The organism is Flagellimonas lutimaris (genome assembly GCF_051494225.1).
GTDB lineage: Bacteria > Bacteroidota > Bacteroidia > Flavobacteriales > Flavobacteriaceae > Flagellimonas > Flagellimonas lutimaris_A.
Genome location: NZ_JBNPYE010000001.1, coordinates 865070 through 922740, shown reverse-complemented (window position 1 = coordinate 922740; position 57671 = coordinate 865070). Strand labels below are relative to the sequence as shown.

General features: G+C 39.7%; 48 protein-coding genes and 2 tRNA genes. 22 read left to right on the top strand and 28 right to left on the bottom strand.

Going from position 1 to position 57671, the window contains the following annotated elements:
* Nucleotides 1-63: 63 nt before the first annotated feature.
* The 6 genes from ACQQ5U_RS04115 to ACQQ5U_RS04090 all read right to left on the bottom strand — a co-directional run bounded on the left by ACQQ5U_RS04115 (nt 64) and on the right by ACQQ5U_RS04090 (nt 6053).
* Entirely contained in the window at nt 64-1131 is a 1068-nt protein-coding gene (locus ACQQ5U_RS04115) for a hypothetical protein (RefSeq protein WP_437395668.1), read from the bottom strand.
* 154 nt (nt 1132-1285) lie between these two features.
* Nucleotides 1286-2404: a DNA polymerase III subunit beta gene (dnaN, locus tag ACQQ5U_RS04110; protein WP_437395667.1), complete on the bottom strand. Its 1119-nt coding sequence runs from the start codon at nt 2402-2404 to the stop codon at nt 1286-1288.
* Between the two features lie 120 nt (nt 2405-2524).
* A complete protein-coding gene (gene gldG, locus ACQQ5U_RS04105) occupies nt 2525-4189 on the bottom strand; it encodes a gliding motility-associated ABC transporter substrate-binding protein GldG (protein WP_437395666.1) in 1665 nt (554 codons plus the stop codon).
* Nucleotides 4189-4920: a gliding motility-associated ABC transporter permease subunit GldF gene (gldF, locus tag ACQQ5U_RS04100; RefSeq protein ID WP_437395665.1), complete on the bottom strand. Its 732-nt coding sequence runs from the start codon at nt 4918-4920 to the stop codon at nt 4189-4191. Before gldF ends, gldG begins: the two co-directional genes overlap by 1 nt.
* Nucleotides 4920-5222 carry a putative quinol monooxygenase gene (locus tag ACQQ5U_RS04095; RefSeq protein WP_437395664.1) on the bottom strand — a complete coding sequence of 101 codons (303 nt, stop codon included), beginning with the start codon at nt 5220-5222 and terminating at the stop codon, nt 4920-4922. The genes gldF and ACQQ5U_RS04095 overlap by 1 nt, the downstream gene beginning before the upstream one ends.
* The gene (locus tag ACQQ5U_RS04090) at nt 5223-6053 is read right to left on the bottom strand and encodes an SAM hydrolase/SAM-dependent halogenase family protein (protein ID WP_437395663.1); all 831 of its coding nucleotides are present in this window, start codon (nt 6051-6053) and stop codon (nt 5223-5225) included.
* Between the two features lie 119 nt (nt 6054-6172).
* On the opposite strand from ACQQ5U_RS04090, the gene ACQQ5U_RS04085 reads away from it, so the two are divergent.
* The 9 genes from ACQQ5U_RS04085 to acs all read left to right on the top strand — a co-directional run bounded on the left by ACQQ5U_RS04085 (nt 6173) and on the right by acs (nt 17263).
* A complete protein-coding gene (locus ACQQ5U_RS04085; RefSeq protein ID WP_119609684.1) occupies nt 6173-7132 on the top strand; it encodes a PhoH family protein in 960 nt (319 codons plus the stop codon).
* A gap of 14 nt (nt 7133-7146) precedes the next feature.
* Entirely contained in the window at nt 7147-8094 is a 948-nt protein-coding gene (locus tag ACQQ5U_RS04080) for a phosphoribosylaminoimidazolesuccinocarboxamide synthase (RefSeq protein WP_437395662.1), read from the top strand.
* A gap of 127 nt (nt 8095-8221) precedes the next feature.
* Nucleotides 8222-8635: a transposase gene (locus ACQQ5U_RS04075; RefSeq protein WP_437395661.1), complete on the top strand. Its 414-nt coding sequence runs from the start codon at nt 8222-8224 to the stop codon at nt 8633-8635.
* Nucleotides 8636-8732: 97 nt separating this feature from the next.
* Entirely contained in the window at nt 8733-9959 is a 1227-nt protein-coding gene (locus ACQQ5U_RS04070) for a hypothetical protein (RefSeq protein WP_437395660.1), read from the top strand.
* A 19-nt stretch (nt 9960-9978) separates the two neighbouring features.
* Entirely contained in the window at nt 9979-10242 is a 264-nt protein-coding gene (locus ACQQ5U_RS04065; protein WP_437395659.1) for a DUF4212 domain-containing protein, read from the top strand.
* Nucleotides 10243-10265: 23 nt separating this feature from the next.
* Nucleotides 10266-11981 carry a sodium:solute symporter family protein gene (locus ACQQ5U_RS04060; protein ID WP_437395658.1) on the top strand — a complete coding sequence of 572 codons (1716 nt, stop codon included), beginning with the start codon at nt 10266-10268 and terminating at the stop codon, nt 11979-11981.
* Nucleotides 11982-12251: 270 nt separating this feature from the next.
* The gene (locus tag ACQQ5U_RS04055) at nt 12252-14939 is read left to right on the top strand and encodes an ATP-binding protein (RefSeq protein WP_437395657.1); all 2688 of its coding nucleotides are present in this window, start codon (nt 12252-12254) and stop codon (nt 14937-14939) included.
* Nucleotides 14936-15319, top strand: a complete 384-nt coding sequence (locus tag ACQQ5U_RS04050) for a response regulator transcription factor (RefSeq protein ID WP_437395656.1) — start codon at nt 14936-14938, stop codon at nt 15317-15319. Before ACQQ5U_RS04055 ends, ACQQ5U_RS04050 begins: the two co-directional genes overlap by 4 nt.
* A gap of 36 nt (nt 15320-15355) precedes the next feature.
* Nucleotides 15356-17263, top strand: a complete 1908-nt coding sequence (gene acs / locus ACQQ5U_RS04045) for an acetate--CoA ligase (protein WP_437395655.1) — start codon at nt 15356-15358, stop codon at nt 17261-17263.
* A 37-nt stretch (nt 17264-17300) separates the two neighbouring features.
* On the opposite strand, the gene ACQQ5U_RS04040 is transcribed toward acs, so the two are convergent.
* The 3 genes from ACQQ5U_RS04040 to ACQQ5U_RS04030 form a co-directional block, all read right to left on the bottom strand.
* Nucleotides 17301-17951: a 3'-5' exonuclease gene (locus ACQQ5U_RS04040; RefSeq protein WP_437395654.1), complete on the bottom strand. Its 651-nt coding sequence runs from the start codon at nt 17949-17951 to the stop codon at nt 17301-17303.
* A complete protein-coding gene (locus tag ACQQ5U_RS04035; RefSeq protein WP_437395653.1) occupies nt 17951-19870 on the bottom strand; it encodes a DUF294 nucleotidyltransferase-like domain-containing protein in 1920 nt (639 codons plus the stop codon). The genes ACQQ5U_RS04040 and ACQQ5U_RS04035 overlap by 1 nt, the downstream gene beginning before the upstream one ends.
* Nucleotides 19871-20372: 502 nt before the next feature.
* Nucleotides 20373-20446, bottom strand: a tRNA-Met gene (locus ACQQ5U_RS04030).
* A 138-nt stretch (nt 20447-20584) separates the two neighbouring features.
* On the opposite strand from ACQQ5U_RS04030, the gene ACQQ5U_RS04025 reads away from it, so the two are divergent.
* Nucleotides 20585-20968, top strand: coding sequence for an START-like domain-containing protein (locus ACQQ5U_RS04025; protein ID WP_437395894.1), 384 nt, complete (start codon nt 20585-20587; stop codon nt 20966-20968).
* A 54-nt stretch (nt 20969-21022) separates the two neighbouring features.
* Nucleotides 21023-21868 (top strand): aminotransferase class IV, encoded by an 846-nt coding sequence (locus ACQQ5U_RS04020; RefSeq protein WP_437395652.1) that lies wholly within the window; start codon nt 21023-21025, stop codon nt 21866-21868.
* Here the strand turns inward: ACQQ5U_RS04020 and ACQQ5U_RS04015 are convergent.
* The 5 genes from ACQQ5U_RS04015 to ACQQ5U_RS03995 form a co-directional block, all read right to left on the bottom strand.
* Nucleotides 21865-22425 carry a YqgE/AlgH family protein gene (locus ACQQ5U_RS04015; protein WP_437395651.1) on the bottom strand — a complete coding sequence of 187 codons (561 nt, stop codon included), beginning with the start codon at nt 22423-22425 and terminating at the stop codon, nt 21865-21867. The genes ACQQ5U_RS04020 and ACQQ5U_RS04015 overlap by 4 nt on opposite strands.
* A 122-nt stretch (nt 22426-22547) precedes the next feature.
* Nucleotides 22548-22820 carry an HU family DNA-binding protein gene (locus ACQQ5U_RS04010; protein ID WP_014034238.1) on the bottom strand — a complete coding sequence of 91 codons (273 nt, stop codon included), beginning with the start codon at nt 22818-22820 and terminating at the stop codon, nt 22548-22550.
* Between the two features lie 176 nt (nt 22821-22996).
* The gene (gene fmt, locus ACQQ5U_RS04005; RefSeq protein ID WP_437395650.1) at nt 22997-23959 is read right to left on the bottom strand and encodes a methionyl-tRNA formyltransferase; all 963 of its coding nucleotides are present in this window, start codon (nt 23957-23959) and stop codon (nt 22997-22999) included.
* Nucleotides 23940-25832: a RecQ family ATP-dependent DNA helicase gene (locus ACQQ5U_RS04000; protein ID WP_437395649.1), complete on the bottom strand. Its 1893-nt coding sequence runs from the start codon at nt 25830-25832 to the stop codon at nt 23940-23942. The genes fmt and ACQQ5U_RS04000 overlap by 20 nt, the downstream gene beginning before the upstream one ends.
* On the bottom strand, nt 25832-26395 hold the full coding sequence (locus ACQQ5U_RS03995) for an AAA family ATPase (protein ID WP_437395648.1): 564 nt from the start codon (nt 26393-26395) through the stop codon (nt 25832-25834). The genes ACQQ5U_RS04000 and ACQQ5U_RS03995 overlap by 1 nt, the downstream gene beginning before the upstream one ends.
* An 89-nt stretch (nt 26396-26484) precedes the next feature.
* Here ACQQ5U_RS03995 and ACQQ5U_RS03990 point away from each other — a divergent pair, with 89 nt between their 5' ends.
* The 3 genes from ACQQ5U_RS03990 to murA all read left to right on the top strand — a co-directional run bounded on the left by ACQQ5U_RS03990 (nt 26485) and on the right by murA (nt 28819).
* The gene (locus ACQQ5U_RS03990) at nt 26485-26772 is read left to right on the top strand and encodes a DUF493 family protein (protein ID WP_437395647.1); all 288 of its coding nucleotides are present in this window, start codon (nt 26485-26487) and stop codon (nt 26770-26772) included.
* Nucleotides 26773-26854: 82 nt separating this feature from the next.
* The gene (locus tag ACQQ5U_RS03985; RefSeq protein ID WP_288931350.1) at nt 26855-27496 is read left to right on the top strand and encodes a DUF4290 domain-containing protein; all 642 of its coding nucleotides are present in this window, start codon (nt 26855-26857) and stop codon (nt 27494-27496) included.
* A 15-nt stretch (nt 27497-27511) separates the two neighbouring features.
* Nucleotides 27512-28819, top strand: a complete 1308-nt coding sequence (gene murA, locus ACQQ5U_RS03980; protein WP_437395646.1) for a UDP-N-acetylglucosamine 1-carboxyvinyltransferase — start codon at nt 27512-27514, stop codon at nt 28817-28819.
* Between the two features lie 9 nt (nt 28820-28828).
* On the opposite strand, the gene ACQQ5U_RS03975 is transcribed toward murA, so the two are convergent.
* The 5 genes from ACQQ5U_RS03975 to ACQQ5U_RS03955 all read right to left on the bottom strand — a co-directional run bounded on the left by ACQQ5U_RS03975 (nt 28829) and on the right by ACQQ5U_RS03955 (nt 35453).
* Complete coding sequence (locus ACQQ5U_RS03975; RefSeq protein WP_437395645.1) at nt 28829-30793, bottom strand: tetratricopeptide repeat protein; 1965 nt, start codon at nt 30791-30793, stop codon at nt 28829-28831.
* A 241-nt stretch (nt 30794-31034) separates the two neighbouring features.
* Entirely contained in the window at nt 31035-32045 is a 1011-nt protein-coding gene (locus tag ACQQ5U_RS03970) for a pirin family protein (RefSeq protein WP_437395644.1), read from the bottom strand.
* Nucleotides 32046-32114: 69 nt separating this feature from the next.
* Entirely contained in the window at nt 32115-33542 is a 1428-nt protein-coding gene (locus ACQQ5U_RS03965) for an amidohydrolase (protein ID WP_437395643.1), read from the bottom strand.
* Between the two features lie 99 nt (nt 33543-33641).
* The gene (locus ACQQ5U_RS03960) at nt 33642-34955 is read right to left on the bottom strand and encodes a cryptochrome/photolyase family protein (RefSeq protein ID WP_437395642.1); all 1314 of its coding nucleotides are present in this window, start codon (nt 34953-34955) and stop codon (nt 33642-33644) included.
* On the bottom strand, nt 34956-35453 hold the full coding sequence (locus ACQQ5U_RS03955; RefSeq protein ID WP_437395641.1) for an SRPBCC family protein: 498 nt from the start codon (nt 35451-35453) through the stop codon (nt 34956-34958). It lies immediately after the preceding gene.
* Nucleotides 35454-35627: 174 nt separating this feature from the next.
* Between ACQQ5U_RS03955 and ACQQ5U_RS03950 the strand changes: the two genes are divergently transcribed.
* The gene (locus ACQQ5U_RS03950; protein ID WP_437395640.1) at nt 35628-36482 is read left to right on the top strand and encodes a DUF2911 domain-containing protein; all 855 of its coding nucleotides are present in this window, start codon (nt 35628-35630) and stop codon (nt 36480-36482) included.
* Between the two features lie 51 nt (nt 36483-36533).
* Here the strand turns inward: ACQQ5U_RS03950 and ACQQ5U_RS03945 are convergent, their stop codons facing one another.
* The 3 genes from ACQQ5U_RS03945 to ACQQ5U_RS03935 form a co-directional block, all read right to left on the bottom strand.
* Nucleotides 36534-38246 carry a sodium:solute symporter gene (locus ACQQ5U_RS03945; protein WP_437395639.1) on the bottom strand — a complete coding sequence of 571 codons (1713 nt, stop codon included), beginning with the start codon at nt 38244-38246 and terminating at the stop codon, nt 36534-36536.
* Between the two features lie 111 nt (nt 38247-38357).
* A complete protein-coding gene (locus tag ACQQ5U_RS03940) occupies nt 38358-40889 on the bottom strand; it encodes a PIG-L family deacetylase (protein ID WP_437395638.1) in 2532 nt (843 codons plus the stop codon).
* Between the two features lie 92 nt (nt 40890-40981).
* A complete protein-coding gene (locus ACQQ5U_RS03935; protein WP_437395637.1) occupies nt 40982-41929 on the bottom strand; it encodes a septum formation inhibitor Maf in 948 nt (315 codons plus the stop codon).
* Between the two features lie 115 nt (nt 41930-42044).
* Between ACQQ5U_RS03935 and ACQQ5U_RS03930 the strand changes: the two genes are divergently transcribed.
* Nucleotides 42045-43289 carry a peptidase U32 family protein gene (locus ACQQ5U_RS03930; RefSeq protein ID WP_437395636.1) on the top strand — a complete coding sequence of 415 codons (1245 nt, stop codon included), beginning with the start codon at nt 42045-42047 and terminating at the stop codon, nt 43287-43289.
* Nucleotides 43289-43519 carry a ferredoxin gene (locus ACQQ5U_RS03925; protein ID WP_288931371.1) on the top strand — a complete coding sequence of 77 codons (231 nt, stop codon included), beginning with the start codon at nt 43289-43291 and terminating at the stop codon, nt 43517-43519. Before ACQQ5U_RS03930 ends, ACQQ5U_RS03925 begins: the two co-directional genes overlap by 1 nt.
* Here the strand turns inward: ACQQ5U_RS03925 and ACQQ5U_RS03920 are convergent, their stop codons facing one another.
* The 3 genes from ACQQ5U_RS03920 to ACQQ5U_RS03910 are packed head-to-tail and all read right to left on the bottom strand — an operon-like array spanning nt 43520 to nt 45378.
* Complete coding sequence (locus ACQQ5U_RS03920; protein ID WP_437395635.1) at nt 43520-44113, bottom strand: Maf family nucleotide pyrophosphatase; 594 nt, start codon at nt 44111-44113, stop codon at nt 43520-43522. It lies immediately after the preceding gene.
* Complete coding sequence (locus tag ACQQ5U_RS03915; protein ID WP_437395634.1) at nt 44106-44633, bottom strand: KdsC family phosphatase; 528 nt, start codon at nt 44631-44633, stop codon at nt 44106-44108. Before ACQQ5U_RS03915 ends, ACQQ5U_RS03920 begins: the two co-directional genes overlap by 8 nt.
* The gene (locus ACQQ5U_RS03910) at nt 44617-45378 is read right to left on the bottom strand and encodes a Rossmann-like and DUF2520 domain-containing protein (RefSeq protein WP_437395633.1); all 762 of its coding nucleotides are present in this window, start codon (nt 45376-45378) and stop codon (nt 44617-44619) included. The genes ACQQ5U_RS03915 and ACQQ5U_RS03910 overlap by 17 nt, the downstream gene beginning before the upstream one ends.
* Nucleotides 45379-45511: 133 nt before the next feature.
* On the opposite strand from ACQQ5U_RS03910, the gene ccsA reads away from it, so the two are divergent.
* The gene (ccsA, locus tag ACQQ5U_RS03905; protein WP_437395632.1) at nt 45512-48685 is read left to right on the top strand and encodes a cytochrome c biogenesis protein CcsA; all 3174 of its coding nucleotides are present in this window, start codon (nt 45512-45514) and stop codon (nt 48683-48685) included.
* A 1-nt stretch (nt 48686) separates the two neighbouring features.
* On the opposite strand, the gene ACQQ5U_RS03900 is transcribed toward ccsA, so the two are convergent.
* Nucleotides 48687-49982 (bottom strand): M14 family metallopeptidase, encoded by a 1296-nt coding sequence (locus ACQQ5U_RS03900; RefSeq protein WP_437395631.1) that lies wholly within the window; start codon nt 49980-49982, stop codon nt 48687-48689.
* Nucleotides 49983-50217: 235 nt separating this feature from the next.
* Here ACQQ5U_RS03900 and ACQQ5U_RS03895 point away from each other — a divergent pair, with 235 nt between their 5' ends.
* The 3 genes from ACQQ5U_RS03895 to bshB1 are packed head-to-tail and all read left to right on the top strand — an operon-like array spanning nt 50218 to nt 53562.
* Nucleotides 50218-51627, top strand: coding sequence for an MATE family efflux transporter (locus tag ACQQ5U_RS03895; protein ID WP_437395630.1), 1410 nt, complete (start codon nt 50218-50220; stop codon nt 51625-51627).
* A gap of 36 nt (nt 51628-51663) precedes the next feature.
* A complete protein-coding gene (locus ACQQ5U_RS03890) occupies nt 51664-52833 on the top strand; it encodes a trans-sulfuration enzyme family protein (RefSeq protein WP_437395629.1) in 1170 nt (389 codons plus the stop codon).
* A gap of 6 nt (nt 52834-52839) precedes the next feature.
* Entirely contained in the window at nt 52840-53562 is a 723-nt protein-coding gene (gene bshB1, locus ACQQ5U_RS03885) for a bacillithiol biosynthesis deacetylase BshB1 (protein ID WP_437395628.1), read from the top strand.
* Here bshB1 and ACQQ5U_RS03880 read toward each other — a convergent pair whose 3' ends face one another.
* Nucleotides 53563-55533, bottom strand: a complete 1971-nt coding sequence (locus ACQQ5U_RS03880) for a tetratricopeptide repeat-containing sensor histidine kinase (RefSeq protein WP_437395627.1) — start codon at nt 55531-55533, stop codon at nt 53563-53565.
* Nucleotides 55534-55905: 372 nt separating this feature from the next.
* Here ACQQ5U_RS03880 and ACQQ5U_RS03875 point away from each other — a divergent pair.
* Nucleotides 55906-55981 (top strand) — tRNA-His (locus ACQQ5U_RS03875).
* A gap of 121 nt (nt 55982-56102) precedes the next feature.
* Here ACQQ5U_RS03875 and ACQQ5U_RS03870 read toward each other — a convergent pair.
* Complete coding sequence (locus tag ACQQ5U_RS03870) at nt 56103-57659, bottom strand: M28 family peptidase (protein WP_437395626.1); 1557 nt, start codon at nt 57657-57659, stop codon at nt 56103-56105.
* Nucleotides 57660-57671 lie beyond the last annotated feature (12 nt).

The following is a 57671-nucleotide window of genomic DNA, read 5'->3' as shown; positions in this document are numbered from 1 at the left end:
GGGCAAAATTTTATCATTTTTGCCCCTTTTATTAATAATATAAATCTAAGGTATTTTTAGATATTAATTATACTGAAAGTATGTAGCCCAATTGTTTCCTGGGAAATCACATCCATCGGCCCAAGCTGTTTCTTCACATGGACTGCACTCCAAAGGTATCTGGATAATTAATGGTTGAACTGCTTCAGGGAATAAAATAACACCTGTTACATCACCACATTCGGGAGTAAATCCTTCTCCGTTCTCTTGGGCTAGTACTGCCAATTCATCTACGTGGTCGGCGTTGAACCCATGAAGACTACATTCTTCACAATCTTCATCTTCAATGTCGTCCAATAGCTTCCAAATTGCAAATTGTAGGTCTCCGTAAGTATACGCTTCGCCACTGGACGGGCTCAGTTCACCAACTATATTTTGGTTCAATAACCAATTGACCAAATCAAAATTTTCTGGATATTCAAAAGCACCATCAGGAAGTTCTTCATTTAAAGAATAAACATCTGCAGTATAACAATTGTTTAGTTGTATAGGAGAATCGTTATCAATACACCAAGCCCCGTACGATCCAGAGAGTAGACCATCACCTATTGTAATATTAAGATAGGCGTCTGGTCCTTGGTCAACAGTACAAAATTCTATAGTTCCAGGTAGATTGGCTACTATAGTTTCAGGTGAGCTTGACACACATTCCACAACTGCATGGGCCGCTATATATGGCCCCTTCTCCACAGGAACCTCGTAAGTAACCGTTTTTTCACACTCGAATTCATCTGAGTATTCGAAATTACCATTTTTAGGATTTCCTGAATTTGTCATGGGGAAATCCTCCGGGGCATTTACAACAGATAGGTGAGTCTCGGTAATGCACCATTGATTATTGGTTATTTCGTAAGTAATTACATAATTTCCATTCGATTCTGAAACGGTTACTTTACCTACTTCAATGTTTTGTCCTGCATAAAGAATGGCTTCTGACGTAAGACATTCTTCAGAAAAATCAAACTCAATAGAGTTATTTTTAATTTTGCCTTTTCCTGCAACGGCCTCCAAGTTTTCACCTGCAGGTTCGACTTCACAGGCGAAAAAAGTGAATGCGAATAGGGCAAGAAGGGCTAGTGTTAATTTTTTCATGTTCAATAGTTTAAGGTTTAAATCTAATTCTGTTAAAATTATACAAAATTGAAATCCCTAAACGATTTCTGCGATGAACGAATTGATTAGTCGATTAATTGCAGGATTGCATGTTAACACTTTGATTTTAAGTATTGTATTCGTGAGAATTATCCTAACTATTCAGCATAACAGGCATCACCAACATAGTTATATGCTCGCCTTCATCCAGTCCATCGATAGGGGTGAGGATTCCCGCCCTGTTTGGTAGGCTCATCTCTAATGAAACTTCATCAGATGATAGATTGTTCAACATTTCCAACAAAAATCTGGAGTTGAAACCAATTTGCATATCATCACCTTGGTAAGAACATGATAGTCTTTCTTCAGCTTTGTTACTATAATCCACATCTTCAGCAGAAATATTCAGTTCTGCTCCAGCAATCTTCAAACGGATTTGGTGAGTGGTCTTATTGGAGAAAATAGAAACCCTGCGCACAGAACTCTGGAACTGGTTTCTAGCAATCGTTAATTTGTTCGGGTTTTCTTTTGGAATCACGGCTTCGTAGTTCGGGTATTTTCCGTCAATCAAACGACAAACCAATTCAGTATTGTCAAAATAAAACTTGGCATTACTGTCATTGTATTCGATGGTCACTTCGGATTCTGAACCTGCCAAAATACCTTTTAAAAGAGTTAATGGTTTTTTGGGCATAATGAATTCTGCCACTTCGGAAGCTGAAACATCCTGACGTTGATATTTTACCAGTTTATGGGCATCTGTGGCCACAAAAGTTAGATTCTCTGGGGAGAACTGGAAAAACACTCCGCTCATTACCGGGCGAAGGTCATCATTACCTGCGGCGAATATGGTTTTGTTGATGGCGGTTGCCAAAATATCACCTAACAGAGTAGTGGAACTAGGATTGGAGACTTCTACCGCTTTTGGGAATTCAGCACCATCAGCATATGCCAAGGCATATTTACCGTGGTTGGAGCTAATTTCTACCGTATTGTTGTCCTCAACAACAAAAGTCAAAGGTTGTTCGGGAAATGTTTTTAGGGTATCCAACAACAAACGAGCAGGAACTGCAATAGTACCTTCGGAATCGGAATCTACTTCCAAAACCGTGCTCATGGTAGTTTCCAAGTCCGATGCGGAAACCGTTAGTTTACTTTCTTTAAGGTCGAACAAAAAATTGTCCAGGATGGGTAAGGTGTTGCTATTGTTGATAACTCCTCCCAAAACCTGAAGCTGTTTCAATAAATATGTGCTGGATACAATAAATTTCATCAACGAAATACTTTAGTATAGTTGCTTTTTTAGAAGTTTTCCCTTCAAAAAGGGTATTTAAAATCAATAAAAACAAATATATCCCAAATGGATTTAGCAGAGAAACAAATTTATCAACAGTTAGGCGGTAAACTTCCGCTTTCTATAGTAGCTGAAAAACAAGCCGAACAACAGGGTTAAAACTACTGGCAATCCAATGTTTACGAGCTGCCACTTGGTTTTTTGTTCTGCTATTTTTTTGACATCCAAGAGCGGGATGGATACTTTCTTGTTCCGAATGTTAATAAGCCCAGTGTTATCAAGAAGGTAATTTGTGCTATTTACCAAGAATTCCTTGTTGCCATAGAAGCTATTGGTCCACTTGTCGTAGCCCAATTCCAAAGGTCGGCCGTTACGTAATTGGTTCTTGATGACATCACCATCTGAGATTACGATCATTTTGTTTTCAGGACCTTCTTCCAAAGTATTTTGGAGTTTGAGCGGCTTTACTCTGTTTTTGTACATGGAGGTAAAACTCCCTTCAATCAAAACAGCCAAGGGCAAGTTTCCATTAGTATAAGTTTCCCGGTCGGGTTGTTGATTGATCATATCCAAACTCACTACTCTTGGGATTCCATCAGTCTTGGAAAGCGGAGAACTCTGCAACAAAATTGTTTTCTGATAATCGTTTTCCAATACATCCATTGGACTGGTGAATTGAAAACGAACCGCCTCAATATTAGTGTTAATAGGATGATTGTTTTGTGAAAACACCATCGGGTAATACAACCACGGAAGCGGATTGTACTGGGAATCGTTTCCTTCGCCCGACGCCAAAACAATTTGGGTAAAATAAAGATCATTGACCAAAACGGGGTTGATTCTAACCCCATATCTAAAAAACAAATCCTTCAAATTAAGGTCTCTGGGAATGGCAATGGCCTCGCCGCCACCTGCATAAATACTATCCATTTCCATATTCACTTGGTCCACCATCCAAATGGATTTACCCCCTTGAACCATATATTGGTCCATTACATATTTTTCTTGGTCGGTAAACGCCTCTGTTGGCTTTGCAATGATAGCCAAATCAAAACTTTTGAGTTGCTCCAAAACGTTTTGCGGATTAGTAGCTACTGAGTCCAACGTAATGGCACCTATGTTGTAATAATCACGAATAGTGGTGAGATAATCGGCGATAAAAATATCATCCAACTCGCCATTTCCTTTAATGACGGCAATGTTCTTTTTTTCTTCAATACTCAGTTTGGTAAAAGCGTCGGCAAAGGCGTATTCCAATAGCTGCACCGAATTGTTGATACGATCCTCAGCTGTGGAGCCCAATTTGTTTTTGAGTAATGGCACTTTCACGGTCTGGTCGTTGTAATTGACCATGGCCCAAGGGAAAACCAACTCGTTGGATACTTTTCCGTTTTCCTCAACGGTAACATTGGCAGGCTGTAATCCCAAGCTTTGTAATTGGGCGACCGTTTCTTGTGGATTCTCGGTGCCTTCTAAAGGGTCTACCAAACTATACTTGATGTTGCTGTTTTTTGACCCGAAGGATTCCAATAACTGAATGGTTTCCGCTTTCAATTTGGAGAACTCTGCAGGAATGTTACCATCCAACAACACATCTACAATAACGGGCGTTTCAAATTTTTGAGCCACTTCCACGGCAGGTCCAGAAAGGGTATAACGTTTATCTTCCGTAAGATCAAAACGGGTGTAGACAAAATTGGCCAATAGGTTGATCACCACCACGGCCACAATTACTTTTAATATGGATATAAAAAACTTCCCCATTACCTTGGCAGTTGTTTTAAACGTTGAAAAGTGAGATACAAAAACAATAGGGTCAAGGAGATGAAATAGATTAAGTCGCGGGTATCTATAACACCTCTTGCAATGCTGTCAAAATGTGATTGTGCCCCCAATGTTTGAATCGTTTGTTGCGTTTCCCCGTTCGAAAACAATGAAGAAAGGGCATCAAATCCATTAAAAATCAAGAAACAAACCAAAATCCCCACCAAAAAGGCTATAATTTGATTATCCGATAGGGTGGAAGCAAATATCCCGATGGAGGTATAGCACGCCATCAAAAATAATAATCCAAAATATGAGCCCAATACCACCCCAAGGTCAAAATTGCCTTCGACCATTCCCAATCCTGATATAGCGAAGACATATATTATGGTCGGGATTACTGCGATAACGCACAAAAGAAAGGCGCCCCAGAATTTCCCGAGAACCAATTTCCAGATGGAGATTGGTTTAATCAACAAAAGTTCAAGCGTTCCCATTTTGCGTTCTTCCGAAAAACTCTTCATGGTGATGGCTGGCACCAGAAAGATGAAAATCCACGGGGCCAACAAAAAGAAGTTGCTCAAATCGGCAAAGCCATAATCAAAAATGTTGTATTCGCCCTTGAACACCCACAGAAAAAGTCCGTTGAGCAGTAAAAAAGACCCCACGATCAAATAACCGATGGGCGATGTAAAAAAGGACCGTACCTCTCTCTTAAAAATTGCGAACATTAAGATGGGTTTGTTGATTGAATTTTATGAACACTCCAAGCTTCGGGTCTATCGGCGAACAATTTTTTGGTATTGCCCCACACCCCTTTAAAGAAATCCGATTTTCTATAGTTATCCAGATGCGCTTCCGTATCCCAAAAACTATAGGTGAAAAATATGTTGGAATTATTGATGTCCTGATACAGCTCTACCATATTACATCCTTCAAAAGCCAAGATGCCATTTTTAGATTCTTCAAAGATTCGCTCAAAACTAGCAATATTTTCGGGTTTAAAAGTCAGTTTTACAATGCGTATCAACATTTAGAGGAAATTTATGGTTACGGTATCCCTGTAATTCAGTCCAAGTAGGGAGGAAGCCCCTCCAACGGAATTCAGGTCACTTTTATAAATCGCAAGCTCGATATAGCCCGCAGAATTGAAAAGGGCCAAGGCATCACCTGGACCTTTGCGCTGGTTTCGCTCCAAATTGTAATTGATGATACCATTATAGCTTTGCTGTACTTGTCTTATTTTGGTGGTTCTCGCAATGATTTCAAAATCCCGTCCGCTTCGGTAAGCTTCAAAAAGACCTTTCTGGATGTTGGTGACCACGTTTCCGTAGTTATCTATATAAATTACATTGCCAGAAATAGTCTTGCCCTGATTTGTAATTCTTGGCTCAAAATCGCGTAGCTCTTTCAAGCTTTCCAAAGGTCTGCCAATAACTTCCAATTTACCTCCGCGCGCAATATGGCAGGCTACCTGAACAAATATGTTAAGAACGGGAAAGGCACTGGGTTCTGCATTGGGCAGATTGATTTCCACTACTTTTTCGGGTTGCACCTCAGAAGTTATCAAGGAAATAACGCCACTATTGGCACTCACAAAATAATGTCCATCCACTTGAACGACGATATGCTCATTTTCAGGGGAAATTTCTGAATCGACCCCAACAATATGCACCGAACCTTTTGGAAACGATTGGTATGCATTTTTGAGGATATATGCGCATTCCTGTATGTTGAATGGACTAATGGCGTGTGAAATATCAACAATGGAAATATCGGGAAGATTGCTCAGTATTGCCCCTTTTACAGCACCCACAAAGTGATCCTTATATCCAAAATCTGTTGTTAAGGTTATAATTGCCATGCAATACTGTTGATATGTTTTTCCGCGTTCAAATTGATTTTTAGTTAAGTTTGTTTGTAAAATTAGTTAAAAAAGAAAGAATAGAATTCTTCAAAAACAACTGTAACACCTCACTATTTTTGAACGAACTTGTAATAGAACTTACGGAGATTAGCCCCCAGGAATTTTTTGGGCAGCAAAATGCCAACATTGAGCTACTGAAAAAATACTTTCCAAAGCTTAAGATTGTAGCTAGGGGCAACAAGATAAAGGTATTTGGAGACGAAGAACTTTTGGAAGAGTTCGATAAGCGCTTTGATGAGCTTACAGGACAGTTTGCCAAGTACAATAAGCTCGATGAAAATATGATCGAGCGGATACTCACCAGCACAAGCAAAGCGGATTATACTTCTTCCTCTAGTAGCGGAGACGTTTTGGTGCATGGTGTAAGCGGTAGATTGATCAAGGCCCAGACTGCCAATCAAAGACGTATGGTGGATGCTACCAAAGTGGACGATATGGTCTTTGCCATTGGTCCAGCAGGAACAGGAAAAACCTATACGGGAGTTGCTTTGGCCGTAAAAGCTTTAAAAGAAAAACAAGTAAGGCGGATTATCTTGACCCGTCCCGCAGTAGAAGCAGGGGAGAACCTAGGTTTTCTTCCAGGTGACCTTAAGGAAAAGCTAGATCCATACATGCAGCCGTTGTACGATGCCCTTCGGGATATGATTCCTTCGGAAAAGTTGGAAAAGTATATTGAGGATGGCACCATTCAGATTGCTCCGATGGCCTTTATGCGCGGTCGTACCTTGGACAATGCCTTTGTGATTTTGGACGAGGCGCAGAATACCACCCATGCCCAAATGAAGATGTTCCTGACCCGTATGGGCAAAAATGCCAAGTTTTTGTTGACGGGAGACCCAGGGCAGATTGATTTGCCGCGAAGGGTGATATCAGGTCTAAAGGAAGCTTTGCTTATTTTGAAGAATGTGGATGGCATCAGCATCATTTATTTGGATGATAAAGACGTAATCCGGCACAAATTGGTGAAAAAGGTGATTGATGCCTATCAGAACATAGAGCACCAGAATCAATTCTAGAAACAATTATGGGAATGAATACGCTAATGTCCACGGATTTTGACTTTCCTGGGCAAAAATCTGTTTATAAAGGAAAAGTAAGAGAGGTTTATACCTTAGAGAATGATGTTTTGGTGATGGTTGCCACGGACCGTTTATCTGCTTTTGATGTGGTAATGCCCAAAGGAATCCCCTACAAGGGTCAAATATTAAATCAGATTGCCACCAAAATGATGGAGGCAACCGAAGACATCGTTCCCAATTGGTTGATGGCCACTCCAGACCCCAACGTAGCAGTGGGCAAAGCCTGCGAACCTTTTAAAGTGGAAATGGTGATTCGAGGATTTATGTCTGGCCATGCTGCGAGAGAATATAAAGCAGGTAAAAGGTTGCTTTGTGGCGTTCCCATGCCCGATGGAATGAAGGAGAATGATAAATTTCCGGAACCTATAATCACGCCGGCTACCAAAGCGGAAAAAGGCGACCACGACGAGGATATTTCCAAAGAAGATATTTTAAAGCGTGGTATTGTTTCCAAAGAAGACTACGAAGTATTGGAACAATATACCCGCGCCCTTTTCCAAAGAGGTACAGAAATATCCGCAGAGCGAGGACTTATTTTGGTGGATACCAAATACGAATTCGGTAAAACCAAAGAGGGAGAAATCGTATTGATCGACGAGATTCATACACCCGATTCTTCCAGGTATTTTTATGCTGATGGTTACCAAGAGCGCCAAGAAAAGGGCGAACCTCAAAAGCAACTCTCCAAGGAGTTTGTGAGACAATGGCTCATTTCTAATGGATTTCAAGGTTTGGAAGGACAGTCCGTTCCCGAAATGTCAGATGAGTACATTGAATCCGTTTCTAACCGTTACATTGAACTTTATGAGAACATTACAGGAGAGAAATTTGTGAAAAGTGATATCTCGAACCTTCGGAATCGTATTTTTACAAATGTAAAGGCATATTTGGCAAAATAATCAACCAATATTGTGATTTGACCAATAAACTAAAGGGAATTTTATCGATTCCCTTTTTTTATTGTTGTCATATCAATAAATTTTTAAAGCTAATTTGGTATATTTATGCTAATTAAGTATACCAACTATGGAAAGTTGTCCGAATTGTTCATCCACAGAGTTTACCAAGGCTGGAATCATTAAAGATAGACAACGCTACAAATGCAAGTCTTGCGGATATTATTTTACCGTTCCCAAATTAGGAAAACAGATTGATGATTATTTTGTGAACAAGGCTTTACAGCTGTATTTAGAGGGATTAACGTATCGAGAAATTGAACGTATCCTAGGGGTTTCCCATGTATCCGTTATGAATTGGGTCAGGAAATATAATATTAAACGGCCATATAACTCCAAATATCATCCCACCTACAAAATACTGAACCATACCGAACTTCAAAAGTACTTTCAAAATCCAGAAAATCTTAAGGGGGCAGGTCAATTGGTCACGGAATTGGGAGATAAGTTTATGCTTATAAAATGGGACCGATTTAAAGATTAAAATATACTTAATTAGCAAAAATATATACTGTTTTTTATTTCAGTTCTTTTTTTTAGGATGTTCGTAGAGCACATAACTATCTAACATCCAAACTGAAATGAAAAAATTACTTATTGGAATGGCGTTCTCTCTCTTGTTCGTTCCTAAATCCTTTTCACAAGGAAACACCGAGTATACCGGGGGTTTTAAAATTAATTTTAACCAAGATGGATCTAAATATCTTCGAATGATCGCATGGGGTCAGTTTTGGGCCCAATACAACGAAAACACTTCGGACGACCAAAGTGATATTAATCTCAGTGTACGCCGTGCCAGGTTATTGACCTTTACCCAATTGAACAAAAAGTTTTTAATTCTTTCTCACTTTGGTTTAAACAGTTTAAATGGTAACAACCTTAGTGCTACGGGCAAAGGGGATTCTTCCCAACTTTTTTATCATGCTTTTTGGGGAGAATGGCAAGTGGCAAAGAATTTTTATGCAGGAACTGGACTTCATTACTGGAACGGAATATCACGTTTGAACAATAGTAGTACCCTAAATTTCATGACCTTGGACAACAATCGTCAATCTTGGGCCGTCCTAGGTCTTAGTGATCAATTTGCCCGTCATTTAGGGGTTTATGTAAAAGGTAGGGTAGGACGTTTGCAGTATCGCGTTTCTTACAACGAAGCCATTGCCAATACTTTGGATTCAGCAAACGACCCAACACCAAATGGTAGAGCAGTGTATCGTGGTCGAGAGCTGTTAGGTTCTGCCGATGCAGGAAAAGTTTTTCAAGGATATTTCGATTATCAATTCTTGGATGAGGAATCCAACTTTCTTCCCTATAAGGTCGGAACCTATTTGGGGAGTAAGAAGGTTTTCAATGTGGGGGCAGGCTTTTTTACCCATAAAAATGGAGTTGTGGTCATGGATGGTACGGGCAATTTAGAAGGAGAAAATGTAAACATTTTTGCAGTGGATGCTTTCTATGATGCTCCTCTAGGAGAAGATGGTTCAGCAATTACTGCCTATGCGGTATTCCAAAATAACGATTATGGTCGTAACTTCAACCTTGGACCATATGGTACCGGAAACATGGTATATGGACATGTAGGCTATTTAATTCCTAGTGCTCCAAACAAATCAAGGGTGCAACCCTATTTGTCTTACCAAACACGAACTATAGATGCAATTGATGACAACACCACAAGACTGGGACTGGGAATCAACCTCTTCACGACGGGGCATCATTCCAAATTGACCTTGGAGTATGCAAATGCTAAAGTGGGTTCTGGAAACGGTAATGGCGTGGTTACATTGCAAGCACAGATTTATTTATAACTAAACAAACCAACAAATTATGTCAGAAAAACAAAAAAAGGCTACGGCCTACTGGAAAGAAAACCTAAGATACCTTGTCATATTATTGGCTATCTGGTTCTTGGTTTCCTACGGAGCGGGCATCATCTTCAAGGATGCTTTGAACAATATTAGATTGGGTGGATTTAAACTTGGGTTTTGGTTCGCGCAACAAGGATCTATCTATGTATTTGTCATTCTCATTTTTGTATACGTACGCCTGATGAACAAATTGGACAAAAAATACGGATACAACGAAGATTAACTAACCAACAAAAAAATTAAATTATGAGTGATGAACAAATTTGGACCTATGTTTTGGTTGCATTATCATTTGGTCTGTATATAGGAATTGCAATCTGGTCACGGGCCGGTTCTACCAAAGAATTTTATGTAGCAGGAGGAGGAGTTTCACCGCTGGCCAATGGTATGGCAACAGCAGCAGATTGGATGTCGGCAGCATCTTTTATCTCTATGGCGGGGATTATTTCCTTTGCCGGCTATGATGGAGCTGTATATTTAATGGGGTGGACCGGAGGCTATGTACTTTTAGCTTTGCTATTGGCTCCATATCTCAGAAAGTTTGGAAAATTTACCGTTCCTGATTTTATCGGAGAACGTTACTACTCCAAAACAGCTCGTGTTGTAGCCGTAATCTGTGCTCTAATCGTTTCCTTTACCTATGTAGCAGGACAAATGCGAGGAGTAGGTATTGTATTCTCAAGATACTTGGAAGTTGATATCAACACAGGGGTTGTTATTGGAATGGTGATTGTACTGTTCTATGCCGTACTCGGTGGAATGAAAGGAATCACCTATACCCAGGTAGCACAATATTGTGTTTTGATATTTGCCTTTATGGTGCCTGCAATTTTTATTTCCATTCAGATGACAGGTAATCCCGTTCCACAACTTGGTTTTGGCGGTACGTTGTCTGACGGTTCAGGTACTTATCTTTTGGATAAGCTGGACGGTCTTTCCACCGAACTTGGTTTTGCCGAATATACTGATGGCTCAAAAAGCTTGGTTGATGTATTCGCCATTACACTTGCCTTAATGGTAGGTACGGCAGGACTTCCGCATGTAATTGTACGCTTCTTTACGGTAAAACGAGTACGTGATGCGAGAAAATCGGCAGGTTTAGCCTTGTTGTTTATCGCCATTTTGTATACCACCGCACCCGCCGTGGCTGTATTTGCAAGAACAAACCTTATTGAAACTGTTAGCGGAAAAGAATACGACAACATGCCGGAATGGTTTAGCCGTTGGGAAAAGACAGGATTGATTGGCCACGAGGATAAAAATGGAGATGGTATAATTCAATATGTGGCATCACCTGAAGTAAACGAATTATCCGTTGACCGTGATATTATGGTACTGGCCAACCCCGAGATAGCAGATTTACCTGCTTGGGTAATTGGACTGATAGCGGCTGGTGGTTTGGCCGCTGCTTTATCTACTGCTGCCGGATTGTTATTGGTGATTTCTTCTTCAGTTTCTCATGATTTGATTAAAAATGTACTTAAACCAGACCTTTCGGAAAAAGGAGAGCTTTGGGCTGCAAGACTTTCAGCTGCAGTTGCCGTTGTTATTGCTGGATACTTCGGAATTAATCCGCCTGGCTTTGTGGCCGCGGTAGTTGCCTTGGCCTTTGGTCTTGCCGCAGCATCGTTCTTTCCTGCCATTATCTTGGGAATCTTTTATAAAAAGATGAATAGCAAAGGAGCCATATCTGGAATGATTGTAGGTCTTTGTTTGATGCTTTTCTATATGTTGAAATTCAAATTTGGAATTTTCGATGGAGGAAAAGAAGCCGTATCTGGACTACAGGAAAGTTGGTGGTTTGGTGTTTCGCCCGAGGGGTTTGGAACCATAGCTATGATTGTCAACTTTATAGTGGCCATTGTGGTGAACAAGTTCACACCGGAACCACCTGAAGAAGTACAGGAAATCGTAGAGCATATAAGAATACCTAGCGGTGCGGGTGAAGCATCGTCGCATTAATTAGTTGGTTGTGAAAAAACGGTGTGGAATAGTTTTGCCGCACCGTTTTTTGTAATTTTAAGACGGTTACCATGCGGATAAAAATGAAGAAACGACATCAGCAAAAATTGATACTTATATCCATAGTTCTTTTCTTTTTATGGAATGTACCATTTGTCACCATTTTTGATGGTAATACTGAGGTTTTGGGGTTCCCTATATTTTATGTTTTTATTTTTTCGAGCTGGTTGTTCTCCATTATTTTGGCCTACATTATTTTAAAAAGGTTCTATGAGTAATTCTATTGTAGGACTTGTAATTGTCCTGTATTTGGCCATACTTTTCATATTGGCCTATTTTGCTGAAAAAAATCCAAGGGGCAAATGGATAAGTAATCCGTACGTGTATACCCTCTCTTTAGCGGTTTATTGTACAGCTTGGACCTATTACGGTAGTGTTGGAATTGCCTCCAGTTCAGGTATTAGTTTTTTGGCTATTTACTTGGGTCCTGTAATTGCTTTGCCACTTTGGATTGTTGTGATGCGCAAAGTGATACGGATTTCAAAACAGCATAAGATATCCAGTATCGCTGATTTTATCTCCATGCGCTATGGGAACAATAGGTTGTTGGGAGCATTGGTTACATTTACTTGTTTGTTCGCTATTATTCCATACATCTCTTTGCAGTTAAAAGCAGTTTCAGAGACATTTTCCCTGATATCAACTAAGGGAAGCTATGTTTCTACTGATTTTTTTGATGATTCCACTTTTTATATAGCATTGCTCATTGCCGTCTTTGTTGCATTTTATGGAACATTGTCCACAGATACCTCACAACATAAAAAGGGGATTATTGCCACAGTTGCCATTGAGTCCATTTTAAAACTTTCGTTTTTCTTGGCCATTGGTATTTACGTAACATTCTATCTTTTTGACGGTACATCCGACATTTATAATCAAGCAAGTCTCCAAGAAAATTTTAAACAGTTAACTACATTCGGCGGATTGGAAAATGGTTTCAATTGGCTTTTTACTATTTGCCTGTCATTTTTTGCTATTTTCTTGTTACCACGACAATTTCATGTTGCGGTAGTAGAGAATGATAACGAAAGTTATTTGAGGAAAGCCATTTGGTTGTTTCCCTTATACCTACTGCTGTTCAATGTCTTTGTGATATTTATTGCCTGGGCAGGAAATATTAGTCTGCCTGCAACCGTTAACCACGATTATTATAGCCTTCTATTGCCTTTGCACCAGGATAATTATGGATTGGCCCTCCTTGTTTTTATTGGAGGATTTACCACCGTTATTTCTATGATTGTTGTGTCCACCTTGGCACTTTCCACCATGGTGAGCAATAATATCGTAATCCCGTATGGCTTTATAAAAACATTGGTAGAGGGCAACCCTGAGGAGAACACTAAGCGAATTAAGAATATTAGGAGGGTAGCCATTTTTCTTTTGATTATCATTGCTTACTTCTTTTATGTAAAGTTTTCTGTTCAATTTTCACTGTATTCCATTGGGTTGATATCATTTGTGATTATTGCGCAACTAGCCCCATCGTTCTTTTTGGGACTTACTTGGCGTAGGGGTACGGCCAGAGGGGCGGAAATTGGAATTTTTGTTGGTTTGGCAATCGTTTTTTACACCTTGTTTTTACCTATTTTAAGTCAAGTAGCGATGCCCAATATCAAATTGATGGAAGAAGGCTTGTTCGGCTATGCATGGTTGCAACCTGCACACTTGTTTGGCTTGGATTATCTAACGCCGGAGAGTAATGCCTTTTTATGGAGCATGTCACTAAATACGCTGACATTTGTTGGGTTTTCGTTGCGCACCAAGGGCAATTACAGGGAAAGAAATTATGCAGAAATGTTTGTTAATCACGAAAACTATGGTAATCTACAAGAGGGAGGGTTCATTTGGAAAGGGGAAGCCTATGTGGCCGATATTAAACGATTGTTGAACAGGTTTTTAGGGGAGCACCGTACCAATAGAGCGCTTCAAATTTTCAACAAAAAGTACAATATATCAGAAACGGAGGAAAGAGCGGATGCAAGATTGATCAATTTCTCCGAAAAATTGTTGACAGGAAGCATAGGTGCAGCCTCCGCTAAGATATTACTGTCATCGGTATCCAAAGAAACACCTATCAGTTTGGTAGAAGTACTGAATATTTTGGAAGAAAGTAAAGAGACTAAGGCCAACAACAAATTACTTACTGAAAAATCGGAAGAACTTTCCACTATGGCTCATCAGTTAAAAAAGGCCAATGAAGAATTGCGTGTTCAGGACAAGCTCAAGGATGAGTTTTTGGATACGGTGGCCCATGAGCTTAAAACACCAATAACTTCTATAAAAGCAGCATCAGAAGTATTGGAAGACGAAGGTATGCCACCAGAATTGAGAAATCGATTTTTAGAGAACATAAGTCGCGATACGGATAGACTGGATACTCTTATCCATAACATTTTGGACCTTGAAAAATTATCCAGCAATAGAACGGATTTGGAAATTGGTGAACACGATATGTCCAAGACCATTGGAAAAGCAATCAAGGGAGTAGAACAGATTGCGACCAAAAAAGGAGTTAAAATTAAGTTCTCCGAAAAAAAACAGGTGTTAGCAGCCTATGATGAGGATCGAATTTTGCAAGTATTGACAAATTTACTCTCCAATTCTCTTAAATTTACAGAACCTCATAAAGGAAAGATAAAAATTCTTTTAAAAGACCTCGATAGTGAGGTTTTTGTGGCTATTACAGATAATGGCAGGGGGATACCCGATGAGGACAAGGATTACATCTTTGAAAAATTCTATCAATCAAAAAATCAAAATATTAAGAAACCACAGGGTAGTGGCCTGGGTCTGGCAATTTGTAAAAAAATTGTCGAAAGCCATAAGGGTTCCATTGCTGTGGACAAGGAGTTTATTAAAGGAACTCGAATGATATTTACATTACCGAAAGGATTATGAGAAAGAAAATACTGATAGTGGATGACGAGCCCAACATTGTGATGTCTTTGGAATATGCCTTTAAAAAGAAGGATTTTGAAGTCTTTATAGCTAGGGATGGGACTGAGGCACTTGAGATTGCTGAAAAGGAAACACCCGATCTTATTCTTTTGGATATTATGATGCCGGAAATGGATGGATATGAAACCTTGAAAAGAGTTAGGGGCAATAAAAAACTTCAACATACCAAGGTGGTTTTTCTATCAGCAAAAAGCAAGGAAAAGGATATTGAAAAGGGATTGAAAATGGGGGCGGACAGTTATATGACCAAGCCTTTTTCCATAAAAAAAATCATATCCGATATTGAAGGATTAATAGACAAAAAAATAAAACGAAACTAAACAAATAATTTACGTATTAACTAAACTTAACGTTACATGAGTAATTATCATATCAAACATTTGGAAGAGTATTTTCAGGTGTACCGAAAATCTGTGAGAAACCCAGAAGGATTTTGGGAAGAAGTCGCAGAAGAGCATTTCCACTGGCGTAAAAAATGGGATTCCGTTTTGGATTGGGATTTTACCAAACCAGAAATCAGCTGGTTCAAAGGCGCTAAGTTGAACATAACTGAAAACTGTATTGACCGTCACCTTGGCATTCGAGGGGATAAAACCGCAATTCTTTTTGAACCCAACGACCCTAATGAGGAAGCAGAGCATATAACGTACAATCAATTGCATGAGCGTGTTTGTAAATATGCCAATGTACTCAAGGATAAAGGAGTTAAAAAAGGTGATAGGGTAGTTATTTATTTACCGATGATTCCGGATTTGGCCATTGCATTGTTGGCCTGTGCACGCATAGGAGCGATTCACTCTGTTGTTTTTGCAGGATTTTCATCAACTGCATTGTCAACTAGAATAAACGATTGTGGCGCCAAAATGGTACTTACTTCTGATGGTTCTTTTAGGGGAACCAAGGTTATTGACCTAAAAGGGATTGTGGATGAGGCTTTGGAAAGTTGCCCTGAAGTGGAAACAGTTTTGGTTACAAAACGCACGGGTGGTGAGGTAACTATGAAGGACGGGCGCGATGTATGGATTCAGCCTCTTTTAGATAATGCATATTCGGATTGTATGCCCGAAATAATGGATGCTGAAGACCCTTTGTTTATCCTATACACCTCTGGTTCTACGGGCCGGCCAAAAGGAATGGTACATACTACCGGTGGATACATGGTATATACGGCATATACATTTAAAAATGTATTCCAGTACCGCGAAGAAGATGTGTATTGGTGTACTGCGGATATTGGTTGGATTACCGGACATTCCTATATTGTATACGGACCATTGGCCAATGGTGCCACCACCGTAATGTTTGAAGGTATTCCATCGTATCCTGACTTTGGAAGGTTCTGGGAGGTAGTGCAAAAACACAAAGTAAACCAATTTTATACCGCTCCAACGGCAATCAGGGCCTTGGCCAAAGAAAATTTGGATTTTGTTACTGAATATGATCTTTCCAGTTTAAAAGTTTTAGGAACTGTGGGAGAACCTATCAATGAGGAAGCATGGCACTGGTACAATGATCACGTAGGAGAGAAGAAATGTCCTATTGTAGATACGTGGTGGCAAACGGAAACTGGAGGAATTCTTATTTCACCAATTCCATTTTCCACACCAACAAAACCAACTTATGCAACTTTGCCGATGCCTGGTATTCAACCTGCGTTGATGGATGAAAACGGTAAGGAAATCAAAGGAAATCAAGTGGATGGAAGATTATGTATAAAATACCCATGGCCATCCATTGCCAGAACTATTTGGGGTAATCATCAACGATATAAGGACACTTATTTTTCCGCTTTCGAAGGAAAATACTTTACAGGGGATGGAGCCCTTAGGGATGAGGTTGGATACTATCGAATTACAGGTAGGGTAGATGATGTCATTATAGTTTCTGGCCACAATTTAGGTACGGCACCTATCGAGGATGCCATCAACGAACACCCAGCAGTAGCAGAATCCGCCATTGTTGGTTTCCCACACGACATCAAAGGAAATGCATTGTACGGGTACATTATTTTGAAAGAAACCGGTGAAGACCGTAACCGTGATAACCTGAAAAAGGAAATCAATCAATTGATTACCGAACACATTGGTCCAATCGCAAAGTTGGATAAGATTCAGTTTACGGAAGGATTGCCCAAAACAAGAAGTGGTAAGATCATGAGGAGGATTCTTAGAAAAATTGCCTCCAAAGACACTAGTAATTTAGGAGATACTTCAACTTTGTTGAATCCAGAAGTGGTAGAGAATATTATAAAGGAAAGCTTGTAAAAAAAGCTTTACGTCAGTTAATGTGAAAAGGGCCTCTTTATCTAAGGAGGTCCTTTATTTTTTGTGATTTCAGCTTTTCAATGGTCCGTAAAAATGCGATAGCGGTAATATATGCATCACCAAGCGCTGTATGCCTATCCTTTCGGGAAATACTGAATTTTTTGGCCAAATCGTCCAAAGAGTATCTTTCCTTTTGTTGGACCACGGTGGATATCAACAAGGTTCTGATGTAAAGGGATTCGGTATCCAAAGTTTTATTTTTTAATTTGGGGAGCCCATTCCTTTTTAAAGCGGCGTTGATCATGTTGATATCAAACATGACATGGTGCCCAACCAAAATATGGTTTTTGGCGTAAACCAAAAATTGTTTCAAGGCGTCAAGTTCGGAGATGCTGTTTCTTTTAGTTTTTTTCAAAATACCATGGATTTCAGCACTTTCTGTATTATAGTGTTCCTGCTGAATGTATACTTCAAAACTTTCTTTCACCACAATATTGTTGTCCAATAGTTTAAGTGCACCAATACACAACATCCGATCCTTGGTCATACTAAACCCGGTGGTTTCTGTATCCAATACAACAAAGGTATTCTCATGGATATCCTCAGGAAGCTTTTCCTTGAAATGGGCCTCATACTCCCACCAAAAATTGGGAAGTTCCAGTTGTTTTTTCTTAGAGAACGGCCACATTAACGCAATAGGTTTTTTACTTGGAACCTCACCTCAATCAAAGATTGTATATCCTTCACTGTCTTAAAGGTTCGTTTAAGTTTAATTTTCTCCTCCTTGTTCAATTGATCCAAGGCGATATACCTGCCCGAATCGTTATGCAGCAAACCTTGTCTTGTCCTAAATTTGAGCAATGCTTTGCTAGCGTAAGAACACGCAAGATAAAGTTCTTTGTTATTGGGTTCCAGCTCCGCCAGTTTTTCGTAGCGCTCCGCAGTGTTGTTTATGGATTTGATGGAGTGGGAGAGTATAAGTACCCGAGCAGCATCGATAATGGGCATAAGGGCACGAAGTTTTAAATCGAAGAAGTCTTTATGTTCACCATCTTGCTCCACCAAAAAATCCCTAAAGAAGCCAGAAGGCGAAGGATTCTGTAATGCACCACTTGCCAAATGGGTAAAAAATTGTGGATATTGATGGGCGTGGTCAAAAATACTTTGGGAAAGTTCATCGGCGAGCCCTTTGTCCCCAAAGACCACATTATAATCAAAGAAGATGGATGAAAGGAGTATTTCTTCAGGTCCAGGATTGTGAATCCAATGGGCTGTAACGTTTTTCCATTCGCTTAAGCTATGGCACCAGGAGCGATTGGAAGCCATCATTTCAGCAGGACAATACTCAAACCCAATAGTATTCAACCCTTGTGAAATCCGTTCCCCAAGCTTTAAAAAATACTGCCGCGTTGTTTCCAGTTTTTGCTCGGGAACATCTTTAAAAATAATGGCATTGTCTTGGTCCGTGTTCAAAAGCTGCTCACCACGCCCTTGACTTCCCATGCTTAGCCAAGTAAATTGTACAGGTGGTTCTTTCTCCATCTTTGATAAAGCAATTTGAATCATCTGTTTGGTAGAAGCATCATTGAGTTCCGAAATAATTTTGGAGACCAGTCCTAGTGGAATGTTTTGGTCCAAATAACCGCGTAAGAGATTCATAATGCCATGTCGAATCCCTCGTAACCGCTTTGCATCCGCAGCTCTTTTAATGGCCCTGATAAGCACCGCAGGGTTATTTCCTACAGCGACCATGATATCATGCTTGGAAAGGATACCAACGGCCGGTGTATCTATAGTACCATCTTCTGTAAGAACCAAGTGACTGATATTACTTTTCATCATGGCCATTTGGGACTGTGCCAGGGTTAGTTCTTTGGGGTAAGTGATAATAGGGGAAGACATTATTGTTTTAGCTGACCCCGTTATTGGGAATAATCCTGTAGCTACTTTTTTTCTGAGATCCTTATCGGTAATTATACCTACAGGTAAATCATCCTTTTCCACCAAAATAGAACTTACATTATATTCGGTCATTTTATCGGCAATAGTTTTAATTTTAGTGCCTTCTTTACACGTGATAAGGTCTGTGGAATATTTGATAGGCTGAAGATCTAATATTTTGTTGGTGGAATATTGATCTGATTCATTGTTGATTCCATATAACTTTCCCCGGTGTTTAATGGAGTAGGGGTTCCCCGTGTTGGAGGCAAAGCTTTCTATTAAAAAATTCCCGATACGTTTGTTCTCCAAAGCCAAAGGCTTAAAATCTTTAATGGGAATGGCGTAAAGAATCGTCTCCTCGTAAGCTTTGGCTTCTAATCTATAGTTTTCGTGGGCCAATAAAGGCCTCAGGCCAAATACATCGCCTTCATCACAGATATCCAATATTTGACTGGAACCTTCTTTTGATAATGCTATCGCACCTTTGTTGACCACATAGAAATGCTTATGTGGGTTTTCGTTTTCGGAAAAAACAATGGTATTGGTCTCCTTATGGATAATCACCACTTCAAGGGATAATATTTCCAATTGTGGACTTTCCAGAGCACTAAAAGGTGGATAATTTTTTAGAAAGTCGGCAATTCGTTCGGATATGGTGTTTTTCATGGTGTTCTAAATGTAAGTGATAATTCCAAAATTTCAGCTTCCTGAATAAAAAAAGACCACTTGAAAAGTGGCCTTATATTTAAACACAGTACCCCTTAGATTTACTTACTTCCCATTACTTACTTCCCATTACTTGCTTTATTATATGCACGTATCATGAGTATCGCCCAAATAGCAACCAGTACAATAACAACTACCGAAAACCATAAAACAATATCATTTGCTATCATTGTCCACAAGCTTTAAGTAAATCATTACACCTAAAAGGGTCGGGGCCCAAAGACCTACAAAAAGGCCGTGCTCGGTGTCACCATTAAGAAATAAATATTCTGCAACAAGAATAATCAGGACACAAAGAATCCAATGAATAAGTTGGCAGTTCCTAGTTTTTTGACGTGATTCATTCGAAGGTTGGTTTAAAACCTTGAAGTTAGGAAAAAAGAATACGGAGAAAAAAAGAAAGCCATCCAACTGAATTTCAGTTAAATGACTTTGAATTTAGTAGCGAGAGGGGGACTTGAACCCCCGGCCTCCGGGTTATGAATCCGACGCTCTAACCAGCTGAGCTACCTCGCCGTGATTTTGCTAAGCGGGTGCAAATATATGTTTAAATTTTCGCTGAATCAAAATTCAGGATTAATTTATTATTTGACATTTATTTTTATATCTTCCCAAACTATACTAAAGTTGAAAAACGATTTAAAGAACACGACAATGAGTGATAAGGTTAAATTTGAACTGGAGTTTGTGATTCAGGCTTCACCTCAGTTGCTTTACCAATATATTTCCACGCCCTCGGGACTATCTGAATGGTATGCCGACAACGTAAATTCCCGTGGGGAAGTATTCACATTTATATGGGACGGTGCAGAAGAGAGAGCAAAACTGCTCAAGCGAAAAAGCGAGGAATTTGTAAAGTTGGCATGGGAAGAAAACGAGGATGACTCGTTTTTTGAAATGCGCATTATAGTTGACGAAATAACAAAGGACGTTTCTCTATTTATAACAGATTTTGCAGAGGATGACGAGGTGGACGAAGCTAAAATGCTTTGGGAAAACCAAGTTTCCGACCTTAAACAGGTTCTTGGATCTACCTAGTCCGATTCTCAAGTAAACCGTATCTTTGGTCCCGAAAAAAATCGGGACTTTTTTATGGTCAATTGTAACGGAGAACTTTTAGCGGAAGACAAGGCAATTTTCACCCACAATAACAGGGCACTCAAATATGGCGATGCCCTTTTTGAAACTGTACGCTATGTGAATGGCACCCTCTTTTTTTGGGAAGACCATTACTTTAGGCTTATGGCTTCCATGCGAATTCTACGAATGGAAATTCCTATGGAATTTACCCTTGAATTTTTGGAGGAGGAAATCAAAAGCACCATCAAATCCAATGGGCTTGAAAATGGTACTGTACGTGTTCGCCTAACGGTTTTTAGAAACGAGGGTGGACGCTACACCCCAACGAATAACAATATTTCCTATGTTATTGAAACAAGCTCCATGGAGTCTCCCTTTTTCATTATTGAAAAGGGTACTTATGAGGTAGAATTGTTCAAGGATTTTTATGTGAACAAGGATATGTTATCCAATCTAAAATCTACCAACAAGATTTTGAATGTGGTAGCCGGGGTTTACGCACAAGAGAATGGCTATGCCAATTGTTTATTGGTTAATACGGATAAAAAAGTGGTCGAAGCTATAAACGGAAACTTGTTTTTGGTGAAAGGGAATGAGGTAAAAACACCTCCATTGAGCGATGGCTGTTTGGACGGCATCATCCGAAAAAACCTCATGAAAATTATTGCAGGGTCCGAAGAGCTTGATTTGGTAGAAGAATCCATATCGCCTTTTGAGCTTCAAAAAGTTGACGAATTGTTCATTACCAATTCTATAGTGGGCATACAACCCATCAGTAAATACAGGAAAAAAGAATTCGATTCCAAAGTGGCCAAGAGTTTGGTAGGCAAGTTAAATGCTAGGGCTAGAATCGGTTAATTGAGCGAAGGATTTTCAGGAGCGTTGGACCATAGTAGATAATCACCTCCCAATTCCACCATTTTTTCTTTCCAGAATGCATTGGCGGCTTTTTCCAGAATATCACTTTCGTACTCGTTGGGCAAAACCACCCAAGACTTGGAAGAAAGTTCTTGGTCTAACTGGCTTGTGCCCCATCCAGAATAGCCTAAAAAGAAACGGATGTCCTGTTCGGTAATGGTACCACTGTTAATGAGTTCAATGGTTTTATCAAAATTTCCTCCCCAAAAAATACCATCAGAAATTTCGACGCTATTTTCAATAAGGTCGGGTACTTTATGGATAAAGTAAAGATTATCTTGTTCCACGGGACCACCATTAAATACCTGAAAGGGGATGGTGATGTCGGCAACAAGGTCGCAAATGGTATAGTCCAATGGTTTATTTAAAATAAAACCTACTGAACCTTCATCATTATGTTCAGCAATAAGCACCACCGACCTATTGAAAGAAACGTCACCGGTCAGTGAAGGTTCTGCAACGAGCAAATTTCCTTTTTTTGGCTTTTGGGTTACCATTTACATGAGTTTCTTATATTTAAATTTAACATATTATTTAACATATACAAAAAAACAGAAACGATATAAACTAAAAAAGCACTCCTAAAAGGAGTGCTTTCATATATTAAATAAATAATTGATTAGTTTACTGCACCGCTCAATTCAGCGCCTGCTTTGAACTTTACAACGTTCTTAGCGGCAATCTTAATAGTAGCTCCAGTTTGTGGATTTCTACCTTCTCTAGCGCTTCTTTTAGAAACTGACCAAGAACCAAAACCTACCAAGGAAACTCTGTCTCCTTTTTTAAGCGTTCCTTCTACATTTCCCAAGAAAGATTCCAATGCTTTTTTTGCTGCTGCTTTCGTGATGCCAGCATCAGCTGCCATAGCATCGATTAATTCTGTTTTGTTCATAATGGAATTAAATTAATTGTTGTTAATATAATTTTAATGCTGAACAAATTTATATGGATTTGCCACTCACGCAAGTAAAACCAAGGGAAATACGGGTTTTTGTTGATAACTTGAAACGTTTGTTGATAAAGTCGGAAAAAAATGACAAATTTTCCCAGCCCAATCATAGCAAGGCTTTAGCGGAGATGAGCTTCTTTGTCTAGATTTAGCCCGTTTAAAACCTCGTTGACCCGCATTTTCCTTTTCCCCGGTAGTTGCAATTCCAATAGCTTAACGAAGCCATCTTTTACCGCAACTTTAAGTGATTTTTTCTCCACCACCAGTCTTCCAACGTTGTAGTGATGTTCGACATTTTCCGTTTCAGTTTTAAAAATCTTCATTTGGTCTGCCTTTCCATCATTCATCAATTGGGTCCAAGCACCAGGATAAGGACTAAGTCCGCGAATATGATTATGAATGTCTTCCATGGAAGCTTTCCAATCGATTCGACAAGTATCCTTGTGGATTTTTGGAGCGGGCTTAAGTTCCGAACTTTCATCCTGAGGTAATCGCGTAACGGTTCCAGCTTCAATCTGTTTGCAGGTTTCCACCACTAAATTCGCACCTAGCTCCATCAATCTATCGTGCAAAGTACCTGCACTGTCATCAGGCAGTATTTTTTCTGTTTTTTGGAGCACAATACTTCCCGTGTCAATTTTTTCATCAATAAAAAAGGTAGTAACACCCGTTTTTGTTTCCCCATTGATGATAGCCCAATTGATAGGAGCCGCTCCACGATATTGTGGTAGGAGGGAAGCGTGAAGATTAAAAGTACCATACTTTGGCATTTGCCAAACCACTTTGGGCAACATTCTAAATGCTACAACTACTTGCAAGTTAGCATCAAGGCTTTTCAATTCTTCCAGAAAAGCTTCATCCTTTAAATTGGTAGGTTGTAATACTTTTAGGCCATGTTGCACCGCAAACTGTTTTACGGCCGATTCCTGAACCTTACGCCCACGACCAGCAGGTCTATCGGGTGCAGTGATGACGCCGACCACTTCGAAACCGGCTTCCAAAATATTTTTTAGGGTTCCTACGGCAAAATCGGGGGTTCCCATAAATACTATACGAAGGGAATTATTTTTTGATGTACTCATTTTTAAAGTTTAGGGAGACCAACTCATCTTCCAGCAGTCTTTCCAGTGTTTTTAAAAGCTCCTTTTCATTGATCCCCATTTCTTTTTCCAACTGTCGGGACGTATGGGGGCGGATTTCCAAGAGTTCCATGATTCTTTTCTCCAAATCATATGGGGATGCCACTTTCTCTTTCTTGGTGCAAATATCGCATGTACCGCACTTTTTTGCGGTCTTTTCACCAAAATAATTGAGTAGGTAAATGCTGCGACATACCTTTTTATTGGAAATATAGCCCAACATAGAGGTCATATTGTTCTGCTTTATCTGGTTGAAATCCTTGATTTTTTTGGCAAACAAGTTAATGGTATGATCATCTTCACGGGGAACCAAAAAAGTAATTTCCAGGTCACTTGTGTTGTTTTGGTACTCCGCAATATTATCGTCCGTGAGTTGCTGAAGTATTTGTTTTAAGTGCTCTTCACTTGTCCCTGTTTTCTTGGATAGCATATACAGGTTGATTTTGGTCTCATACTCGGTAATGCCTCCGTAAGTGCGTAAAATGGTTTGGATTATCGGTGCCGTTTTCCTGTTTTTGTCCAGATAGTTAAATATTTCTGATTTAGAGGCCACAAATTGAAGTGTGGTTTTTTCCTTAAAGTTCTCGGAAAGTGATAAAACAGAATTTTGATCCAGAATACGGATGGCATTAAAGGTCATGTTCGGATTAAACACATAGCGTCTACAAAATTCATTGAATTTAAATGCTAACGGTTCCGAAATTAACTCCCCATACGATATTTGGAAATAATTATTGAGTTTGGAATATACATTTTTGACGAAACCTACATCTGGTAGGCTGGACAAGAATTGCTGTTTGGCCTTATCCTCATCTTCTTTTGAGGTTATTATAATTGCCGTAGAAGGTTTTCCATCCCGTCCTGCTCTTCCCGCTTCTTGAAAGTAGCTTTCCAAACTATCTGGTATTTGATAATGGACGACCAAACGAACATCGGGTTTGTCCACGCCCATACCAAAAGCGTTGGTGGCTACCATAACCCTTACTTTACTACTTAACCAAAGGTTAAGTTTATCTTCCTTATCGGATTTAGAAATGCCTCCATGAAAAAATGAAGCAGAAATACCATTCTTGATTAAGAAGTTGGCCAACGATATGGACATTTTTCTGGAACGAACGTACACAATAGCACTTCCGGGAACCTTGTCCATATATTTTTTGAGTTGATATAATTTGTCCTCGGAATGTTTTACCCTAAAATTAATGTTGAAGCGAGAGAACGAGTCCTTGAAAATATTTACTGGGTCCAATTCCAAATTTTCTACAATATCATCTATCACACGAGGGGTTGCCGTCGCCGTCAAAGCAATCATAGGTGTGTCTGGAATCAACTCTTTTAAGATGGAACATTCAAGGTATGCGGGTCTAAAATCGTTTCCCCATTGCGAAATACAATGTGCCTCATCTATGGCAATAAGGTTGACATTCATTTGCTGGATGCGCTCCTTTACAATGGTTTGTTGCAAACGTTCAGGAGATAGATATAAAAACTTGTAGTTACCATAAAGGCAATTGTCCAAAAGATTGTTTAATTCGTCTGGGGGAATGCCGCCCGTCAATGCAATAGCTTTTATATTTCTCTTTCTGAGTTGTGCTACTTGGTCCTGAATGAGAGCCACCAAGGGCGATACCACAATGCAAATGCCCTCCATGGCCAAAGAAGGTACTTGGTAGCAGATGGATTTACCACCACCTGTTGGCATCAATGCCAAAACGTCCTTGCCGGATAGTACGTTATCAATAATTTCCTTTTGGGATCCCCTGAAATTATCATAGCCCCAAAATTGTTTTAAAATGCTTATGGTGTCTTTATGCACTATAATTTATTAAGTGTTTCCAAAATAAAATCAATCCGATTTAGGACTGCATCTTTTGGCACTTCGATGGGGTTATAGCCAAATTGAGTGTATGTTTTCATTAAGGAATGATGGATGCTTTCCGCTTCCTCAAAGGTTTCCATTCTTTCATTATCGGAAACATAGATTTCTTTCCAAGGAGGAACAATAAAAACGGAATCGTATCTATGGTTCTCACAATGAGAAATAAAGTATTCATCGTAGGTCTGACCAAAAAAATCCATATAAGCAAGAACATCAGGGATACCTCGGTCAAAAAAACTTATAGGTACCTTTGTTTTTAGAGACTTTTTATAATGTGCTGTCCTCCCTTGAAGCAAATCTTTGTTGAATTTCATGGCATCATCAACAAAAACCAAAGGATTGGAAATGTATTCTTCGGACTGTCCCTCCTGTTTTGCCTTGGAGGTCATATCCCGAATAATTTCATGAAAGCAATGGAAGCCTTTGCTTTCCAATCCATTTACAATGGATGTTTTCCCCGTTCCGGGTGCTCCTGTTATAACTACTTTGCTCTTGCCCAAAAAACCTTGAATTAATAATGCAAATTAATGAAATAGCCCCAAGGAAAAAAAATTGGTAGGTAAGCCATATATTTGTAAAAAAATGCGGCATGGATAAAAAGGATACGGAGGAGTTCTATTCAAAGCTTAGGGAAAAATTATTGGAGACCACAAATTGGCCCTCCAACTATCTCTATAAGTTCATTGTACCTACAGACGAAGAGCGCATTGCACAGATTCATGAAATTTTTGACAACACAGGTGCTGTTATCGAATCTAAAAAATCCAAAAAGGGAACCTATACCAGCCTTTCGATCATGGTTCACTTAAAAGACCCTGATGAAGTTATCCTTAAATACAAGGAAGTTTCCGTTGTAGAAGGGGTAATTTCCCTGTAAGCCCATTGTTTGCGATAATTTTCTTAATTTGCAAGCATTATCAGATTGACTTTCCAATAATCAAGTTTCTAAATACATTAATTTGAACGAAGTATACAACTTAGAATACAATACAGAGCGTCCAAAACTTTTTATACCAGAGTACGGCCGTCATTTTCAGAAAATGGTAGACCATGCTGTTGCCATTGAGGATCGGGATGAGCGCAATAAAGTGGCGAAATCCATTATTAGCGTTATGGGTAACCTTCAGCCCCATTTAAGGGATGTTCCGGATTTTCAGCATAAATTATGGGACCAATTGTTTATTATGGCCGATTTTAAATTGGACGTAGATTCACCGTTTCCCATTACATCCAAAGAAATTTTGCAACAACGCCCAGAACCTTTGGATTATCCACAGAACCATCCGAAGTATCGTTTTTATGGTAACAATATCAAACGAATGATAGATGTTGCTGTGAAGTGGGAAGAAGGGGATATGAGGTCTGGTTTGGAATATGCCATCGCCAACCACATGAAAAAGTGTTACTTGGTATGGAACAAAGATACCGTTGAGGACTCTGTGATATTCAATCACTTGAAAGAACTTAGCGATGGACAAATAGATTTGGCCCAGAGTGATGAGAGTTTAACGGATAGTGGACAGTTTCTGAAAAACAAACCAAGCAGGTCCAATACCAACCGAGGTAAAAAAGGACAAAGAAGTCGCAAGAAAAGATATTAAATTCCAAAGGAATAAATGGGTACATTTCGAATAGAGGGTGGACACCAATTACATGGAGAGATCACCCCCCAAGGAGCAAAGAATGAAGCACTACAAATTCTTTGCGCCGTATTGCTTTCTGAAGAAAAAATTACCATAAACAACATACCCGACATTGTCGATGTCAATAAATTGATTGCCCTCCTTGAGGATTTGGGGGTAAAAATCCAAAAAAAAGGCAAGGGTTCCTATACTTTTAAGGCAGACGATGTTAACCTGGATTATCTTCAATCTGCCAAGTTTAAAGAAGATGGTAGGGGACTTAGAGGTTCCATTATGTTGGTAGGCCCTTTGTTGGCTAGATTTGGCAAAGGATACATTCCAAAACCAGGAGGTGATAAAATTGGTAGAAGAAGGTTGGATACTCATTTCGAAGGATTTATTAAACTTGGTGCGCAGTTCCGTTATAACAAAGAAGAATATTTCTACGGTGTAGAAGCCGATAAACTTACCGGAACTTATATGCTTTTGGATGAGGCATCGGTTACCGGTACAGCAAATATTGTAATGGCTGCGGTTTTGGCCGAAGGAACCACAACGATTTACAATGCTGCCTGTGAGCCCTATTTACAACAATTATGCAAAATGTTGAACAGAATGGGAGCGAAAATCTCAGGAATCGGCTCAAATCTATTGAAGATTGAAGGTGTGGATTCTTTAGGAGGTACCGAGCATACTATGTTACCCGATATGATCGAGATAGGTAGCTGGATTGGATTGGCTGCCATGACCCAAAGCGAGCTTACCATTAAAAATGTAAGTTGGGATGATTTAGGTCAGATTCCGACCGTGTTTAGAAAGTTAGGAATTACCTTGGAAAGGAAGGGTGATGACATCTTTATTCCAAAACACGAAGAGGGATACGAAATCCAAAATTTTATTGACGGCTCTATATTGACCATAGCTGATGCACCATGGCCGGGACTTACCCCGGATTTGTTGAGCATTATATTGGTGATGGCAACCCAAGCTAGGGGCGAAGTGCTGATTCATCAAAAAATGTTTGAAAGCCGTTTGTTCTTTGTGGATAAACTTATCGATATGGGAGCTAAAATTATCCTTTGCGACCCCCATCGCGCCACGGTTATTGGTCACGATTTTAAATCGACCTTAAAGGCTACGACCATGGTATCCCCAGATATTAGGGCAGGAGTCTCCCTTTTGATTGCGGCACTTTCCGCAAAAGGGACTTCCACCATTCATAATATTGAGCAGATTGATCGTGGTTATGAAAATATCGATGAGCGATTGCGCGCCATTGGGGCCAATATTGTTAGGGTATAATAAATCAATTTAATGATTTTTTGGTACTAGAATAGTGACCCGGGTTCCTTCTTTGAGATTTTCCAACTTAACCAATTCCTGATCGGAAAATTGTTTGAGTGCATCTATCCGTTTGGCTGTTATGGACATGCCTCTCGATTGCTTTGGCAAAGAAGTATTTTTTGATTTCCTGGAAAATCCAACACCGTTGTCCTCAATGATACATTCTATGTAATCAACTTTGTCATTAAATGAAATTCGAAGATGCTTTTCACCTTTCTTGGGCATCAGGCCATGGATAATGGCGTTTTCAATATAGGGCTGTACCAATAGCATAGGAACTTCATGGAAGTCTATATCCAAATTTTTATCTACATCAAATGTGTAATGAAAGGAATTGTCAAATCGTAGGCCTTCCAGTTCCACATAAATTTTTAAGAGTTCAATTTCATCTTTTAGTACCAAACTGACATTGATGGAGCTTTCCAAAACCTGTCGCAACAATTTTGAAAATTTGGACAGATATTTTAGTGCGTTCGCCTTATCGTCCGTGTTGATAAGGTATTGGATGGAGTTAAGGGAATTGAAAATGAAATGAGGGTTCATTTGGGCCCGTAGCATACGCTTTTCCAATATAACATTCATGTCCTCGATTACCTCTTTTTGTCGGGAAATCAATTTATTTTTTTTATGCAGGATCGTATTGGATTTCATTTTGTTGCGATAACCTAGGAAAAGCAAGCCGGCAGAGAAAAGTAAAAGTATGGTTATAATGGTTAAATAGATACTTCTTCTTTTGCTGGATGAGATTTGGGTATTGAGAAGGGTCAACTGTAATTCGTTTTCCTTTAGTTCTTTATCCTTTATGTACACATTGTGCCTAACCTCCAAGTTCTGTATTTCCTTGATCTTGGTTTCATTCAGGAGACTGTCTCTATAGGCCATGGATAGTTTAAGGTGGTCAATTGCTTTGGGGTATTCGTGTGTGGCTTCGTAGATTTGAAATACTTTTTCATGGGTGCGTCGTTTTTGTTCATATGCTCCCATTATATTTAAATTTTCAAGACTTTTCATAGCATATTCCAATGCTTCGCTAAATTGACCTTGACGGAGCATCAAATCTGAAAGACCATAATAGGTTGCAGCAATTTGTTCCTGTGCGGAGAGCTGTTTGGCCAAATCCAGAGATTTTTTGTAAAAGTCATTGGCCATGAACCATTGTTCGAGTTCCACATAACAACTGCCCATATGGAAATACACAAGGCTTAATTCAATGAAATTTCGATTCTCTTCATCATAGGCACTTACTTTTTGCCATTTTTCCAAAGCGGATCTATATCTTCCGTTTTCAAAATCGATGTTTGCTAAATTGGACAATACGGCTATTTCCAATAATTTGCGATCATCATTGTTTCCTTTGTATTCCATCAATGCTTTGTTATAGCTTTCAATGGCTTTATCCTGATCACCCATTATATTGTACAAAACACCCATGTTTATATATGGAGCGGATGTATCCATGTCCAAATTCATAGAATCTATCAATCTTATGGATTTTTGATAATAGGACTGTCCCATCGGGTAATCTCCAATACTTGAGTAAACATTGCCCATAACGTTGTAGATTTTGTTTATTCTTCTAAAATCTCTTTGTTTTTGGGCCAAGGAGAGGCATTGGTGGAGGTAATCTAAAGACTCTGAAAAATCACTCGTCATCTCATAGGTAATACCAAGGGAGTAGAGGGCATTGATTTCTCCTTGGATAAAATCTATTTCTCGGGCTTTTTTCAAGCTTTCGACACCAAACTCGACGGATTTGGTTTTGTCGATGTCCCTGAACGTTTCACCTAACTGCCTTAGTAAGGACACTTTTGAAGTATCCTCCGCGACTTTGAGTAAATATTTTAGACTGTCGATTTCCTGGGTCTGCCCAGTACAAAAATGAATAGCATTTAGGAAGATTGTCAAATAAAGAACATACTTGGCAGGATTCATCAAACTAGGATTATTTGATTAAGATATTCCTTTTTTTTGAACCAAAAGACTAAATATTGGGGCATTTACTCTGTTAAAAAGTAAAATATTTGAAAAATCAACAATTCAACAGGAGCTATAAAACCGACTCTACATTAGCGTTCTTCATCTCCATTCAAAATGGAAACATGGAAGTGAATATGTTAGAATATTATTTATACGTTGATGAATATTAGTGTTTTAGATTTTTTGGTGTAAAAGATTAATGAAATGGCTTTTCCTCCAAGTTCCCATCAGGGTAAAGTGCAAAGCGACCTTTTTCCTTGTCGTGAACATTGTCTGGATGTGACCAAGGCCATCCACCAAATTGAGTGAGACGATATTCCTCCATTGCTTTTTGAATTTCTTCTTGGGTGTTCATTACAAAAGGGCCGTATTTGGCAACTGGTTCACCAATCGGTTTTCCTTGGAGTAACATAAAATGTGCGGTTTCGGAACCAATTTTGATGTTTACTTCTTCTGTTGGATTCAAAACTATTCCGAAGTTGGGATTTATTTTCTTATCGCCAATTTGAATTTCATCGCCATCATAAAAGTACAGTACACGATTGACCGAGGAACCAGCTTTGGGCAAGGTGTATTCAGAATTTGCGTTTACATGAATGTTCCAAACAGCTACTTCGTTTTCTGGGTCAGCTGCCCACGAATCAGGAGCAGGAGATAGGGGAGTTATATCCTTATAAGTCCCGGCAACCAATTTAATTTTAGCGTTTTCTTCTTCCACAATCGGAATATCTTCATTCCAGAGCATCTTAAAATGTGGGTCCACAAATTTGCTGGCTTTGGGTAGATTTAACCAAATTTGGAACAGCTCCAATGGGTTTTCTTCCTCATCCTTTAACAAAGGGAACATTTCGGAATGCTGTACACCTCTGCCTGCTGTCATCCATTGCACATCGCCCTGTCCAAACCTGCCAGCAGCACCTAGAGAATCCGAATGGTCACAAAATCCCTTGTTAACAATGGTAATAGTTTCAAAACCTCGGTGTGGGTGGTATGGAAATCCAGGAATTGTCTGTCCATGATACATTCGCCAGTCAGCGTTGGGGTTAAAATCACTTCCCAAGCTTCTTCCTTCCAATAAAGAGACATCAGGTCCCATTTGGCCATTGCCTTTTGGGTAATGATCTAAATGATATACACTGAACAAGAACGGGTCAAGGGTTTGCCAAGGTGAACTTAATGGGAAAGTTTGCAGAACAGGATTTTTCATAAAGCCATCTTTTTATCGAGAATTAAAAGCCTGCACTTGGCAGGCTTTTCAATCAAATAACAATTATAATTATTTACCAGGAATTGGAGGAGGACCATCTATCATGGCCTCATATTTTACGTCGCCTTTTCTGGTTTTATATTCTTCTTTTACTTTTTCCACCAATTTGGGATCTTCAAAAAGGTCCAGCATGGTCATCCCCATAGCTTTGGAAGCGTAGATCATTCCTTTGTGGCCAATGCTCATACCTCCACATGCAACAACTGCCCACGAGTGCCAAGGCGTATCTTTAGGGGCAACGGTTACACCAAGGTTGATGTTCGGCACATTCCAACTAACATCACCCACATCGGTTGAGCCACCTCCTGGAAGCTTCTCGGTTTCCTTTAGCGGATGTACTTTGCCATCCATGCCCACTTGAGGTTTTCCTGTAGCTTCTTGAATGGCCTTACCATAGGCTTCTTCTTCTTCGGTATAGGTTATTGGGCCCAAAAGCTCCAAATTGTTTTGCATGATTTTACCACCTTCACGGTTCACCAAAGTCTCATAAATACCCGAAATCAGTGAATATTTATAATCGACATTGGCCATGATGGCAGCACCTTCGGCCATTGCCTTGACTCTTTCAAAAGTAGGAAGCATGACATCTCGCTTGGGGTCGCGGACGCGAACCCATAATCGAGCGTAATCAGGAACCACGTTCACCACTTGCCCGCCATCTTGAATGTGGTAATGAATACGTGAAGTTGGTCTAATATGCTCGCGGTAATAATTGATACCCGTAGTATACAATTCCAAAGCATCCGAAGCACTGCGGCCGTTCCATGGATCTGCTGAAGCGTGGGCCGCCTGACCATAAAACTCTACCATAAAATCTACCAATGCCAATCCACTTTGCACATCGGCTTCAATTTCTGCGGATGGGTGCCAGCTAACGTTAACATCCACATCGTCCCAAAGTCCGGCTTCAACCATCCATACTTTTCCAAAGAACTTTTCTTCAGCTGGCGTACCAAAGAATTTAACCGTTCCTTTGATTTTGCCGGCTTCAATTTGCTCTTTAATTGCAATAGCGGCACCTAAACTGGCTGCACCGAACATATTATGTCCGCATCCATGTCCTGGGGCACCATCAATTCTCGGGTCTTTGGTCGGGACTGTGTTTTGAGATAAACCTGGAAGGGCATCAAACTCGCCCAGCACACTGATTACAGGACTTCCTGAACCATAAGTGGCAATAAACGCGGTTGGTATGTCCGCAACGCCACGAGTTACCGTCATCCCATTTTCTTCAGCATAATCAGCTAGCAAATCCGCCGAAATGGATTCTTCGAAAGCGGTTTCCGCCAGCGCCCAAATGGAATCACTGATTTTAATTAGATTTTCTTTGTGCTTCTCAACAGAAGCAACAACGGCTTTTTTGTCCTTGGTCATCTTCTGGGCCGATAAGTTCATCGATACCAATCCCAAAAGGAGTAAGGTTGAAATTTTCTTCATTTTAAAGGTTTTGAGTTAGTTATAAGTTGTTGATGTGGTCCAAAATCTTGTAGACGAAGTTGAACTTTCACAACTGGAACTAAAATTAAAGAAAAAGCTTCAACTGACCGCTTCTTTGTAGGTTTTTAAACATCGCTCCCGAGCCATTTTATGGTTTACCATTGGTTCGGGGTAACTCAACTCCTGAAGCTCAGGAACCCATTCGTTGATATATTTTTTATCCTTGTCAAACTTTTTGATTTGTGTGGTGGGATTAAATATCCGAAAGTACGGCGCGGCATCCACGCCACTGCCAGCGGCCCATTGCCAGTTGCCAACATTGCTGGCCATTTCATAATCCAAGAGCTTTTCGGCAAAATAGGTTTCGCCCCAACGCCAATCTATCAATAAATGTTTGCACAGAAAACTGGCCACCAGCATACGAACCCGATTGTGCATATACCCTGTTTGGTTGAGTTGGCGCATTCCCGCATCCACTAAAGGATAGCCTGTTACTCCATTTTTCCATTTTTTGAACTCTTCCTCATTGTTCCGCCATTCGATTCTATCATATTTGGGACGGAATGCTTTGTTGACCGTATGTGGAAAATGCCATAATATTTGCATAAAGAATTCTCTCCAAATTAATTCGTTCCAAAAAGTTTCATTCTTCTCATCAATAGCTTCCTTTACCATTTTTCGGATGGAAACCGTACCAAATCTTAAATGCGGACCCAATCGGGATGTACCTTCTTTTTTGGCAGGGTAGTCCCGTGTATCCTCATAATTTTGAATGAGGTTGGATGTAACAGTGAAATTGGGAACTTTAATGGCAGATTCTTCAAATCCCATTTCCTCCAAGGAAAGCTGTGGCAAGGATTTGGATTGATATAGGTTTTTACTTAAATCATTCAACGTATCATACGCTACCAAATGGATGGAAGGATTGAAGTTTTCCTTCCACTTCCGCATGTAAGGGGTGTACACCACGTAAGGACCTCCATCGTCCTTGATCACCTCTTCTTTTTCAAAAATAACCTGATCTTTAAAGGTGTTGAACTGGATATCGTTTTCCTTTAAAAATTCCTTTATTTGATTATCGCGTTTTTTGGCATAGGGTTCGTAATCGTGATTAGTGTAAACAGCTTCAATGTTGTAATCCTCTATCAATTTTTTGAAGACTGCTTTTGGTGAATCATGAAACTGAGCAATGCCACTATCGTAATTCATACTTAGTTGATTGCTTATTTTTTGAATCTGTTCATGAATAAAACCGACCCTTGCATCATTTTTTGGCAGGTTATCCAGGATTTCTGGATCAAATATAAAAATGGGAAGTACAGGGACATCTTCCTGAAGAGCTTGGTATAAGCCAACATTATCATCCAATCTTAGGTCCCGTCTGAACCAAAAAATGGTAACTCCGTCTTTCATTTAAATACTTTTTATATCGAAAAAGCTTTCATTTTTATCTGTTCCTCCAAACAATTCCATGAGTTTACGCTCCCTAAATTCAAATATTTGTTTCAATTGCTTTTTGATGAAAATTGTATGTGTCAATTGCCCTATAATACCTAGTGGTAATTTGTAATCTATAATATCTTCCATCTCAACACCTTCGGGAACTTCTTTTAAAAAGTGTTTGTGATGCCAAAGGGAGTAGGGGCCAAAACGCTGTTCATCCACAAAATATTCCCCTTCCTTAACATGGGTTATTTCGGTCACCCATTTTGTGGAAACCAAAGGAAAGGGTTTTACGATATATTGGATGACCTGACCTTGGAACATGGGTCTATCTGCCCCAGCCAAAATATGGAACCCCATGTGTGGAGGAGTTATCACGGCCAAGTTTTGTGGATTGGAAAGGAAATCCCAAGCCTCTTTTTTGTTTATCGGAAATATTTGCTTTGATTTTAATTGATAGAGTCGCATCCAATTGATTTTACGCAAAGATAACAGTAAAATGTTTAATAAAAATAATAATAAGTTAAACAAAATAAAATAATGGACATTTATTTCCTATTTTTGTTTTAAGGTTTAATTAACAAATAAAGTACTGCTTTATCATAATTTTACCTCGCTAAACAATTAATACATACAACCACTATGAAAAAATTTCCACTATTACTATTCGCTGTATTGATGTCTTTTTCGCTAGAGGCTCAGATACAAACTCCTGCGCCAAGTCCACACTCTACATTGGAGCAGAAAGTTGGATTGACAGATGTTACCGTTACTTATTCCCGACCTGCAATGAAAGGCAGAAAAATATTTGGCGATTTGGTGCCTTTTGATGCCATTTGGAGAACAGGAGCCAATGAGAATACTACCATTACATTTAGTGATGATGTTACTGTAAAGGGTAAAGAATTAAAAGCAGGCACTTATGCCATCTATACCAGACCTAATGAAGCTGTTTGGGAAGTTTTCTTTTATACGGATAATGAAAATTGGGGTAATCCCCAGGAGTGGGATGCATCTAAAGTTGCTGCTACTGTAAAAGTTGAAACTATGGATATTCCAATGCCAATTGAATCTTTCACAATAACTATTGATGATATTTACAATAATGGTGCAACCTTGGGCATTATGTGGGAGAACACTTATGTAGGAGTTGATTTTGTGGTTCCCACAGTGGATAAAGCAATGAAGAGCATTCAAGAGACTATGGCCAACAAAGAAGATCTAACTGCCAATGACTACTTTGCTGCAGGTTCCTACTATTTCTCTGAGGGAGTGAATATGGAACAGGCCAAGGAATGGGTGGACAAAGCCGTTGAAATGGATGGGGGCAAAGCGTATTGGATGATGCGTACCCAATCCTTGATCTATGCAAAAATGGGAGATAAAAAAGGAGCCATTGGAGCTGCTAAAAGATCTTTGGCTGCTGCCCAAGCCGCAGGCAATCAAGATTATGTAAAAATGAACAAAGATTCCCTAAAAGAATGGGCCAAAATGTAATAGCGTGCTTATTTAAAAATAAACGAAAGACCCACTGTATGGTGGGTTTTTTTATTTCTCGATTTCAACAGGTGAGTTACCTAAGAAATTATCAAACATTTGGGTAATAGTGGCCAATACAATTACCAACAAACACCCAAAGGCATTTAACCACAAGTAGGACATCCAATCCAAATACCAGCCAATAATCACAATAACTTGAGTGACAATGGCCGCTACAAAAACAGCATTTCCCTTTACAAACTTAAAGAAGAAGGCCAGTAGGAATATACCAAGTACATTCCCATAGAAAATGGAACCAATAATGTTGACCAATTGAATCAAATTATCAAAAAGATTGGCCACATTCGCGATAATGATTGCGATTATACCCCAAAGCAATGTAAATGCTTTGGTAGCTTTTAAATAATGCTCTTGATTGTGCTCTTTTTTGGTATTTCTCTTATATAAATCCAAAGCGGTAATGGTACCTAAAGCATTTAATTCCGAAGCCGTTGACGACATGGCTGCGGAAAGAATAACCGCCAATAAAAGACCAATTAGCCCCATGGGTAGATTATTTAGGATAAAATGTATAAATACATAATCCTTGTCATTGGTTTCGACGGTATCATCTGCTTTGGCTATCAAATCCTTGGCAGCGTCCCTACTTGCATTTTCTTTTTCGTTGATTTTTATGATGTCCTGTTTGGCCTGTTCAATGGCATTGTACTCTTTTAGCTCCAGGGCAGCGGAGAAAGAATGTTGGGCCATCCTTTTTTCTTTTTCCAATACTTTGTGGTTCTCTTCCAAGGATTGGTAATCATTGGCATATTCTGACTGCATTACAGCTTCGGTGGCTGCTGGGTTAAAATTTAGAGGCGAGGAATTATACTGATAAAAAACAAATACCATTGTACCTACCAAAAGAATAAAGAACTGCATCGGTATTTTAAAAATCCCATTGAAAATCAATGCCCATTGGCTTTCACGAACGGACCTTCCCGATAAATATCGTTGCACTTGACTCTGATCTGTTCCGAAATAGGCTAATGCTAAAAAAAATCCGCCCGTGATACCGCTCCAAAAGGTATACCGGTTATTGGTATCAAAAGAGAAGTCCAATATGTTGAGTTTATTGTTCGCACCAGCGATTTTTAAGGCTTTACTAAAAGAAATGTCCGTAGGAAGTGCACCCATAATAAAGAAAAAAGCAAAGAACATCCCCAACATAATGATGAACATCTGCTGTTTTTGGGTCATACTAACCGCTTTGGTACCGCCCGATACGGTGTAAATAATTACAAGAATCCCAATGATTACGTTTAAAGTCCTTAAATCCCAACCCAATACGGCGGAAAGAATTATGGAAGGGGCAAAAATGGTGATTCCTGCTGCCAGTCCCCGTTGAACCAAGAATAAAAGGGCAGTAAGAGTTCGTGTTTTAAGATCGAAACGACCTTCGAGCATTTCGTAGGCCGTGAAAACCTTTAATTTTTTATAGATGGGAATAAACACAAGGCAAATCACAATCATTGCCAAGGGAAGTCCAAAATAGAATTGAACAAATCCCATCCCATCATGAAAAGCTTGTCCTGGTGTGGATAAAAAGGTAATGGCACTCGCTTGGGTAGCCATAACAGAAAGACCAATAGTCCACCATTTTACATTGTCCCCACCTCGAACATAGTCGTCCACATTATTGTTGCCACGAGTTTTCCAAACACCGTACGCAACGATGAAAAGCAGGGTACTACCAAGAATAATCCAATCAAGTAATGCCATTCAGGATTCTAATTGTTTAATATCATTATGAGGTAAAAAACCAATATATATATGGCATTTAAAAGGATTACAATGCTGTATTCCTTTTTCCATTCGAATTTGGTATCCATATCATCCTTTGACATTGCTATCTTTTTTCACTTCATCTTTTCCTACGGAAAGCATATTGGCAAAGAGCTTGTATGCTCCCGAAACACCAACGGGCAATTCCCTGAAAAAGCTTAAACCTGTGTAAATATAATGACCTTCTCCATAAGGTGCCACAATAAGGCTACCTTGTTTTTCTGTTTCTCCTTCATCTTTCATGGATAGAATAGGAGTAAACTCTCCGCTCCATTTGCTTGGAAAGTACAGTCCACGCTCTTGTACCCATCCATCAAAATCTTTTTCGGTGATGGCATTTGGAAAATTGACGAGGGAATTGTTGGGTGCCAATATTTCTACCTCTGCATTTTCATCGGTTACTCGATCCCTTGAAAGAGTCACCTCGTAAGGAGCAATATTTTTAAATTGACTGGCCCATCTTCCAGCAGTATTATATTGCACAATCATGGTGCCGCCTTTTTCTACATAGTCGAACAGCACAGCTTGTTTAAACTTTAGGGCGTCCACCACATTGTATGCTCTAATGCCCACCACCACGGCATCGTATTTATCCAAATCACCATTTTGAATATCATTTGGATCTACAATATGAACTTGGTAACCGATTTGCTCTAAGCTTTCTGGCACCATATCACCAGCTCCCATGATATAAGCAATGTGCTCCCCGGACTTTTTAATATCCATCCGAACCACTTTGGCTTCAGACGGAAGTAGAACAGATTGTTTTGGAATATGGTCGTAATTTATCTCCACAAGTTCTTTGCCATATACTTTGTTGCCCAAAGTGATCTTTGGCTCAATTTTCCCTTCACTTTCTGTATTGGGAGGGGTAACATTAAATGTTACTGAAATTTCTTCACTTTTCTGGGCAATGGAAAAAGGAATGCTAGATGGAGAAACTACCCAACCTGATGGATGATTCAACTCAACAGAACCAGACACATCATTTTTTCCAGCTCTTATTTTTACCTGTACTTCTTTGGTATCGGCATTGGCAAAAATCAAAACCTTTTCATCGATTTTGGAGGTTACTTCAGGTAAAATGGCGAAGGGCTCGTACAATTCTCCTTTATCCGGTTTGGAGTAACGATGTACTACAGATTTTTCAAAAGGAATTTCAACACCGTCAATAATTAATGTAAAAACAGCTTTAAATGCACTTGGCGTTTCAGGCTTTCCGATCAAACTTTGGTCGTTCACAGTATAGGTCCCCAAAGTTCCAGGCTCGTCTAACCAATAGGGACTGGTAAACGAAATGTCTTGGGGAACTGTAAAACTTAGCTCGAAATTTTCTCTTTGGTTATTACCTAAAACTTTATTGGGCGTTAATTTTACATCTACACCAACAATATCAATCTCTTTTAAAACGATATTTGGAGCCGTCCTATTAATGGTTTCAATATTGATGGTAGCTTTGCTGCCAGGTGTGGTTGAAGAGCTAGCTGAACTGGCTTCTAAATACAATCCTGCCGAAGCTAAAATTATTTTCTTCAATTCTTCTGACTTCAGCGTTCTCCAATGCTCATCCTCAACTTTCTGCAATAGTTGATAAGCCTTTACAAGCTCGGGAATATGTTTTGATGGATTTTGAAAGTCAAAATTTTCCTCAACCTTATATAAAATATCACCAACGGCTTTGCCTCCCTGAACTCTGGACCAAGTTGTATTGATGCCTTCAAAAACGTCATTGTTTTTGGGCATATCCCCTTTAAGAAGCTCAATATATTCATTGGAAGAACCTCTATCGGTCAGTCTACCAAACCCTTGGCATAAGTGCTGACTGCGTGCCAGAGCGGCAATTTCGTTGTTGGACAGTCCAAGTTCCGGATAATAGGTGCCTACATCCAATCGAACCATACCAGATTTGTCAACTTTTTCAAAAGCTTCTTGACTACCGTATTGCCACCAAGAAGTGTTGTAGAAAATACGTTTGGGTTGCCATGGTGACACCATTTCCAATTGATCGGCATATACTGTAGGATCATTGGCCAGATCAAATGCTTCCATACTCAAAATGGCAGAAGAGGTATGGTGACCATGCGTAGATCCAGGTGTTCTATGGTTAAAGCGGTTGATGATCACATCTGGCTTAATATTTCGAATGGCCCAGACAACATCGCCCAATACCTTTTCCTTATCCCAAATTTTTAGGGTTTCGTTGGGGTGTTTGGAAAAACCAAAGTCGTTGGCTCTGGTAAAACGTTGTTCTCCGCCATCCATATGCCTTGCCGCTAAAAGTTCCTGTGTACGTAATACGCCCAATAGTTCACGCAATTCTGGACCGATCAAGTTTTGTCCACCATCCCCACGTGTCATGGAAAGGTAAACCGTTCTTGCTTTTTCATGATTGGCCAAATAGGAAATAAGACTTGTATTTTCGTCATCGGGGTGTGCCGCTACGTAGAGCGCCGTTCCTAAAAAATTCAATTTTTGGACTTCGTGAAACAGTTCGGCAGAGGTAAACTTATCTGGTTTTTGGGCAAACGAGTTTGTGGAAAAAAGTGATGCAATTGAGAAAAACACCCAAAAATACTTCATAGTTGGTCGTTTAGTGGTTAGCCCAAATATAGGCAGTTTGCATTCAGTTTTTGGTTTATTTAGAAGAGTTTTAACATAGCCATTCATTGGTGTTATAAACCTAAACTATCTCTTAAAATTTGATCCTTGTTATCATGTTGACCCCAATATGCTGTTTTTAAGGTTTTAATTTTTGATGCAGATGTCATCATTGATTTTGCATTTGGACCAAATCCACTTTTAAATTCTTCTGTCCAACTTTCAATGGAGTACGGGAAGTCTGAAGTAAAGTTAATGGTCAACGTACGTTCCAGTTCTGGATAATATAAGGAGTAATTGGTTATCCCATCTTTTGATGAAATACTTCCTTTGGCTTGATAGGCTTTCAATTCTTTATGTCTTAAACGAAGAAATTCCAACGAGGGAATCACAATAATATCACCCAAAGGAAGATTCTCTGGATTAACACGGATTTTGTTCCAGATTTCATTTTCCAATATTGTTTTTTCTATAGAAAACGCTTGGTCGGCCTCACCTTCAAAATAGGAATGTGACGTAAACTCAAATTTTTCACGATTGTTGAGTTGTGAATACACATGTCCACACCATTCCTGTACCGATAAGCTAGTCTTTATGGCGTGTTGATTATCATAAACCGGATAAAAAGTGCTATTCATTATGGAGTAGGGATATATCCCCGTCAAAAACTTTTTGGTGGCATTTAGTTTTAAAACTGATATGTTTTCGGGGTTGTTCCCGTTCGCCTTCACTTGCTCCTCGGGCAAAAAGGGTTCCGTAACGTAAATTAACACAGCATGGCCATCGCGAAGTTCTCCATATCGTGCCTGTTCCAACTTGTACGAAGTTATTTCCGCATCACCGGCATACCAGTATTTTTTAAAATCTTCTGTCAGCTGTTTTTTGGGAGGTTTCCTTTTGGTTTCACGAGGGGTAGAGGTATCAACTGTTGATTCTGTCTTGCCATTTTGAATGCATCCTACAGTTAAGAAAGACATTATCGCTATTAAAGAAGTATTGAAGGTTAGTATAGAAGGTTTCATGGGTACAATTATTTAGACTTATAAATAAGTCGTTTTATATCAATATACTTAACTTTTTCGAATACACGGAAAAATGTAGTTTTGCAAAATATTTCGGAAGTTAAACTTTTTTGGTATGCAACAGATTGAGTTAATGGCGCCTGCGGGTAATTTCGAATCCTTACAAGCAGCATTGGAAAATGGTGCGGACTCGGTATATTTTGGTGTGGAACAGTTGAACATGAGGGCAAGGGCCACTATGAACTTTACCTTGGACGACCTTCCCGAGATTGCCAAGCGATGCAACGCAAAAGGGGTGAGGACATATCTTACTCTTAACACTATTATTTACGACCACGATCTTTCCATTGTCAAAACCTTGTTGAAGAAAGCCAAAGAAGTTGGTTTGACAGCCATTATTGCGATGGATCAAGCGGTAATTGCTTCTGCAAGGGAATTGGGATTAGAGGTACATATTTCAACGCAAATTAATGTCACTAATATTGAAACCGTAAAGTTCTATGCCCTGTTTGCCGATACCATGGTGTTGAGTCGAGAGTTGAGTTTGCGTCAGGTAAAAAAGATTACTGAACAAATAGAAAAAGAACAAATTAAAGGGCCATCGGGTCGTTTAGTGGAGATTGAGGTGTTTGGGCATGGAGCTTTGTGCATGGCCGTTTCGGGCAAATGCTACATGAGTCTACATTCCTATAACTCGTCTGCCAACAGAGGGGCTTGTAAACAAAACTGCCGTAAAAAATACACGGTTATTGATCAAGAAACGGGCTTTGAAATGGAGCTGGACAATGAGTACATTATGTCCCCAAAAGATTTGTGTACCATCGATTTCTTAGATCAAGTGGCCGATGCTGGTATCAAAGTTCTAAAGATAGAGGGTAGGGGACGCGCTCCCGAATATGTGGCCAAAGTGATCAAATGTTATCGCCAAGCTTTGGATAGCTTGTATGAGGGCAATTATGATAAAGAAAAGGTGATTACCTGGATGCAGGAATTGGAAAAAGTGTACAACCGTGGTTTTTGGAGCGGATACTATTTGGGACAAAAATTGGGGGAATGGAGTAAAATTCCTGGTTCTTCGGCCACACAAAAGAAAGTTTACATTGGAAAAGGAGCTCATTTCTTTCCTAAAAGCAATATTGGGGAATTTACTATTGAAGCATACGATATTTCAATAGGAGATACCATTTTGGTAACTGGCCCGACCACGGGAGCCAAAGAAATGAAAGTGACCGAAATGTTGGTGAACGATGCTAAACTATCCACTGCCAAAAAAGGCGATTCGGTAACCATTCCTTTGGATTTCAGAATCCGTCTTTCGGACAAATTGTACAAAATCGTGGAAAATAAGGTCGAGGCTTAATGGTGGTTGTTACGCTTCAGCGCGAAAAATGTATTGGCTGTAACTATTGTGTGGAGATGGCGCCAGAGCAGTTTGCCATGTCCAAAAAAGATGGAAAATCCGTTTTATTGCACTCCCAGAACAAAAAAGGATTCCATACCATAAAATCGCATGATGAAGGGATTTATGATAGTTGCGAACAAGCTTCCAAAGCCTGCCCTGTAAAAATCATTTCAGTTAAACGAACTTGATCAAAGTTCCATCAAGGTTTGATAGACCAAATGGGTGGGGAGCCCAACTACATTGGTGTACGAACCTTGAATTTCAGAGATTCCGATCATCCCGATCCATTCTTGAATACCATAGGCACCAGCTTTGTCAAATGGTTGGCATGTTTCAATGTAGTAGTTGATTTCTTCATCCGAGAAATCTTTCAATTTTACCTTGGTAATGCTGCTAACGGTCTTTTGGGAGTTTTTTGAGGTAAAACAAACAGATGTAATTACCTCGTGCCAATCACCAGATAGGGTCCGAAGCATTTCAAACGCCTCAGCTTTGTCGGCTGCTTTGGCCAATGAAGTGTTGTTGTGCCAAACCACGGTGTCAGATGTAATCACAATTTGATTGTCTTCCAATTCCTCCATGAACGGTATGGCTTTGAGCTTTGCCAAATATTCCGATATTTCTTGCCCCTGTAATTCATCAGGATAAACTTCTTCTACGGATTTAGGCCGTACCTCAAAGTCGAGACCCAACTCTTCTAAAAACATTTTACGTCTTGGCGAACCAGAGCCCAAAATAATTTTTTTGTCCTTCAGTTTTTCTTTGAGTGGATTTTTAGTCATTCTTGGCGCTAAAATTATCGTTCCAGTCCCCGCGAACCTTTAAGACCTGTTCAATAATATCACGAACACAGCCATCACCACCATTTTTGTGGGAAACATAATCGGAAATGGCTTTAACTTCTGGTACGGCATTTTGCGGGGAAGTGGCGAGTGCCACCATTTTCATCGGGGGTATATCGGGTACGTCATCACCCATATAAACTACAGTTTCAGGGTCTATACCGTGAATGTCCAAATATTCCTCCAAAGGCTCTTCTTTGTGGTGGGCGCCCATATAAAAATCGGTTACGCCAAGACCTTTTAAGCGTTCTTTCACCCCTTCATTGGTACCTCCCGTGATAATACATACGTTATACCCTTTTTTTATGGCAGTTTTCAGGGCGTAACCGTCCTTAACACTCATTCTTCGTAGAAGTTCACCGTCGGTAGTAATCAATACTGTTCCGTCGGTAAAAACACCATCAACATCAAAAACAAAGGTGGTAATACTACTTAAAAGCTCTTTATAGTTCTTCTTCATGGTCTTGTTTTATGGCTTGGCTCAATAATTTATAGAGTGTAATATGTTCTTTTTTGTTCAGAAGCTTTAGATGACTTTCCATGCTTTTGATATCATTTCGGCGTGCTGGACCCGTTTGTGCTTCCTTTGGTGACATGGTCCAAACCTTCTCGGCAGTTTCCAAAATCAAAGGCTTCAATAAATCAAAAGAGAGTCCTTCTTCCAAACAAAGTTCTTCGCCAACACTATAGAGGTAATTGGTGAAGTTGTTCACAAAAACGGCTGCAAGATGCAATTTTTTTCGCTGTTCCGAGTCAATATGGTGCACGTTTTTAGAAATGGATTTTGCCAAGTTACGCAAGGTTTCCAAAGAGTTTTTTTCTTCTGCTTCGATACAAATAGGGATGGAACCAAAATCTACCGTTTTACCTTTGGTAAAGGTTTGCAGAGGATAAAAAACACCTCTGTTTTTGGACTTTATTGCATTTAAATCCGTAGCTCCCGAGGTATGGACTACAATACCTTTTTTGTTCGCTAAATAATTGGACACTTCTGTAATGGCATCATCCTTTACCGCGATTAAATAAACATCGGCATCAGTAATGTTATCAAAATCATTGGAAATATTGGAATGTTTGGAGAATCGCTGTAATTCTTTCTGATTTCGACCCACAACTTGCACCACATCAACATTATCAGCTTTTGAAAAAGCCGAGTAGAAGTGTTTGGCCAGGTTTCCAGTTCCTAAAATTACAATATTGAGCATGCCCAAAACTACAAATTTAGGGTTGATGCAGGGTAGTAAGAATTAACAAATCTGTTTGATTTTTATACCTGAAGAAAACGTGTAAGTTCTAAAAAGGCCGTATTTTTGCGACCCGAAAGTAGACCGAATTTCCATGATCGATATTCTTAAGAAAACACTTTTTTCCACAAGACTTATGGCTCTTCTATTTTTGGTCTTTGCAGCTGCATTGGCCATGGGAACCTTTGTGGAAACTTGGTATAGTACAGAAACCGCACGAATTTACATTTACAACACCACATGGTTCGAGTCCATTATGGTATTTTTTATGATCAATTTTTTCGGAAACATATACCGTTATCGTTTGTTACAATGGAAAAAGTGGCCCGTACTTATTCTTCACCTTTCTTGGATTCTCATCATAATAGGTGCTTTTGTGACCCGTTACATCAGTTTCGAAGGACGGATGCCGATAAGGGAAGGTGCAACGGAGAAAGTATTTTATTCGGACAAAACCTTTTTGACCGCTTTTGTTGATGGGGACATCAACGGGGAAACCAAAAGAAGGGTATTGGAGGATGATATTTTGGTAACGCCCGAAGGAAAGCGTTCCAGCTTGCCATGGAAATCCGATTTCAATGGGCAACCGTTTACCATCAGTTATGTGGATTTCATCAAAGGAGCAGAAAAGGGTTTGATTCCAGATGAAAATGGAAATGAATACTTGCAGATTGTGGAAGCGGGCAATGGACAGCGCCATGAACATTATCTGGAAAATGGCAAAATTGCCAGTGTCCACAACATTCTTTTTGCCCTGAACAATGAAACCGAAGGTGCCGTCAATATTTTTTATGATGACGAGAACGGTTACCGTATAGAATCTCCCTTTGAGGGTAACTTTATGCGAATGGCGGACCAATTCCAAGGCGAAGTGGCCAGTGATAGCATTCAACCATTACAATTACGTTCGCTTTATACTATGGGAGGCATGCAATTTGTAGTTCCTGAACCTTTGGTAAAAGGTAGGTATGGTATTGTTAAAGTACCCGATGAGGAAATCACAAAAGCTACTCAAGATGCACTGATCGTTTCCATTTCCGCCAATGGAGAAGCCAAGGAAGTCAAATTATTGGGAAGCCAAGGAACCTCGAATTTCTCCGATAAAATTAATGTAGGCGGATTGGATTTTTCATTGAGTTATGGTTCCAAAGTTTATGAACTTCCTTTTTCCATTGAGTTGAACGACTTTATCGCAGAAAAATACCCAGGAACCGAAGCTGGCTATGCTTCATTTATGAGCAAGGTCACTGTACATGATAACCGACCTTTTGATTATGATATTTACATGAATCATGTTTTGGATCACCAAGGATATCGTTTTTTCCAATCCAGTTTTGATCCCGATGAGCGGGGAACGGTTCTTTCCGTAAACCACGATTGGTGGGGTACCTGGATTACCTATATCGGCTATTTTCTACTTTATATTGGATTAATGGGTATTATGTTCTTTGGTAAAACCCGTTTTAGGGATTTACAGGTCATGCTAGAGAAAATAAAGGAGAAGAAAGCTGCATTGACAACAATTGCACTTTTCTTCGCCCTTGTATCGGCAAATGCACAGGAAACAGATGACAGTCATCAACATGCTTCGATGCCTACCCAAGCCCAAATTGACTCCGTAATCCAAGCGACTACTGTAGCAAAGGAACATGCCGAAAAGTTTGGTGCACTGGTAATCCAAGATCAAAACGGTCGAATGAAACCCGTAAACACCTTCGCTTCCGAATTGTTGCGAAGATTGAGTGGGGATGACAAATATAAAGACCTTTCCGCTAATCAGGTGTTTCTTTCCATGATGTTGAACCCTGGGGTTTGGTACACTGCTGACATTATTGCTTTGGGCAATAAAGGCAATGATAGTATTCGCAAGGTTATTGGTGTTCCCAAAAACACCAAATTTGTTAAGGCAACTGACTTTTTTGATGCTAAGGGAAGTTATAAACTTCGACCTTTTTTAGAGAAGGCAACGTCCAAGGCCAATCCAAATAAATTTGAAAAGGACTTTAAAAAAGTAGGGGAGCGGCTAAGTTTATTGGACATTGCATTGAGTGGGCAAATAGTAAAGATTTTTCCCCTGCTGAACGATGAGAACAACAAATGGATTTCTGCCGTAGAGTATCGTGGTGGAGAATATCAAGTTCAGGATTCGCTCTATGCCAATTTCATTAAAAACGCAATGCCCTATTATTTGAACTCCTTACAACAAGCGATCAATTCAGGGGATTATTCCCAACCAGACAGATTGCTGGAAGCCTTCAAACAGAACCAGAAAAATCATGGAGAAGAGGTATTGCCTTCGGAAAACAAGATAAAAACCGAGATTGTTTACAACAAGTTGGACCTTTTCAATCGTTTGTACAAGTACTACGCTATAGTCGGTTTGCTATTGTTTTTTGTTTTGATTGCCAAGATTTTTAAGGAAAGAAAGTTCCTGGATGCCTTTGCATATCTGTTGAAAGGCACCATTATCATATTCTTTATTTGGCATACCATAGGTTTGATTCTACGCTGGTACATATCTGGCCACGCCCCTTGGAGTGATGCCTATGAAAGTATACTTTACGTAGCATGGGCAACGATGGGCATTGGATTGGCACTTGGTAGAAAGAGTGAGTTGACCATAGCCTCCAGTGCTTTTGTGACTTGCATGTTAATGTGGGTTGCGCATCAAAGTTGGGTGGATCCGGCTATTGCCAATTTGCAGCCTGTTTTAGACAGTTATTGGCTGATGATCCACGTAGCCGTAATTGTGGGAAGTTATGGACCATTGACCGTTGGGATGATTTTGGGTGTGGTCGCCCTGCTCCTGATGGTGCTTACTACAAAAAAGAACAAAAATCGAATGGACATCAATATCAAGGAACTCACGGTTATCAATGAACTGGCACTTACTGCAGGTTTGGTAATGTTGACCATAGGTAACTTTTTGGGCGGCCAATGGGCCAATGAGAGCTGGGGACGTTATTGGGGTTGGGATCCCAAAGAAACTTGGGCATTGGTCTCCATTATGATCTATGCATTTGTTCTGCACATGCGATTGGTTCCGGGTCTTCGTGGCAAGTGGGTATACAATTTTGCCAGTATTGTGGCCTATGCCAGTATTATGATGACCTATTTTGGAGTAAACTTCTATTTGGTCGGGCTGCACAGTTATGCAAGTGGAGACCAAGTAATAACCCCAAGCTTTGTATGGTATACTGTACTTGGGGTCTTTATTTTAGGTGGAATAAGTTTTTGGCGCTACAAAGTGCACTACGCCAAAAAATAAACTATTCTTCCATTAAAAGTTTCATGATTTCTTCTGCGGCTACCTTACCTTTTTCTTTTAGGAAAGGTCTTGAAGTGTTATCGCCCAACTCAAATACAATGGCAGGCATTCCGTGGTGCACGTAAAAGTATTTACTGGAAACCATGGTCGGGTCAATCTCATCGGAAGCGCTAATGTTGGTTTTCTTTTGAGGTAACCTTTCGCTAATGTTCTCAATCCAGTCAAAGACAATTTTTCCTTTTTCACCTGTTACCGTAGTATCAATGGGGTAGTAGATGTCATCCCAAGTGGAATGAAAATCAGCTCCGAAAACAAACTCATAATCCTTGTCCTTTTCTACTAGGAAATCACGAACATTTCTAGTTTCAGGCTGATTAAAGTTTTGCCAGTCCCTGTTCAGGTCAATACCGCCCATATTATGTCGCCAATGCCCATTGTCCGCTCCGTCGGGATTCATCAATGGCACTACAAATACTGTATGCTCTTGTCTAAACTTCTTGGCTTGTTCCGAATCACCTGAAATGGTTTCAATAAAAGACTTCATGGCTAAAAATCCTGTAACTTCAGGTGGATGCTGTCTGGAAATGATCATCAAGCCCTTTCTAGCTTCTTTATTTTCATTGATTTCCATCAAGTACATGGTTCTGTTCTCTTTGGAAAGACCAATGGGATAATTTTCAATATATGTTTTTTGACTTAAGGAATCCACCCATTCTTTCACCACCGAAGAGGTGTAAAGTTCCTGCGCAGTAATCCATGTTGGATTTTCGTTTACACTTATGGTCAGTTCTGCAGATTCTGGAGCAGCTTTTATTCCAAAATCACCTTCTCCAGGATTAATGGCCTTAAAATTGATGCTGTCGATAGGTTTAAAATTTCTACCATCGGTGCTGATTTTTGGATAATACCTACTTCTCGAATCTTGATAATTGAGCTGAACCGTAATATCCCGGGGCTCTTTGGACCAAACTTGAAAGGCATACCAAGGACTGACATTTATGGGAGTGTTTTCCGCCGTCACCCAAATCGTATAGTGGTCATCGCCGTCGTAGGCTACGCCATTCAAACGGGCACCATCAAACTTATTGGAAAAAAATGTAGTACTGTCATTAAAGGCCCAAATTCCTTTCCATTGTTTTTGGATAGGCTTGTCCACCGTTGGTACAACAGGACTTTTTCCTTGACCTTGATAACCTGATTTTTTTTCAGTTTCAGCAGTTTCTGTGTTCTTTTTACAGGATGATGTAAGCACCATGGAAAACAGTATTCCAATGGCAATCAAACTTTTAATACGCATGGTTTTTGAATTATTTAGAGTTGGTTTGGTTACGAAGGTAGGAACAACGAATGAAGTAGTAAATAAAAAATTATCAATATTATATCGGATTTTTTTGCATATTTGCATCATCATGAAGTTATAAGAATTATGTACGCGATAGATGTCACCTTTGGCTTGGGGCAAATCAAGTAACCGAAATACTTCTCGGTTTAGCTGACATTTCAACACTTTTCTCACACATAATTCTTTGATAATGAATCATCAACATACACATACATTTAAAAAATTTATTCAGTATTTCTGGATAGCTATTTCTGGTAAAGAAACAGAATTTACCACAGGAAGCATTCGTAAGGCTATTTTTATGCTTTCCATCCCCATGATCTTGGAAATGCTCATGGAATCCATTTTCGCCTTGGTGGACATAGCTTATGTTTCCAAGGTAAGCGTTAATGCTGTGGCGACTATTGGGCTAACTGAATCCGTAATCACTTTGGTGTACGCCTTGGCGATCGGGTTAAGTATGGCCGCTACGGCTGTAGTTGCTCGTAGAATTGGCGAGAAAGACGTGGATGGTGCCCGAATCGCAGCGGTCCAAGCCATTAGTTTGGGAGTTGTGATTTCGGTTTTAATAGGAATAATTGGAATCATTTACGCTAAGGATATTTTGGCTTTAATGGGCGGGGAACCGGATTTAATTGCAGAAGGCTACGGCTATACCCAATTTTTGATTGGTGGTAATATTACAGTGGTGTTGTTATTCTTGATCAATGCCATTTTTCGAGGTGCTGGGAATGCATCTATTGCCATGTGGGCATTGGTGCTCTCCAATGGACTCAATATTATTTTAGACCCCATGTTCATCTTTGGCTTTGGACCTATAACGGAATTTGGTGTTATGGGGGCAGCGATTGCAACCAATATTGGCAGAGGAACAGCAGTAATTTTTCAATTAGGGATCCTGTTCTTTGGTTGGGGCAAGATAAAATTGATGGCCAAAGATCTGGTACTGAACCTAAAGGTGATGATCAATTTGATCAAGGTTTCTTTGGGTGGAATCGCCCAATTTTTGATCGGCACTTCCAGTTGGATTTTCCTTATGCGAATCATGTCCGAATTTGGTAGCGAAGTTTTGGCAGGCTACACCATTGCCATTCGGGTAATGATGTTCACTTTAATGCCATCTTGGGGTATGAGCAATGCCGCAGCTACCTTGGTTGGTCAAAACCTTGGGGCCAAACAACCCGATAGAGCTGCTATTTCGGTATGGAAAACGGGTAAATACAATGCTATATTTATGGGTGTGGTTTCCTTGGGTTATCTATTTTTTGCCAAAAGTATCATCACTTGGTTCAATGCAACCCCTGCCGTGGTTAAAAGTGGGGCGCTTTGTCTTCAGGTTATTGCCGCAGGGTATATTTTTTATGCTTATGGCATGGTGGTAAGTCAGGCATTCAATGGGGCCGGGGATACACGAACACCTACAAAGATTAATTTCATCTCTTTTTGGATGTTTCAACTGCCAATAGCCTATGTTTCGGCCATAGTTTTGGGTTGGGGTGAAATAGGTGTATTTATAGCCATTACATTGGCCGAAGTTTTGTTAGCGGTATTGGCCATTTTTTGGTTTAAAAAAGGCAAATGGAAGAAAGTCCAAGTATGATGGGTTTCGTATCTTTATCCTAAAAGAAGAAACATCATGAATAATGATAAAAAAGGACTAAATACTATTTGTACCCACGTAGGGGAGTTGGAGGATAAGGAGTTCAAAGGAGCTGTTTCACCATTGTATATGAGCACCTCCTACCAATTTGAAGACGTAGACGTAAAAAGGTATCCTAGATACTTCAATACGCCCAATCAGGAAGCATTATGTAAAAAACTGGCGGCCTTGGAACATGCCGAGGCCGCTTTGATTTTTGGTAGTGGCATGGCTGCTGTCAGTACTGCATTGATGACTTTTTTGCAAAAAGGGGATCATGTGGTACTGCAACAGACCATTTATGGCGGAACCTATCATTTTGCCGTAAGCCAATTTGAAAGATTTGGAATTGAATATTCCTTTACCACAGGATGGGAAGTGGAAGATTTTGAAAAAGAAATCAAGCCCAACACAAAAGTGTTGTATTTGGAAACACCATCAAACCCTTTATTGACCATAACCGATGTAAAAGGAGTGGCAAATTTGGCAAAAAAGAAAGGAATCCTGTCTATGATCGACAATACCTTTGCGAGTCCTGTCAACCAAAACCCAATTGATCTTGGTATTGATGTGGTGGTGCACAGCGCGACAAAATATATGGGAGGTCACTCCGACATTTGTGCCGGTGTGGTTGCCGCATCACAAGAGCATATGGATAAGGTATGGCAAACAGGAATTTGTTTTGGGGGGAGTTTGAGTGATTATACGGTTTGGCTTTTGGAAAGAAGTTTAAAAACCATGGTAATCCGGGTGAAGGCGCAAAATGAGAATGCGATGAAGATGGCTACATATCTAAATCAGAATAATGATGTGGATAATGTGTATTATCCTGGTCTGGAAAGTCATCCAGGGCATGAGTTGGCCAAATCGCAGATGTCAGGTTTTGGAGGTATGTTGTCGTTTGAATTGACATCAGAAATAGATGCATCTTTATTTTTCAAGGAATTGAAATTGATAAAACCTTCCATGAGTTTGGCGGGTATAGAAAGTACAATGCTTTCGCCTACACAAACCTCGCACGCTTTGATGAGTCCAGAAGATAGGGCAAAGCAAGGGATAAAAGATTCATTGATTCGTTTTTCCTTGGGAATTGAAGAGACAGAAGATTTAATAGTGGATATTGAACAGGCGATAGCCAAAGTAAAATCCATGACCGTTACGGCTTAAAAGTATATGAAATTAGACATTTTAGTGTTCGGCGCACATCCAGATGATGCCGAACTTGGGGCAGGTGCCACCATTGCAAAGGAAGTTTCCAAAGGAAAAAAAGTGGGAATTGTTGATTTGACCCGTGGGGAACTCGGTACACGTGGTTCTGCGGAAATTCGGGATAAAGAAGCAGCAAAGGCCGCGGGAATTTTGGGGGTTGCTGTTCGGGAAAACATGGAATTTGCCGATGGTTTCTTTGTAAACGATAAAGAACATCAACTGGAGCTCATTAAAATCATTAGAAAATACAAGCCAGAAATTGTACTGTGCAATGCCATTGATGACCGCCATGTTGATCATGGAAGGGGCAGTAAACTAGTTAGCGATGCCTGTTTTTTGAGTGGGCTGATGAAAATTGACACCAAAATGGATGGGGACGACCAATGGCAAGTGGCCTGGAGGCCCAAAGTAGTTTATCATTATATCCAATGGAAAAATCTGGAGCCTGATTTTGCTGTTGATGTATCTGGTTATATCGAAAAGAAGACAGAAGCGATTATGGCATATAGCTCCCAATTCTATGACCCAAATAGTGATGAGCCAGAAACGCCCATCAGCAGTAAAAACTTTACCGATAGTATAAATTATAGAGCTAGGGACCTGGGAAGAATTATTGGAGTGGAGTATGCGGAAGGTTTTACTGTAGAGCGATACGCTGGTGTGGACAGCTTGGACGATTTAATATAATCAAGAAGCTTTTTGATACCTGCTTTGGGCTTTAGGGACTGTGAAAAAGAACGTGGTTCCTTTGCGTGGAATACTCTCCACCCAGATTTCACCTTTGTTTTTAAGTACCATTTCCCTACAGAGTGAAAGGCCTAGGCCCGTACCTTTTTCGTTGTTGGTGCCATAGGTAGTAACATTGGAGGAGTCCTTAAAAATGGTGCGCTGCATTTCAGCGGTCATGCCAATTCCGGTATCACGCACGGATATTTGCCACATCCCTGATTTTTCCTCGGCATCAATTGTGATCAGACCATTTTCTGGAGTGAACTTTATGGCGTTGCTTAGGAGGTTTCGGATAACAATGTCAATTTGATTGTTATCTGCCCATATCCTTGGGTTGTCTGGAAGTTGATTGATTATCTTTAAGGACTTACTTTTTGCAATCTCCGACAGCAATTGTATGTTGTTCACAACAATGTACGATAAGGAAACACGCTTAGGTTTGGTAACCACACCATTAAGTTGATTCATGCCCCAAGATAAAAGGTTGTTCAAGGTGAAGGATATATTCTCTACATCCGTTTTTAGTTTAGGAATAAAGGAGACCAATTCCTTTGTGGTGATTTCACCATCGGTGAACATTTTAAGAATACCTTGTAAACCACCAATTGGACCTCTAAGATCATGGCCAATAATGGAGAATAGTTTGGTATTGGTTTTATTGATTTCATGTAGCTGTGCTTCGCGTTGAATCACAGCCTGAGATTTCACCTTAAGTTCTTTGTTAAGTTTTTTCTGAATGTTTTCACTCCTTCGAATCACAAAGGTTATGATACTAAGGATTAGAAGGATAATTACGGAGAAATAGATATAGTTCCGCTGTTTGGCAAGAGCCTCTTGGTTGGCTTCTATCAGTTCCTGTTTTTCCTGTTCGTAATGCAATTTGGTTTCTAAAAGCGATAAACTTTGTTTATTCTTATCCTTAAACAGGGAATCGGACAATGTTTTAAAGGTTTCCAAATAGGCCAATGCCTCGGAATCGTCGCCATTTTTTTTGTGAACCTTATATAGTGTCTCTGAGCAATCGATTTGGCCTTGGAGCGATTTTATTTTTTTGGAAAGGGCAAGTCCTTTTTCAGCGTACTCTAAAGAAAGGCTATCATTTTCCAATCCAAAATACACCTTTGCCATGCCGTTCAACAACTGGATTTTAATTCTATCGTCCTCAATTTGGTGTTTAAAGAGCATATTACTCTGATCGTACCAGTATAAAGCCCATTTAAACTTTTCTTGGTCTAAATAAATATCTCCTTTAACCTCGTAGGCATAGGCAAGCCAATCGTAAATTTTGTTTTCCTCAAAAGTGTTTATACTTCGGTTGATGTTGAACATCGCATTTTTAAAATCTTTGGCATCTTTATAGAGCGATGCCATGTTGCTTTGTGTTTCTGCATCGATTACCTCATTCCCCAGTTTTCTATTTATTTTTTGAACCGTATCGTAGAACATCAGGGCATTTTTAAAATCCTTTTGGTCAGCATATAATCCGGCAATGTTTTCATTGAGTATCGAAAGCATTTGTTGATTATCAATTTGTCTGGCCAAATCAATTCCCTTAAGGTTCCAATTTAATGCGTCGGCATAATTTCCTTCAAAACTATAGTTTTGGGCGAGTGTATTTATAATGGAAACTTCGCATGCTATATCACCGATTTCCTTTGCCAATTGCAGTGCCTCTTTGAACAGGGGCATTGATTTTTTTCGGTCTCCTTTACTATAATAATAGTTTCCAAGGGCATCCAGTCCTTTTATTTTTCCATAGGTATACCCAATGTCGTTGCTATATTCCAAAACTCTTTCCGCAACCGAATAAAGACTATCGGCATCCAAATATCTATAGGAAAAGGCTAATCTAACTAAGAGATTAATGTGGGTAGTGTCCTTTGGGTTAAATCTATTGGTGGACTCCAAGCGTTGTAACTTATATGCCAAACTGTCTCTTTTGCTGGATTGCGCCAGTATAGGTAGGGATATACAAAACGTAAACACACAAAGTACAAAATGTACAAGCGAGGTTTTACAATTTAGAATGAGGTTTTTTTCTGACAACACTAAGTTGAAAATATTTATTGTAAAAATAATTTTGTGGCACCTTTTGGAGAATTAAATGTTGTGAAATGCTCAAAAATGTGTGCTTGGTCTTAAAAACGTGCATTTTATCGGTAAATTGTACAGCTTTGGTTTTATGCTAGTTGCAAGCTGCTGATTGTACCAAAAAAAAGCAATGGATATTTTAATCAACGGAATTTGAAAAATATTTTGGTTGAATCATTACAAAAAAGTATTTTTGCATCCGCTTTAAATGGTGGTTGTAGCTCAGCTGGTTAGAGCGCTGGATTGTGGTTCCAGAGGTCGCCGGTTCGAACCCGGTCTTCCACCCTTAAGTTTTTAAAATCCCAAGCCGAATGGTTTGGGATTTTTTTTGTTTTCAAGAGCTACTACTAAAATAAAGAGCCCTTATTTATAAGGGCTCTTTATTCTTTGCAGGTTAGTTTTATTTATTAATCCGCAGCTTTATCTACCACCAATCGACTTGGTCTGTTTGCTATTTCCCAAGCTGTGTAGAAAATAAGACGGGCACGGTTTTCCAACAAATCATAATTAATTTTGTCAGGAGTATCTCCAGGCCTATGATAGTCAGCATGGGTACCGTTAAAATAGAATATGATCGGAATATTGTTTTTGGCAAAGTTGTAATGATCACTTCTGTAGTAAAACCTGTTCGGGTCGTTCTCATCATTGTAGGTATAATCAAACTCGATATTGGTATACTTTTGATTTACTTCTTCAGACAGATTGTGCAATTCTGTACTTAGTTTATCGGAACCAATAAGATAAAGATAGTTTCTTGCCCCGGTATAGTTAGGGTCTATTCGTCCGATCATATCAATATTAAGGTCCACAACGGTATTTTCCAAAGGAAATACAGGATCAACATCGGTATAGTACCTTGAACCCAAAAGACCCTTTTCTTCCCCGGTAACATGTAAGAAAACTATGGAACGTTTGGGTCCATTACCTGCATCCGCAGCTTTTTTAAATGCTTGTGCAATCTCCAATAATGCAACTGTTCCAGAACCATCATCATCAGCTCCATTATTTATCTGTCCACCAGAGGTAATACCGATATGGTCCAAGTGCGAAGAGATGATCACATATTCATTTGGTTTCTCTGTCCCTTCAATAAGTGCAACAACATTTTCAGAGCTTATTTCATCATTTCCACTGGTAATATTCATTTTGATGTCCGTAGAAATTGTTTTGGGAACGTTATCTTCTTCGATATCACTTTTTAGGGTTTTTGCTGCTGTGTCACCTAAGTAGATAAGAATTCCTTTATCACTATTTGATGCCAATTGCATTCTGCCGCTGTTATTGCTCTTCATAAACTCAAAATAGCCTTGAAATCTGGGAAAACTCAACATATCATAGTAAAGTACTCCTTTAGCTCCTTTTGCAAGAGCAGTATCCCTTTTCTTATTTACGGCTTCGGATGCATTGCTCCAAATGGATTTTTCCATATTTCCCGTAATGGTATAGACTCCATTGGCGTCAACAGGTTCGCCCGCTTTAATGAGTACAAATTTACCCTGTACATCAATCCCATTATAGTCGGAATAATCACCATCCTCAATTCCATAACCGACATACACAATACTGTTATAGGTTCCGATAGCTTCAGAAAATGTCAAAACTTCTTCACCAAGTTCAAAAGATGTACCGTTGATGGCTAAGCTACCTTGGGGTACTTTTGAGACTTCTAATGGAACTTTTTGTAAATATTCTTTATCTGCTTTGGCCGGAGGAATATCCAAAGACTCATATTGAGAGGTGATATATTCAACAGCTTTTTTCTGTCCAGGTGTGCCGGTTTCCCTACCCTCAAACTCATCGGAGGCGTAAGTGTATAAATGTTCCTTTAGGTCATCTTGAGTAATGGATTCCGCATAAGGAACTGGATCTACCAAAGGTTTGGGTTGTGGAGCTTCTGCTACCGTTTTCTGAGAGGAATTACAGGCGAAGGCTAGACCCAGCACCAATAAGGATAGTTTTTTCATTCGTGTATTAGT

Excerpts from the sequence above, each read along its gene's own strand:
- dnaN (WP_437395667.1), bottom strand. The coding sequence starts at position 2,404 with ATGAAATTTATTGTATCCAGCACATATTTATTGAAACAGCTTCAGGTT.
- gldG (WP_437395666.1), bottom strand. The coding sequence starts at position 4,189 with ATGGGGAAGTTTTTTATATCCATATTAAAAGTAATTGTGGCCGTGGTG.
- ACQQ5U_RS03915 (WP_437395634.1), bottom strand. The coding sequence starts at position 44,633 with ATGAAGAAGAACTATAAAGAGCTTTTAAGTAGTATTACCACCTTTGTT.
- ACQQ5U_RS04035 (WP_437395653.1), bottom strand. The coding sequence starts at position 19,870 with ATGAAAAACACCATATCCGAACGAATTGCCGACTTTCTAAAAAATTAT.
- fmt (WP_437395650.1), bottom strand. The coding sequence starts at position 23,959 with ATGAGTACATCAAAAAATAATTCCCTTCGTATAGTATTTATGGGAACC.
- ACQQ5U_RS03955 (WP_437395641.1), bottom strand. The coding sequence starts at position 35,453 with ATGCGACTCTATCAATTAAAATCAAAGCAAATATTTCCGATAAACAAA.
- ACQQ5U_RS03975 (WP_437395645.1), bottom strand. The coding sequence starts at position 30,793 with ATGAATCCTGCCAAGTATGTTCTTTATTTGACAATCTTCCTAAATGCT.
- ACQQ5U_RS03990 (WP_437395647.1), top strand. The coding sequence starts at position 26,485 with ATGGATAAAAAGGATACGGAGGAGTTCTATTCAAAGCTTAGGGAAAAA.
- bshB1 (WP_437395628.1), top strand. The coding sequence starts at position 52,840 with ATGAAATTAGACATTTTAGTGTTCGGCGCACATCCAGATGATGCCGAA.
- ACQQ5U_RS04010 (WP_014034238.1), bottom strand. The coding sequence starts at position 22,820 with ATGAACAAAACAGAATTAATCGATGCTATGGCAGCTGATGCTGGCATC.
- acs (WP_437395655.1), top strand. The coding sequence starts at position 15,356 with ATGAGTAATTATCATATCAAACATTTGGAAGAGTATTTTCAGGTGTAC.
- ACQQ5U_RS04060 (WP_437395658.1), top strand. The coding sequence starts at position 10,266 with ATGAGTGATGAACAAATTTGGACCTATGTTTTGGTTGCATTATCATTT.
- ACQQ5U_RS04055 (WP_437395657.1), top strand. The coding sequence starts at position 12,252 with ATGAGTAATTCTATTGTAGGACTTGTAATTGTCCTGTATTTGGCCATA.
- ACQQ5U_RS03895 (WP_437395630.1), top strand. The coding sequence starts at position 50,218 with ATGAATCATCAACATACACATACATTTAAAAAATTTATTCAGTATTTC.
- ACQQ5U_RS03965 (WP_437395643.1), bottom strand. The coding sequence starts at position 33,542 with ATGAAGAAAATTTCAACCTTACTCCTTTTGGGATTGGTATCGATGAAC.
- ACQQ5U_RS04090 (WP_437395663.1), bottom strand. The coding sequence starts at position 6,053 with ATGGCAATTATAACCTTAACAACAGATTTTGGATATAAGGATCACTTT.
- ACQQ5U_RS03890 (WP_437395629.1), top strand. The coding sequence starts at position 51,664 with ATGAATAATGATAAAAAAGGACTAAATACTATTTGTACCCACGTAGGG.
- ACQQ5U_RS04080 (WP_437395662.1), top strand. The coding sequence starts at position 7,147 with ATGAATACGCTAATGTCCACGGATTTTGACTTTCCTGGGCAAAAATCT.
- ACQQ5U_RS03940 (WP_437395638.1), bottom strand. The coding sequence starts at position 40,889 with ATGAAGTATTTTTGGGTGTTTTTCTCAATTGCATCACTTTTTTCCACA.
- ACQQ5U_RS04020 (WP_437395652.1), top strand. The coding sequence starts at position 21,023 with ATGGTCAATTGTAACGGAGAACTTTTAGCGGAAGACAAGGCAATTTTC.
- ACQQ5U_RS04050 (WP_437395656.1), top strand. The coding sequence starts at position 14,936 with ATGAGAAAGAAAATACTGATAGTGGATGACGAGCCCAACATTGTGATG.
- ACQQ5U_RS03910 (WP_437395633.1), bottom strand. The coding sequence starts at position 45,378 with ATGCTCAATATTGTAATTTTAGGAACTGGAAACCTGGCCAAACACTTC.
- ACQQ5U_RS03950 (WP_437395640.1), top strand. The coding sequence starts at position 35,628 with ATGAAAAAATTTCCACTATTACTATTCGCTGTATTGATGTCTTTTTCG.
- ACQQ5U_RS03920 (WP_437395635.1), bottom strand. The coding sequence starts at position 44,113 with ATGACTAAAAATCCACTCAAAGAAAAACTGAAGGACAAAAAAATTATT.
- ACQQ5U_RS04115 (WP_437395668.1), bottom strand. The coding sequence starts at position 1,131 with ATGAAAAAATTAACACTAGCCCTTCTTGCCCTATTCGCATTCACTTTT.
- ACQQ5U_RS03930 (WP_437395636.1), top strand. The coding sequence starts at position 42,045 with ATGCAACAGATTGAGTTAATGGCGCCTGCGGGTAATTTCGAATCCTTA.
- ACQQ5U_RS04025 (WP_437395894.1), top strand. The coding sequence starts at position 20,585 with ATGAGTGATAAGGTTAAATTTGAACTGGAGTTTGTGATTCAGGCTTCA.
- ACQQ5U_RS03960 (WP_437395642.1), bottom strand. The coding sequence starts at position 34,955 with ATGAAAGACGGAGTTACCATTTTTTGGTTCAGACGGGACCTAAGATTG.
- ACQQ5U_RS04075 (WP_437395661.1), top strand. The coding sequence starts at position 8,222 with ATGGAAAGTTGTCCGAATTGTTCATCCACAGAGTTTACCAAGGCTGGA.
- ACQQ5U_RS03935 (WP_437395637.1), bottom strand. The coding sequence starts at position 41,929 with ATGAAACCTTCTATACTAACCTTCAATACTTCTTTAATAGCGATAATG.
- ACQQ5U_RS04095 (WP_437395664.1), bottom strand. The coding sequence starts at position 5,222 with ATGTTGATACGCATTGTAAAACTGACTTTTAAACCCGAAAATATTGCT.
- ACQQ5U_RS03945 (WP_437395639.1), bottom strand. The coding sequence starts at position 38,246 with ATGGCATTACTTGATTGGATTATTCTTGGTAGTACCCTGCTTTTCATC.
- gldF (WP_437395665.1), bottom strand. The coding sequence starts at position 4,920 with ATGTTCGCAATTTTTAAGAGAGAGGTACGGTCCTTTTTTACATCGCCC.
- ACQQ5U_RS04040 (WP_437395654.1), bottom strand. The coding sequence starts at position 17,951 with ATGTGGCCGTTCTCTAAGAAAAAACAACTGGAACTTCCCAATTTTTGG.
- ACQQ5U_RS03970 (WP_437395644.1), bottom strand. The coding sequence starts at position 32,045 with ATGAAAAATCCTGTTCTGCAAACTTTCCCATTAAGTTCACCTTGGCAA.
- ACQQ5U_RS04015 (WP_437395651.1), bottom strand. The coding sequence starts at position 22,425 with ATGGTAACCCAAAAGCCAAAAAAAGGAAATTTGCTCGTTGCAGAACCT.
- ACQQ5U_RS03900 (WP_437395631.1), bottom strand. The coding sequence starts at position 49,982 with ATGCGTATTAAAAGTTTGATTGCCATTGGAATACTGTTTTCCATGGTG.
- murA (WP_437395646.1), top strand. The coding sequence starts at position 27,512 with ATGGGTACATTTCGAATAGAGGGTGGACACCAATTACATGGAGAGATC.
- ACQQ5U_RS03870 (WP_437395626.1), bottom strand. The coding sequence starts at position 57,659 with ATGAAAAAACTATCCTTATTGGTGCTGGGTCTAGCCTTCGCCTGTAAT.
- ACQQ5U_RS04070 (WP_437395660.1), top strand. The coding sequence starts at position 8,733 with ATGAAAAAATTACTTATTGGAATGGCGTTCTCTCTCTTGTTCGTTCCT.
- ACQQ5U_RS04065 (WP_437395659.1), top strand. The coding sequence starts at position 9,979 with ATGTCAGAAAAACAAAAAAAGGCTACGGCCTACTGGAAAGAAAACCTA.
- ccsA (WP_437395632.1), top strand. The coding sequence starts at position 45,512 with ATGATCGATATTCTTAAGAAAACACTTTTTTCCACAAGACTTATGGCT.
- ACQQ5U_RS03925 (WP_288931371.1), top strand. The coding sequence starts at position 43,289 with ATGGTGGTTGTTACGCTTCAGCGCGAAAAATGTATTGGCTGTAACTAT.